Annotated in this window: 30 protein-coding genes; 13 read left to right on the top strand and 17 right to left on the bottom strand. The window is 56.8% G+C overall.

The features are described from left to right. On the top strand, positions 1-307 hold a 307-nt coding region (locus B1C80_RS27150; RefSeq protein ID WP_139361756.1), incomplete at its 5' end, for a transposase. Between the two features lie 140 nt (positions 308-447). Then, positions 448-2,967: a phosphocholine-specific phospholipase C gene (locus B1C80_RS27145; RefSeq protein WP_077924348.1), complete on the top strand. Its 2,520-nt coding sequence runs from the start codon at positions 448-450 to the stop codon at positions 2,965-2,967. A 10-nt stretch (positions 2,968-2,977) separates the two neighbouring features. Here the strand turns inward: B1C80_RS27145 and B1C80_RS27140 are convergent, their stop codons facing one another. Beyond that, positions 2,978-5,479, bottom strand: a complete 2,502-nt coding sequence (locus B1C80_RS27140) for a heavy metal translocating P-type ATPase metal-binding domain-containing protein (RefSeq protein ID WP_077924354.1) — start codon at positions 5,477-5,479, stop codon at positions 2,978-2,980. 157 nt (positions 5,480-5,636) lie between these two features. Here B1C80_RS27140 and B1C80_RS27135 point away from each other — a divergent pair, with 157 nt between their 5' ends. Beyond that, positions 5,637-6,461, top strand: a complete 825-nt coding sequence (locus B1C80_RS27135; protein ID WP_077924347.1) for a universal stress protein — start codon at positions 5,637-5,639, stop codon at positions 6,459-6,461. Positions 6,462-6,573: 112 nt separating this feature from the next. After that, positions 6,574-7,941 (top strand): oxygen-independent coproporphyrinogen III oxidase, encoded by a 1,368-nt coding sequence (gene hemN / locus B1C80_RS27130; RefSeq protein ID WP_077924353.1) that lies wholly within the window; start codon positions 6,574-6,576, stop codon positions 7,939-7,941. 10 nt (positions 7,942-7,951) lie between these two features. On the opposite strand, the gene B1C80_RS27125 is transcribed toward hemN, so the two are convergent. The 4 genes from B1C80_RS27125 to B1C80_RS27110 all read right to left on the bottom strand — a co-directional run bounded on the left by B1C80_RS27125 (position 7,952) and on the right by B1C80_RS27110 (position 12,748). Further along, the gene (locus B1C80_RS27125) at positions 7,952-10,777 is read right to left on the bottom strand and encodes a PAS domain S-box protein (protein ID WP_077924346.1); all 2,826 of its coding nucleotides are present in this window, start codon (positions 10,775-10,777) and stop codon (positions 7,952-7,954) included. A 586-nt stretch (positions 10,778-11,363) separates the two neighbouring features. After that, positions 11,364-11,750: a group III truncated hemoglobin gene (locus tag B1C80_RS27120; RefSeq protein WP_077924345.1), complete on the bottom strand. Its 387-nt coding sequence runs from the start codon at positions 11,748-11,750 to the stop codon at positions 11,364-11,366. 26 nt (positions 11,751-11,776) lie between these two features. After that, the gene (locus B1C80_RS27115; protein WP_077924344.1) at positions 11,777-12,124 is read right to left on the bottom strand and encodes an ArsC family reductase; all 348 of its coding nucleotides are present in this window, start codon (positions 12,122-12,124) and stop codon (positions 11,777-11,779) included. Positions 12,125-12,181: 57 nt separating this feature from the next. After that, positions 12,182-12,748 (bottom strand): hypothetical protein, encoded by a 567-nt coding sequence (locus tag B1C80_RS27110; RefSeq protein ID WP_077924343.1) that lies wholly within the window; start codon positions 12,746-12,748, stop codon positions 12,182-12,184. A gap of 338 nt (positions 12,749-13,086) precedes the next feature. On the opposite strand from B1C80_RS27110, the gene B1C80_RS27105 reads away from it, so the two are divergent. From B1C80_RS27105 to B1C80_RS27095, 3 genes are all read left to right on the top strand, one after another. Continuing rightward, entirely contained in the window at positions 13,087-13,932 is an 846-nt protein-coding gene (locus B1C80_RS27105; protein ID WP_077924342.1) for an SDR family oxidoreductase, read from the top strand. 13 nt (positions 13,933-13,945) lie between these two features. Beyond that, positions 13,946-14,800, top strand: a complete 855-nt coding sequence (locus B1C80_RS27100; RefSeq protein WP_077924341.1) for an MBL fold metallo-hydrolase — start codon at positions 13,946-13,948, stop codon at positions 14,798-14,800. Positions 14,801-15,085: 285 nt separating this feature from the next. Continuing rightward, complete coding sequence (locus B1C80_RS27095) at positions 15,086-16,294, top strand: VCBS repeat-containing protein (protein ID WP_077924340.1); 1,209 nt, start codon at positions 15,086-15,088, stop codon at positions 16,292-16,294. A 6-nt stretch (positions 16,295-16,300) separates the two neighbouring features. Here the strand turns inward: B1C80_RS27095 and B1C80_RS27090 are convergent, their stop codons facing one another. Then, positions 16,301-17,374, bottom strand: coding sequence for a glycosyltransferase family 1 protein (locus tag B1C80_RS27090; RefSeq protein ID WP_077924339.1), 1,074 nt, complete (start codon positions 17,372-17,374; stop codon positions 16,301-16,303). A 168-nt stretch (positions 17,375-17,542) separates the two neighbouring features. Here B1C80_RS27090 and hemE point away from each other — a divergent pair, with 168 nt between their 5' ends. Together hemE and B1C80_RS27080 are read left to right on the top strand one after the other, a co-directional pair. After that, complete coding sequence (gene hemE, locus B1C80_RS27085; RefSeq protein WP_077924338.1) at positions 17,543-18,574, top strand: uroporphyrinogen decarboxylase; 1,032 nt, start codon at positions 17,543-17,545, stop codon at positions 18,572-18,574. A gap of 468 nt (positions 18,575-19,042) precedes the next feature. Beyond that, the gene (locus B1C80_RS27080) at positions 19,043-20,269 is read left to right on the top strand and encodes a dockerin-like protein (RefSeq protein ID WP_077924337.1); all 1,227 of its coding nucleotides are present in this window, start codon (positions 19,043-19,045) and stop codon (positions 20,267-20,269) included. A gap of 331 nt (positions 20,270-20,600) precedes the next feature. On the opposite strand, the gene B1C80_RS27075 is transcribed toward B1C80_RS27080, so the two are convergent. The 5 genes from B1C80_RS27075 to B1C80_RS27055 all read right to left on the bottom strand — a co-directional run bounded on the left by B1C80_RS27075 (position 20,601) and on the right by B1C80_RS27055 (position 28,869). Next, positions 20,601-22,964 (bottom strand): M43 family zinc metalloprotease, encoded by a 2,364-nt coding sequence (locus tag B1C80_RS27075; RefSeq protein ID WP_077924336.1) that lies wholly within the window; start codon positions 22,962-22,964, stop codon positions 20,601-20,603. 20 nt (positions 22,965-22,984) lie between these two features. Further along, the gene (locus B1C80_RS27070; RefSeq protein WP_077924335.1) at positions 22,985-23,488 is read right to left on the bottom strand and encodes a hypothetical protein; all 504 of its coding nucleotides are present in this window, start codon (positions 23,486-23,488) and stop codon (positions 22,985-22,987) included. Beyond that, on the bottom strand, positions 23,488-24,339 hold the full coding sequence (locus B1C80_RS27065) for a hypothetical protein (protein ID WP_077924334.1): 852 nt from the start codon (positions 24,337-24,339) through the stop codon (positions 23,488-23,490). The genes B1C80_RS27070 and B1C80_RS27065 overlap by 1 nt, the downstream gene beginning before the upstream one ends. Positions 24,340-24,417: 78 nt before the next feature. Continuing rightward, positions 24,418-25,815 (bottom strand): RagB/SusD family nutrient uptake outer membrane protein, encoded by a 1,398-nt coding sequence (locus B1C80_RS27060; protein WP_236648949.1) that lies wholly within the window; start codon positions 25,813-25,815, stop codon positions 24,418-24,420. An 18-nt stretch (positions 25,816-25,833) separates the two neighbouring features. Continuing rightward, positions 25,834-28,869 carry a TonB-dependent receptor gene (locus tag B1C80_RS27055; RefSeq protein WP_077924352.1) on the bottom strand — a complete coding sequence of 1,012 codons (3,036 nt, stop codon included), beginning with the start codon at positions 28,867-28,869 and terminating at the stop codon, positions 25,834-25,836. 193 nt (positions 28,870-29,062) lie between these two features. Here B1C80_RS27055 and B1C80_RS27050 point away from each other — a divergent pair, with 193 nt between their 5' ends. Beyond that, entirely contained in the window at positions 29,063-29,584 is a 522-nt protein-coding gene (locus B1C80_RS27050; RefSeq protein ID WP_129602679.1) for a redoxin domain-containing protein, read from the top strand. 9 nt (positions 29,585-29,593) lie between these two features. On the opposite strand, the gene B1C80_RS27045 is transcribed toward B1C80_RS27050, so the two are convergent. From B1C80_RS27045 to B1C80_RS27020, 6 genes are all read right to left on the bottom strand, one after another. Next, positions 29,594-30,832, bottom strand: coding sequence for a hypothetical protein (locus tag B1C80_RS27045; protein ID WP_077924351.1), 1,239 nt, complete (start codon positions 30,830-30,832; stop codon positions 29,594-29,596). Between the two features lie 70 nt (positions 30,833-30,902). Then, complete coding sequence (locus B1C80_RS27040; protein ID WP_077924331.1) at positions 30,903-31,595, bottom strand: hypothetical protein; 693 nt, start codon at positions 31,593-31,595, stop codon at positions 30,903-30,905. Between the two features lie 75 nt (positions 31,596-31,670). Beyond that, a complete protein-coding gene (locus B1C80_RS27035; RefSeq protein ID WP_077924350.1) occupies positions 31,671-33,398 on the bottom strand; it encodes a SusD/RagB family nutrient-binding outer membrane lipoprotein in 1,728 nt (575 codons plus the stop codon). Between the two features lie 66 nt (positions 33,399-33,464). Continuing rightward, on the bottom strand, positions 33,465-36,758 hold the full coding sequence (locus B1C80_RS27030) for a SusC/RagA family TonB-linked outer membrane protein (protein WP_077924330.1): 3,294 nt from the start codon (positions 36,756-36,758) through the stop codon (positions 33,465-33,467). Positions 36,759-37,174: 416 nt separating this feature from the next. Then, complete coding sequence (locus B1C80_RS27025) at positions 37,175-37,957, bottom strand: patatin-like phospholipase family protein (RefSeq protein WP_077924329.1); 783 nt, start codon at positions 37,955-37,957, stop codon at positions 37,175-37,177. A 73-nt stretch (positions 37,958-38,030) separates the two neighbouring features. Continuing rightward, positions 38,031-38,891 (bottom strand): MBL fold metallo-hydrolase, encoded by an 861-nt coding sequence (locus tag B1C80_RS27020; protein WP_077924328.1) that lies wholly within the window; start codon positions 38,889-38,891, stop codon positions 38,031-38,033. Between B1C80_RS27020 and B1C80_RS27015 the strand changes: the two genes are divergently transcribed. The 3 genes from B1C80_RS27015 to B1C80_RS27005 form a co-directional block, all read left to right on the top strand. Next, positions 38,884-39,879, top strand: a complete 996-nt coding sequence (locus B1C80_RS27015) for an AraC family transcriptional regulator (RefSeq protein ID WP_236648948.1) — start codon at positions 38,884-38,886, stop codon at positions 39,877-39,879. The genes B1C80_RS27020 and B1C80_RS27015 overlap by 8 nt on opposite strands. A gap of 102 nt (positions 39,880-39,981) precedes the next feature. Next, a complete protein-coding gene (locus tag B1C80_RS27010; RefSeq protein ID WP_077924327.1) occupies positions 39,982-40,542 on the top strand; it encodes a carboxymuconolactone decarboxylase family protein in 561 nt (186 codons plus the stop codon). 94 nt (positions 40,543-40,636) lie between these two features. After that, positions 40,637-41,332 (top strand): cytochrome b/b6 domain-containing protein (locus tag B1C80_RS27005; protein WP_139361755.1); only part of this gene is annotated, 696 nt, incomplete at its 3' end.

Raw genomic sequence — 41,332 nt, 5'->3', positions numbered from 1 at the left:
AGCTAAACAGTTCGCTTGTTATGCGGGCGTAGCCCCGTTTCCTTATCAATCCGGTAGCAGCATCCGTGGCAAAACACGCGTATCGCCCATGGCCGACAAGCACATGAAAACATTACTTCACTTATCGGCCATGACCGCTATTCGAGCCAAGGGAGAACTACGGGATTACTATCAGCGGAAGGTCGGTGAGGGTAAGAATAAGATGGCCGTTCTCAACGCCGTTCGCAATAAGTTGATAGGGCGGGCCTATGCGGTAGTAAGCAAGAACCAAGAATATGACAAAACCTATGCGTATTCACTTGCTTAAACCATAGAAATCTCTTAGGGGATGTAGGGGTAAGAAGTTTCAATCGACTTCTCAGGTAACAGTTTCATAATGCCCGATCGCTGGTAGTATTCGGGGCTTACGCTACTTTTACCCCTTTCATTTCACCCCTTTCTACTGGTATGGATTCGAGACGGGAGTTTATCCGAAAAGCCGCTTTACTGGCCACCAGCCTGTCGGGTACCTGGCCCGACTCTATTCAGAAAGCGCTGGCCATCGACCCGTCGCCGGGGACTACCTACCTGGACGCGGAGCATGTGGTCATTCTGATGCAGGAGAACCGCTCTTTCGATCATATTTACGGCTCGCTGCAGGGCGTACGGGGCTTTAACGATCCGCGGGCCATCACCCTGCCCAACGGCAACAAAGTGTGGCTCCAGACCAACGCGGCCGGCGAAACCTACGCGCCCTTCCGGCTCAATATCCACGATACCAAAGCCACCTGGATGAGTTCGCTGCCCCACTCCTGGACCGACCAGGTAGATGCCCGGCATGACGGCAAGTTCGACAAGTGGCTGGATGCCAAACGATCGGGCCGCAAGGAATACGCCAACATACCCCTGACCCTGGGGTATTACAACCGGCAGGATTTACCCTTCTATTACGCACTGGCCGATGCCTTCACCGTCTGCGATCAGAACTTTTGCTCCTCACTGACCGGCACCACCCCCAACCGGCTTTATTTCTGGAGTGGCACCCTGCGCGACCCCCGCGACCCGAAAGCCCCGGCCCTCGTTCGTAACGAAAACGTAGACTATGACGCCGAAGTCAGCTGGACCACCTTTCCCGAACGGCTGCAGGACCATGGCGTTTCCTGGAAAATATACCAGAACGAGATCAGCCTGCCCACCGGATTACAGGGCGACGAAGACGGCTGGCTCGGCAACTTTACCGACAACCCCATCGAATGGTTTTCGCAGTTCCGGGTTCGGTTTCATCCGGCCTATTACGCCTTTATCCAGCGCGAAGAAAAAGCCATTCCGGATCGGATAGCCAGCCTGGAAACCCGGCTCAGCACCCTGACGCCCGCCGACCCGGCCTACGCCAGCGTACAAAAAACCCTTCAGCATCAGCAGAAAGCCCTGGCCCAGGTTAAAGCCGATCTGGTTACCTACGCCCCTGAGCAGTTCAGCCAGTTGTCGGCGCGCGACCAGGCGCTCTGCCAACGGGCCTTTACGACCAATACCAATGACCCCGACTACCGGAAGCTGAGCACGCTGACGTATCAGGATGGCGCCACCGAACGGCAGGTTACGGTACCCAAAGGCGACGTGCTGCACCAGTTTCGGGCCGATGTGAAGAACCGGACGCTGCCCACCGTCTCGTGGGTAGTGGCGCCGGAGAATTTCTCCGATCACCCCTCCGCCCCCTGGTATGGCGCCTGGTACCTGTCCGAGATGCTCGACATACTGACCCAGAACCCCGACGTCTGGAAGAAAACCATTTTCATTCTGGCCTACGACGAAAACGACGGCTACTTCGACCATGTGCCTCCGCTGGTACCGGCGCATCCCGACCGGCCCCAGACCGGCAAGTCCAGCCAGGGCATCGACACCCGGCTGGAGTTCGTGACGGCCGAGCAGGAAAAGAGTCGCGGGCCCAAAGGCCGAACCGGGCCCATCGGGCTAGGCTATCGGGTACCGCTCGTTATTGTGTCGCCCTGGAGCCGGGGCGGGTATGTCTGCTCCGAAGTGTTCGACCATACCTCGACGCTCCGCTTTCTCGAGAATTTCGTGAGCCATAAGACCGGCAAACCGATCCGGGAAACGAACATCAGCCCCTGGCGACGGACGGTCTGTGGCGATCTGTCGTCGGCTTTTCGGCCCTACCGGGGCGAGTCGCTCCGGCTACCGGCTTTCCTGCCCCGCGAGCCATTCATCGAAGGTATTCACAAGGCGCAGTTCAAAGACGTACCGACCAACTACAAGTCGCTCTCGCCCGACGAAGCCCGGCAGGCCAGCCAGCGACCCAGCCTGTCGCCCTGGATGCCGCGTCAGGAGGCAGGCATGCGATCGTCCTGCGCGTTGCCGTATGAACTCTATGCCGATGGGCACAGCCAGGCCGACCGGTTTGTGCTGAAGCTAACCGCCGACAATGCCGTATTCGGCAAACGGGCGGCCGGTACTGCCTTCCAAGTACACCAGCACCTCCGGGACGATGTGCGTTTTCGTTCCTATACCGTAGCTCCCGGCGACACGCTGACCGATGAGTGGCCGCTCAGCGAGCCGCTCCACCTGAGCGTATACGGCCCGAACGGCTTTTTCCGGTCGTTTAGCTACCCGGGCTCGAATCCACCGGTAACGATCGACTGCCGATACGAACAGAACGCCCGGAAGCAGTATACGGGTCATCTTGTCATTCAATTACAAAACCCGGACCCCAGCCGCTCGTACGTCGTGCGGCTCAGGGATAACGCCTACCAGACCGACGAGCAGTCGGTTCAGCTAACCAAAGCGGGCCTGCCGGGCGCCCGGCAGTCGGTTACCCTGAACCTGACCCACAGCCATAACTGGTACGATATCAGCGTACTGATCGACGGTTTTCCGGATGTTGAACAGCGGTATGCCGGTCGGGTCGAAACCGGGCAGGAGGGCGTCACCGACCCCCTGATTGGGCGGACAAACGACCTGACCAGCCGGTAACCGCCATCCGCTACCGAACCGCGATCAGCTGCCGGCGGAACCGCATACCTACCGTGGCAATCAGCACCATTGTGGCCGAACTGAGCGGCATCAGCACCGCAGCCACCACCGGCGACAGATGGCCCGTAGCCGCAAACGACAGCCCGATCAGGTTGTAGAGCAACGACACGGCAAAGCTGAACCGGATCAGCCGCATGGCAAACCGGCTGTAGCGCAGAAACCGGGGCAGCGCCCGCAGCGAGCGCGCTTCCAGAATGGCGTCGCTGGCCGGGGTGAACCGAAGGGTGTCGTCGGTGACGGCAATGCCAATATCGGCCTGTTTCAGCGCCCCGGCGTCGTTGAGTCCATCGCCAATCATCAGCACACGGTGGCCGCTGGCCTGTAGATCGCTAATGAACCGCAGTTTGTCTTCGGGGCTGCACCCGAACCGCATGGCATCATCCGGAAACCAGGTGCGCAGGCTGGACCGGTCGGCGTCGGTATCGCCCGAGAGCAGATACATCGGCTGGTTACGGCCCACAAACGCGGTCAGCATGTCGACCAGCCCATCGCGCAGCTGGGCGGTAAAGCGGAACCGCCCCCGGTATACCCCATCGATGCTGACATGCACAGAAGAGCCGTCGGGTGGTTCGTTTACGACGCGGTCAGCCGCTACAAAGTCGGCCCGGCCTATCTTGATCAGCTCATCGTCGATCAGCGCTACGATACCCTGGCCGGTTAGTTCGGTGAAGTTATTGACGGGCATGGGCAGGCTATCGGCCAGGTACTGGCTCAGCCGACGGCTCAGCGGGTGGGCCGACTGACTCACCACCGACCGGATCATAGCGCGCTCGATACCGGTCAGCGGTGGCTCGAACAGGTCCGTTACGGCTCCGCTGCGGCTTACGCCCTCGGGCAGAACGCTGTCGATATCGGCGGTTGGGGAGCTAACCTCCGTCAGGGTTCCGGTTTTGTCGAACACGAGGGTATCGCAACGGGTGAGCTGCTCGATTACGTCGGCATTTTTGAGGTAGAAGCCCTGCCTGCCCAGCAGCCGCAGCCCATGCCCCAGCGCAACCGGATACGAAAGTGAGAGTACGCACGGGCAGGCCACAATCAGCACTGCCGTGAAGGCATTGACGGCGGTGGTTGGCTGACCAGCCCCTACGTACCAGTACGCTCCGATCAGGGTAGCCAGCGTCAGCACGGTCAGGGTGAAGTATTTTCCGACCGCATCGGCAAAGGTCTGCGCCCGGCTGGGCTGATCTTTCCGAAAAGCGTCGTTGTTCCAGAGCTGGGTCAGGTAACTCTGCGACACCTCCCGCACGATTTCGAGATCGATACTGCCGCCCATCTGCCGACCACCGGCGTAGAGCAGGGCACCGGGTTCTTTCCGCTCCGGTACCGACTCGCCCGTCACGAACGAATAATCGATTAGCCCGTCGCCCCAGTACAAAAGCCCATCGGCCGGAATCAGATCGCCATGCCGCACCCGAATCCGGTCGCCCTTGCGCAGATCAGCCGCCGGCACCGACGACTCGGTTTCCGTAGCCGGCAGCGACGTGTCGGGCTCCAGGCGCGTAACGGCCAGCGGGAAATAGGATTTGTAATCGCGCTCGAACGACAGGAAATCATAGGTACGCTGCTGAAACCACTGGCCACAGAGCAGGAAGAAAATCAGTCCGCTCACGGAGTCGTAATAACCCGCCCCGCCCAGCGCCAGCACCTCGTAGGTGCCACGGCCATAAGCCACCAGAATGCCGAGCAGGATGGGAAAGTCGATATTGATGATGCCCCGGCGGAGGCTCTTCCAGACCGAGACAAAGTAGCCCGAACCCGAATAAAAAACGACGGGCGTCGCCAGCAGCAGGTTCAGCACACCAAACAGATGCCTGAACGACGGATCGTCGAGCCCGAAATAATCGGGAAAACTGAACAGCATGATATTACCCGCGCAGAAACCCGCCACCGCCAGCTTATACAGCAGCGACCGGTACAACGGCTTCTGCTGCTCCTTAACCACATCGTTCAGGCTGATGAGCGGCTCGTAGCCCAGCGACGTGAGCAGCTCGGCCACCTGCCGCAGCGACAGCCGTGCCGGATCGAAAACCAGATGCACCTGTTTTTTGAGGAAGTCGACGCGGGTTTGCTGCACCCCGGGTTCGATGCGGTACAGGTGTTCCAGCAGCCACAGGCACGACGAGCAGTGAATCGCTGGCACGTAGAACGTGACATGGGCGACCTGATCGTTGCGGAAGTCGATCAGCTGATCGACAATAGACGGGTTGTCCAGAAACGCCAGCCGGTCGAGGGCGGCTGCCTGACTGGATAGCCCGGGGCCCGGTATGGTAACACCCGGACTGGTATTGAGGTCGTAGTACTGGCAGAGCTGGTGCTCGCTCAGCACCCGATAAACGGTCTGGCAGCCCGTACAGCAAAACGGTTTAGTATCAAAAACCAGGGGTCCAGCCTCCGCAGGGCAGTCGTTGCCGCAGTGGTAGCAAACCGTTCGGGAGGGAGCAGCTGTCATCATAATGGCCAAATATTTCCCCAAAATTGCCCGGGCGTACCGGGCCGTCAGCTGACATAAATCAGCCCGCAGCCTGATTCTGATAGGGCATAGCGACCGAACCGATCGGCGACTTTTGTGGCACCGCCCTCCTGTTCTGACACACTAACTGAACTGACTCATGAAAACGATTCTGGTCCCTACCGATCTGAGCCCGCTCTCTGCCCTGGCACTACCCGTTGCCATCAGTCTGGCCAACCAATACGGCGCCGAGGTGCGGGTACTGCACTACCTCACGACCGGCCTTATTGCCCCCGAACTCAGCGGAGCCCCTATTGCGATTGGCCACTACCTTGACGAGCAGGCCGCCGAAGCCCGGCAGGCACTCGACCAGCTCTGTAGCCGCTACCAGACCGCGGAGGTACCGGTAACCCCCGTTTTAAGCCGCCACGAAGCCGGCCTGTACGGCGCCGTGGCCAGTGAGAACGCCGATCTGATCGTTGTAGCCTCGCACGGGTCCGAGGGCTGGGCCGAGTGGCTCGTGGGTTCCAATGCCGAGCATATCGTACAGGCCGTCCATAGTCCGGTGCTGGTCGTGAAGCAGGCGCACCCGGAGCTGAGTCTGAAGAAAATCCTGTTTGCCATCGACGCCGACGACCGGCTGAAAACGCAGTTCACCAACCCCCTGCCGGTGGGCAATCCGCACCTGGAATTTTTGTTCGTCACCACCCCCAACGACCCGCGCGCCCCGGAGGGCATCCGCGACTGGATGAGCGAACTGGCCGAAGCCCGGCAGCTGACCGACTATCATCTGTCAATCATGCCGCACCACACCGCCCACGAAGGCATTATCCAGTTTGCCGAGCAGCACCAGTTCGACCTTATCGTGCTGTTTACCAACCAGCGGACGGGTTTCTGGCACTTTTTCAACGGCAGCGTAGCCGAAGATGTCGTTAACCATGCACAGCTGCCGGTGCTGGTCGTTCCGCTTCGCGAAGACGAGTAGGCTGAGCTGATTTTTATCAGCTGGCTGGCTGATGTTGATTAGCCCGATGCCCATCGGCACCACCGAATTTTGCGTAGCCGCACTTGCTCTCAACACCGGCGCGGCTACCCCGATGACCGATTCGCTGATTGCCAGGTATAACGTAGCCGGGCCACGCTACACCAGCTACCCAACGGTTCCGTTCTGGAACACGGCCGCCTTCACTACCCACGACTGGCAGCAACGGCTGACTACGGCTTTTGCCAACAGCAACTATACCGACGGCATCAGCCTGTATATCCACCTCCCCTACTGCGAAAGCCTGTGTACGTTCTGCGGCTGTAACAAACGGATTACCCGCAACCACGGCGTAGAAGAACCGTATATCGATGCGCTGCTGGCCGAGTGGGAGCTGTACTGCGACTGGTTACCCGAGCGGCCGCGTATTGCCGAGCTGCATCTGGGCGGGGGTACGCCCAGCTTCTTTTCGCCCCATCAGCTCCGGCGGTTGCTGACGGGTATTTTCCGCTGGGCCGACCCCGTCGGCGATCCGGATTACGGCTGGGAGGGCCACCCTAACAACACCAGCTTCGAGCACCTGCAAACCCTGTATTCGTTTGGCTTCCGGCGGGTCAGTTTCGGCGTGCAGGACTACGACCCGGCGGTGCAGCGGGCCATTCATCGTCACCAGCCTTTTGCGAACGTAGAGCGGGTAACCGACCAGGCGCGCGCGATCGGGTACACCTCCATCAGTCATGATCTGGTGTTTGGCCTGCCGTTTCAGCAGCTGTCGTCTATCCAGAATACCGTGGCGCAGACCCTACGGCTCCGGCCCGACCGCATCGCGTTTTACTCCTACGCCCACGTTCCCTGGATCAGAGGAACCGGCCAGCGGGGCTTTCAGGACGCCGACCTGCCCGATGCCGATCAGAAACGGGCGCTCTACGAAACCGGCCGCGCCCTACTCGAAGCAGGCGGCTACAGCGAAATAGGCATGGATCATTTTGCCCTACCCCACGACGCGCTCTACCAGGCCATGCAGACCGGCACCCTCCATCGTAACTTCATGGGGTATACCACCGCCCGCACTAATGTATTGATTGGGCTGGGCGCATCGGCCATCAGCGATGTGGGTACGGCCTTCATGCAGAACGAAAAAGAGATTGGCGCCTACCAGGATCGCATCCAGCGCGATGAACTACCCGTGCTGCGAGGCCACCTCCTGACCCCGCGGGATCAGTTCATCCGGGAACAGATCCTGAATATCATGTGCCGGTTCGAGACGAGCTGGTCGGCCAACGACTGGACCGAGACGGAATGGAACGGCATTGACGGGCTGCTGGATGCGATGATGGCCGACGGTCTGCTGGATTATGACCATACCCGCCTGCGGGTCAGGCCCGCCGGTCACCCCTTTCTGCGGAACATCTGCATGGTGTTTGACCAGTACCTGGCCGCCAGTTCCGTTTCGCAGCAGCCGCTGTTTTCACAGACGGTGTAAGCCCACCTGGTCAGCCCGGCTCCTGGTCGGTCAGGTACGTCTGCCGCATGTGGGTGGTTACGTTGATAACGGCCCGCTCAAAATTGTCGATGAGGGTTTTCAGCTCCGGCGAGGCCGGGTCTGTTACGGCCAGCTGCTCGATCTGCCGGATAGGCGCCCGCTGCGATTCGATGCCCAGATTATCGATCGATGGCTTGGTGCGGTGGGCCAGGTATTTGATCGTTTCAAAATCGCCCGACTCGTAGGCAGCTTTGATCTGAGCCGCAGCGGCCGGGGTTTCCGTGCAAAAGAGACTGATCATCTTCCGAACAAACTCGTCATTTCCCCGGCTGATTGCCTGTAGGCTCGATAAGTCATACTTATCTTCGTTCATGGTTTCCTGCTGGTTTTGAGGGAGGTTACTATCGGCTTTGAGCCAGTTCGCCAATTTACCTATCAGGTTTTTCTCGTCAAATGGTTTTGCCAGAAAGTCGTTCATTCCGGCCTGGTAACAGGCTTCTTTCTCTTTCCGGATCGCACTGGCCGTCAGCGCAATGATGGGGAGCGATGTGCTGATGTCGCGCCGAATGATCCGGGTGGCTTCGAGGCCATCCAGCACAGGCATCTGTACATCCATCAACACCAGATCGACCGACTCGGTGCGTAGTAGCTCAATGGCTTCCAGCCCGTTGGTAGCTTCGATAATGACCATGTTGTAGGGGTCGAGAATAGTAGTCACTACCAGCCGGTTCATTTCATTATCTTCTACCAGCAGAATGCGCCGGGAACTCAGCGCGCCGGTCTGGCCGATCTCCTGGCTCTGGGCTGGTTTATCGGTTTCGGTACCGATCGGCAGGGTTAGCTGCACGGTTACGGTCGTGCCTTCGTTCTTGACGCTCCGGACGCGGATCGTACCGCCCATCAGATCGACCAGTTGCTTGGTAATACTCATCCCCAGCCCCGTTCCGCCATACCGTCGGCCAATGCTGCCGTCTTCCTGGGTAAACTTGGTAAACAGATTCCGCTGAAACTGGGGGTCCATACCAATGCCCGTATCGGCCACGGTGATCGAGATGGTCTGCATCTGGTGGTGCTGCTGGTATGTACAGTGCACGTCGACCCGCCCCCTATCGGTGAACTTAATCGCGTTGCCGATCAGGTTCAGCAGAATCTGGTTCAGCCGGTACGGGTCACCCAGCAGCACGGGAGCAATACCGCCATCGAGCTGCAGACTCAGCCCCAGGCCTTTTTTATCGGCATTGTGCGTCATCACGTGCACCGCGCTCCGCAGCAACTCCGCCATATCGAACCCGATTTTTTCCAGCGACAGCTGCCCGGCCTCGATTTTCGAGAAGTCGAGTATATCGTTGATGATCACCAGCAGATTACTGCCTGCCGTATTGATCATGCGGAGAAAAAACTGTTGCTGTTCGTTGAGGGGCGTTTTGGTCAGCTGTTGCCCCAGGCTCAGGATAGCGTTCATGGGCGTCCGGATCTCGTGGCTCATGTTGGCCAGGAAGAGTTCTTTGGCCCGCGCCGAATTTTCGGCCTCCTGTTTGGCGATGCGCAGTTCCGATTCGAGCTGTTTCTGTTTGGTGATGTCGAGGTGAATACCGGTTGAGCCGATTACCTGCCCGGTTTCCGAGTACAGCGGAGCGCCACTGATCAGCCACCACATAGCTTCTCCGCCTTTGCTGGTAACGGCTACCTCATACGCATCCATCTTTCCGCTCAGGCGACTTTCGCTCTTCTCCTTCATAAACGACACATTCTGCCCCCGCAGCAGTACGTCCGTCGCAATTTCGCCAATGAGTTCGTCGGCGCGGTAGCCGCTCATGGCGCAGAAACTCTGGTTGGTATAGACGATCCGGTCGTCGAGGTCGACCTCGATAAGGCCCAGGTTTATGTTTTCGATAATGCGCTGGTATTTTTCTTTCTGCCGAAGGGCCGCATCGTCGGCGCGTTTGCGTTTGGTAATGTCGGAGTATTTCCAGAGGTGACCGGTATAGACATTGTCCAGAAAAACCGGAACGTAGTCGCGCTCCAGCACGCGGCCGTCGGCCAGAAGCAATTCTTCCCCAATAACCAGCTTCTGATCCCTGAGCAGCTGATTAACCCGCTCGACAAACGGCTCGGGTTCCGCGAAATAATGCTTGCTCTGCTCGGCCATACCCGAACAGTCCAGCCCGATCAACTGATCCGGAGCGAGCGGCACGGAGAACATGTCGCAGAAGTGCTGATTGACGAGGACAATCGATCGGTTTTCATCTTCCAGCAAGATGCCATCCTGAAAGTTGGCGATCAGATTGGCCAGGCGGTTAAGGTTTCTGCGCAAATCCTCTTCAAGCCTTTTCTGCTCGGTCACGTCGGTGCTGATCCCCACCATCATCAGCGGTTTACCATCGGCCGAATAGCTGACAACCTGCCCCCGATCTACAATATGCCGGTACGACCCATCTTTAGCCAGCAGCCGGTAGGTCGTCTCGTGGCTTTGCCGCAGTCCCTCCTCATAAGGTCTGAGGCCGGGATCAGCCATAGCCGCCCGGTCCTGCGGATGAAGCAGGTCCATCCAGATCTGTACAGTATCCGGAAACTCGTCGAGGGTGTAGCCCAGCATTTGCCGATAGCGGGCCGAACGGGTGATCGTCTGGGTCTGCAGGTTGAGTTCCCAAACGCCATCGGCCATACCATCCAGCATAAACGTCCAGCGTTGTTCGTTCTGGACGATTGTATCGTGCTGCTGCTGAACAAGCGCTTCCAGCCGCTGTAGTTCGCGCCGAAGCCGCTCGTTTTCCAGCATCAGCTGAGCATCGGAAGACGACGCTACAGGCCGGTCAGGAATCCGTTCACTCTCCATGTCAGGTTCATTTTTGCCAGTCACGGTACTGGTTGGCCCAATCAATCAAGTATCATAATGAGATTAGAAAGGAATTCTTGAATTAGGCCACAAATTTTATTCACTTTTTAATGAAGCGCAATTTGACACCGCCTTAAAGTAAACTAATTATCTGTTTTTCTTAAAACTAAGTTTATTATTTTCATTTATCAATACATATATATAACCATATTTATCAAGTAGCTACCAAAACACAACAGGTGTAGCGATGGGCTGAAGTTAACCAACGGATTTTGGCTACGGGATTCAGAACGCCAGCCAGCCGGTTCTGCTGCATAGATCCGGTAAGGATTGCTGTGGCGTAGTCGGACCACAATGGCCTGGTCCTTGCGTATTTTGTATGGATGGTTGTTGCTGACGCGTAGGAGACGCAAGGGGTTGCGTCTCTACACAATCCGGCCGATCGCTACCATGTAGAGACGCAACCCCTTGCGTCTCCTGTCCGAATGGTTTGTTACTGTCGACTACGCGTCCCGGACTGCGCGTCCCGGACTGCGCGTCGCGGTGCGGACACAGACCGTGGTGAGGCCGCCGGGCAGTTGCGTTTTTACGGGGTGTTGAGGTAGGTCAGTTTCTGACTCCAGACCAGGGCGATCTGGGTGGCCCGCTGACGGACCAGCTCGGCGGTCTCGCCGGTAAATTGCTCGGTCAGGGTTGCCGAAAATAACGTCAGCCAGCGCTCGAAATGTTCGACACGCAGGGGGTGTTTCTGGTTCACAATCAGGTGTGGCCGAAACGGGTGACCGTCATAGGCGCCGTTACCCAGAATGATCGACTCCCAGAACGCATACATTTTAGGCAGGTGGCTGGCCCAGTCGACCTGGGCCACGTCGGTAAAAACGGGCCCGATCAGCGGGTCGGCCTGTACTTTTTCGTAGAACGAATCGACCAGCAGACGCACCGCTTCGGGCGAGTCGAGAGTTTGTTGAGTCATGACAGAGGGGTATACAGCGCGTTGACCTAGCCGGCAAATACGGTGTTGTAGTCGTCGGCCTTGAAACCCAGAGCCACAACCTGACCGTCTGACTCGATGAGGGGCCGACGAATTACGGACGGTTTTTCGAGCATGAGCCGGATAGCGCCTTCGGCATCGGTTGGTTTCTCGCCGTCAGGCAGTTTTTTCCAGGTCGTACCGGCCCGGTTGACCAGCTCTTCCCAGCTTTTCTGCGTGAGCCAGTGCTCGATGGTAGCCCGATCGATGCCTTGTTTTTTATAATCGTGAAACTGATACGAGACAGCGTGTTCGGCCAGCCAGGTGCGGGCTTTCTTTACGGTATCGCAATTCGGAATGGCAAATAAGGTATACATACGAATGACTTACAACCTGCAAACATATCGATTTCGCGCCGTTGACGCCTTACCAATCTAGCCCAGCCGCCGAACAATCAGGCCGTTTACCAGCTCAAACAGGGCAGCTGGCTTGAGCGTGCGCCAGTTGGCCAGGTCGAGGGTTCCGCCAAAATTGATGTAGTAGTCGAGGTGGTATTTTTTCCATTCGCGTTCGATGAACTCGGGCGAGTGAATGGCTGCGATCCAGCCGTCTTCTACGTCTTCAAACCACTCTTCGTAATAGCTATCGTCGGACCCGTGGAAGTTGAGGATATTCTCGGCCACCAGCACGAAATATTTGATCCCCTCCTGAACGAGCGGGTCTACCACCTGCCGCTTGAGGTACATGATGTCGTTATGAAGCGTATCGTTCCACTCGCCGAAGAGTTCGATGACGGCAAACTGCCGGTCGTAGTTGGCAAACAGAATTTTGCAATAGAGCGTTTCGGAACCGATCTCGTCCCAAAGCGGATGGATGTAGTAGCCGTAGATGTCATTCTCGTACTGCTGCATGTTGTACTCCCGCTCGTGAAACGGCGATCGTTCATCCTCCGACGCTACATAATATTTCTCCCAGCCGTAAAAGGGTTCAATGTCCTGCATAACCAGAAAGCAAAAGCGTTAAAGAGCAAACGAGTGCAGAAACGACGCGTAATTTGTCGATGATCTGATGCCGTCGGCACTCCCCTGCCCATCAAATTCGTAACCCCTTTTTGGCCGAATAAGTTAGCGGAAGCGCACTTTTTACGGCTTATAAACTCGCCATCGGAACCTCTTCCCTGCGCCAGTACGCCAGCCGGTTCCCGGGCGGATAGAACAGACCGGGCCGTCGTATGGCATGGTTTATTTAGATTCGTCGGCAGCCGGTCGACCGGTTTGCGAAAACGGGTAGATTCCCGATGTCTTTACCCTATTCAGTGGATATGTCTACCTTGGCTCTTATGAAACCCGTCAGTACCACCATCCTCATCACCGGCGCATCGACCGGAATCGGTTACGGAGCTGCCCGGCAGTTTATCCGGCGCGGTTATACGGTCTTTGGCAGCGTTCGCAGCGATGCCGATGCCCATCGGCTGCAGACCGAGTTGGGCAACCAGTTCGTACCGCTGGTTTTCGACGTGACCGATGCAGCCGCCGTTGCGCAGGCCGCCCGGCAGCTCACCGACCGGCTCAGCGGCAGCGGCCTGGGTGGGCTGATCAACAACGCCGGCATTGCCATTGGCGGCCCCCTCCAGCACCAGCCTATCGATGTGATCCGACATCATTTCGAGGTCAACGTGCTGGGTCTGATGCAGGTCACCCAGGCGTTCCTGCCTCTCCTCGGTGCCCGCGCCGACCACCCCGTCCGGCCCGGCCGAATCCAGAACATCAGCTCTGTAAACGGGCAGGTGGCCATCCCGTTCATGGGCGCTTATGTTGGCTCAAAACATGCCATTGAGGGCATGTCGCACAGTCTCCGGCGTGAAGTGGCGCGGTTTGGTATTGAGGTGGTCATCGTTGGCCCCGGAGCCGTGAAGACACCAATCTGGGGTAAGGGAACGGACATCAGCCCGTATCAGCAAACCGCGTATTACGATTCCATGCTGCGTTTTCTGAAGCAGGTCCGGGCGGCCGAAGCACGCGGCTTTTCAGCCGACTATCTCGGCGAACGTATCGTTCAGATTCACGAAACCGCCCGGCCGCGTGTCCGATACGCCCTTGTCCCCGGCAAACTAACCGGCTGGGTTTTGCCCCGGCTCCTGCCCGCCCGAACCCTGGACTGGGTGCTGAACCGACTGATGAATTAATAACTGGCTTACTATGCTCAAACCTGCTTTTCAAACGAACGAATCGCTGCTGGCCCACATTGACCGGGCTACCCAAACCCCGGACAAGCTTCATATCTGGTGGCTTGGCCAGAGTGGTTTCCTGCTGCAGCACCAGGGTCGGCATCTGCTCTTCGACCCCTACCTGTCTGATTCGCTCACGACCAAATACGCCGATACCGACAAACCGCACACCCGTATTTCGGAACGGGTAATCGACCCGGCCCGGCTGACCATGATCGACGTTGTTACCTCCAGCCACAACCATACCGATCATCTCGACGCCGATACCCTGCTTCCCTTGCTGGCGGCCAATCCCGGTTTACAGCTGGTCATCCCCGAAGCCAACCGCTCGTTTGTGGCCAGCCGGCTGCAAGGAGCTTCGGTGCCCGACCGGGTAGCCTGGCCAATCGGTATGAACGACGGCCAGACCCGCCCCGTGGGGCCTTTCATCGTTCACGGCGTACCAGCCGCCCATAATGACCTGGAGCGCAACGAACAGGGCCAGTGCCGGTTTATGGGATTCGTTGTCGAACTGGGCCCGTATACCGTTTACCACTCCGGCGATACGCTCTGGTACGACGGACTGGTCGATATACTGAAGCCCTTCGATGTAGATGTTGCGTTTCTACCCATCAACGGCAACAAACCCGAACGGCGCGTGGCCGGTAACCTCAACCCCGACGAAGCCGCCCGACTGGGCAAGGCCATAGGTGCCCGACTGGTTGTTCCGCATCACTACGACCTGTTTGCCTTCAACACCGCCGACCCGAACGACTTTGTCCAGGCCTGTCATCAACACGGCACCCCCCACCGGGTCATGCAACTGGGCGAAGGCATCACCGTCTGATTGTTCGCATGCGTAATCCGTAATAAACACAGGAACGCGTAATTGGGACACATACCCCACCGTGGTCCGTGTCCGCACCGGGACGCGTAGTCGGACCACTCATGCGACAGCAACAAACCATCCGGGCAACTGGTCCGTGGAGACACGGACCAAGGTGAGGGAGACGCAACCGCGACGGCGGCCCGGCGCGACAGCACCAAACCATCCGGCCAAATAACCTGTACGGCCGGTGGTTTTCGTACATTTGACAACAATCGCGACTAACCCTAACCCGACGCTCTCGTTATGCGCTTTTTGCTCCTGCTTCTCTGCCCGGCTCTGGCACTGGCTCAGGCCCCCAAACCGTCGTTTTCCATTCAGGTCGTCGATAACCAGATCAATATCGGCTATGGCCTGGCCATCGGCGATGTCGATGGCGACCGGCAGGCCGATATCCTGCTGGCCGACCAGAAGCAGTTTGTCTGGTATAAAAACCCCGGTCAGAAAACCGGCACCTGGACGCGGCATGTGATGGCCGACAATCTCACTCCCCAGGATAACGTGTGTATTGCCGCCCGCGACCTCGACGGCGACGGCCGTGTCGAAGTAGCCGTTGGCGCAGGCTGGAACCCCGCCGAAACCAGCGACAGCACCAAATCAGGCGCCGTATTCTACCTCATACGCCCGCAGGACCCGACCCAACGCTGGGAAGCGGTCCGGCTGCCCCACGAGGTAACGACCCACCGGATGCGCTGGGCCAAAACCGGCAGCACGTACCAGCTTATCGTTGTGCCGCTGCACGGGCTGGGCAACCAGCAGGGCGAAGGTCGGGGCGTTCGGGTGTGGGGGTATGAATTTCCGAAAAATCCGCGCGGCCCCTGGAAACAGCACCTCGTCGACTCTACCCTGCACATGACCCACAACTTCGAAATCTGGGAAGACGGCCCCATAACCGGGCTTATTCTGGCGGGGAAGGAAGGGGGCAAAATCATGGAATGGCAGAACGGGCAGTGGCGGTATCAGCCTGAAGAAGCCGCCCGCAACGCCCTGCCGCTCGTCACTCACAATACCGACGGCATCGGCGAGATTCGGCGGTTCGATAAAGGAGCCGGTATCGCTACCATCCAGCCCATGCACGGTAACCTCATCCAGGTCGAGACGGGTTACTACTCGACCAAACGCCCCCGCGCCGACCTGTCAGACAAAGAGATCAACATCCTTACCGATGACCTCAGCCAGGGCCATGCGCTGGTGTGTGGTGATTTTTTAGGAACGGGTCGCGACCAGATCGTAGCGGGCTGGCGCAACCCCAACCCCGAAGGCAAAGTAGGACTACGGCTCTTTATTCCGCAGGAAACCAACAATTTGGCAGGCTACGTGCTCGACGACAGCGTTCGGATGGCCTGCGAAGACGTGCAGGCCGCCGACCTCGACAACGACGGCGACCTCGACCTGATTGCCTCGGGCCGCGCCACGCTGAATGTACTCATCTACTGGAACCAGCAGAAAAAATAAGCCCCTTTACCCGACCAGACTCTTATACAGTTTCCAGTACTCACCCGCCACACTCGGCCACGTAAACTGAGCCGCCCGTTTCCGCAACCGCTCCTGTCGCAGGGTGTTCTGCCCGAAATCGTGCAGCCCGTCGTGCAGGGTACGCGCCATAGTCTCCGGCTCGAAATCCTCGAAGTAGTAGGCTTCCTTACCGCCCACGTCGGGCAGACTGGTCAGGCTGGAGATAAACACCGGTTTGCCGAATGTCATGGCTTCGGCCACCGGCAGACCAAACCCCTCCGACAGCGACGGGAACAGAAAGGCCTCGCAATGGTCGTAGAGCCAGAGCTTGGTTGCTTCGTCGATGGCACCGGGCATCAGCAAGCGGTCGGCTACGCCCAGCTTCTGCGCCTGCTCGCGGATATGCTGAGCGTACGGATGCCCGTCTGGCCCGGCCAGCACCAGCCGGTAGTCCGGAAACGCTTCGAGCAAGGGCAAGAGGGTATGTACATTTTTCTTGGGATGCACAACCCCTACAAAAAAGAAGAATGGCGAGTCGGTAAACGATCGAATCGGCGAGTCGGCGGGCAGGTCGGCCGGGGTTCTGGACGGGTCGACGGCCACCCCTGTGTGCACCACCGGAAAGGGCAGCGCGTCGGGTACGCGGAGGTGCTCACGAACCACCTGCCCGGTATACTTCGACCCCGCCGTCAGCAGCGCAGCCCGGTCGATCTTGCGCTGGAGAGCAGCCAGGCGCCGGGCTTTTTTGGCGACCGAGTAGTCACTGCGCTCCAGAAAGTTCAGGTCGTAGATGGTCAGCATCAGCTTACCCTGGCCCGCGTGGGGCAGGTACGCTGAATCCTGGTGCAGGCAATGCCATACGTCGAACTGCCCCGATATCCAGACTTTCCGCATCCACCAGGCCTCTACGTACGACACCGAATCGCCGAATATACCTGATTGTCCTTTGGGCACTAAAAACGTGAGCTGCCAGTCGGCCGGGCGTTGGCGAACCAGCTCGTGACCCAGGTGCAGACAAACCTGGCCTAACCCGCTGTTCAGGTCGCGCAGGCGTTCAGCATCGATAAACAATGAAGGCATAGCGATTAGTCTAATTTCAGCAAAATTGGCAAATCTTGAACGATCTACACTGTCTGCCGCCGAATCTGCCCTGTGTCGGTCTGTCGAACGGGGTACGATCTGCCAGCTCTGTAAAATCATGTTGAGCATTCGGACCTACAAATACCGGTTCAGCCGTACTTTTGCAGCATGATTTTACAGAATGATTTGCTACTCCGCACCGCGCGGGGCGAGCTGACCGAGCGAGTACCGGTCTGGATGATGCGGCAGGCAGGACGCGTACTGGCCCAGTACCGGGCCGTTCGGGAGCGGGCGGGCAGTTTTATCACCCTGGCCAAAACGCCCGAGCTAGCCGCCGAGGTGACCATCCAGCCCGTCGATGCGTTCGAGGTCGACGCGGCCATCATCTTCTCCGATATTCTGGTTGTTCCCGAAGCAATGGGATTGCCCTACGAAATGATCGAAGCGCGCGGGCCCGTTTTTCCGCAAACGGTTCGATCGTCGGCCGACCTCAGCCGCCTGCACGTGGCCGATGCTGAAACCGATCTGGGGTACGTACTGGATGCCATCCGGCTCACTAAACGTGAGTTGAACGGCCGCGTACCACTCATCGGGTTTGCGGGGGCACCCTTTACGATCTTCTGCTACATGACCGAAGGGAAAGGGTCTAAAACCTTTTCTGTCGCCAAGAAGCTGCTGTATACCGACCCACACTTTGCGCATACGCTGCTGCGGCAAATCACCGACAGTACCATTGCCTACCTGAAAGCCCAGATCGGGGCTGGTGCTGACCTGATCCAGCTGTTCGATTCGTGGGCCGGGATTCTGTCGCCGGAGCAGTACCGCACCTTCTCGCTGCCGTATATCAAACAGATCTGCGACGCCATCACGGAGGTACCGGTTACGGTTTTTGCCAAGGGCGCTTTCTTTGCCCGGCACGAAATCGGCCAGCTCGACTGTCAGGTCGTCGGTCTCGACTGGAACATGGACCCCGCCGAATCGCGAACGCTGGTGCCCAACAAAGTGTTGCAGGGTAACCTCGACCCCTGCGTACTCTACGCCGATTTTGCGCAAATCCGGACAGAGGTGAAGCAGATGCTCGACGCGTTCGGCCATCAGCATTACATAGCTAACCTAGGGCACGGTATCTATCCCGATACCGACCCCGATAAGGCCCGCTGCTTCGTCGACGCCGTCAGGGAGCTGTCGGCCCAGCGCTGATACGATCACCAGCTACTAGTATCCAGCCAGCGGTCTGTTAACCAGTCGCTGGCGGTTTTTTTTGGGCTAATCCCGGGCGCTCATCTCGTGGCTCAGGCCCCTGCGACAGCCTGCTTGATGTGTTCCTGGATAGCAGATCATTTCCATGGCTGGCATCCGATTTATGATAGCCTGTCATAAAATATATTTTTTCTAAAAAATTTTATGCAATCGGTTTCAATGATCATTTTGTTCTGTATGTTTGCTAGAGATCAATTTATTGCAATAATCGCTTAGTTTATATAACCATATTGCTCGCATAGACACAGATGGCGCAATTAACTGGGTCTGTCTGCGTGTCATTCGTTAGCAATCGATTGCAACAAAATAGCTTACCCATGGTCTCCTGACGGAGATGATGGCCATACAGTGATCGACCAGCCTTACCCCTTTACGTACTGATTATCTATTCCTTAACTCAATTGTCGTATGAACCGAAAACCCTTTTCCCTGTTCGCTTCCGTCAGTGCTGCGCTGGCTATGTCGCTGGCCATCAGCTGTAGTGATCACATTCCTGCCCGGGACTACTCCATTCCCCCCATGCCTGCCTATGCGTCGCTGACCAGTAACCCCAAGCTTCCGGATCCGTTTCTGTTCATGAACGGCATGCGAATGACCAGCAAGGACGAATGGAAATACCGGCGCGCTGAACTAGCCGCTCTGGCGCAGGAATTTGAGTACGGCTACAAGCCTAATACGCCCTCCTCGGCCGTAACGGGGAGTTTTGCGGATAACCGCGTCACGGTCAGCGTTACCGATAATGGAAAAACGATCTCCTTCGTCTGTTCCATAACGTATCCAACCACGGGCAGTAAGCCTTATCCGGCCATCGTGGGTATTGGCGGGTCGAACCTCAACAATACGGCCCTGCTGAACATGGGCGTGGCTATTATTACCTTTCCCAACAACCAGGTGGCTCAGCAAACCAATGGCAGTTCGCGCGGCAAAGGGTTGTTCTTCGACATGTATGGCAGTGATCACTCGGCCTCGGCTACCATGGCCTGGGCGTGGGGCGTCAGTCGGTTGATCGATGCGCTGGAGAAAACCCCGGCCGCCAACATTGACCCGGCCCGCCTGGGTGTTACGGGCTGTTCGCGGAATGGCAAAGGTGCGTTAACCGTGGGTGCGTTCGATGAGCGCATTAAACTCACCATTCCCCAGGAACCCGGAGCCGGGGGGGCTGCCAGCTGGCGTATTTCCGATGCGCAGCTGGCGGGCGGCAAAACGGTGCAGACACTTTCGCAGATCGTCAACGAAAACGTGTGGTTCAGACAGAGCTTCTCGCAATTCAGCAAAACGTCCGACAAGCTTCCGTTCGATCAGCACAGCGTACTGGCGCTCTGCGCTCCGCGCGCCCTGCTCGTCATCGAAAACACGTCGATCGATTGGTTGAGTCCCGTCAGCTCCTGGAATACGGCGCATGCCGCACACAAGGTATGGCAGGCACTCGGCATTCCGGATCGGATGGGTTTTTCGCAGATCGGCGGGCATAACCACTGCGCTTTACCCGACTCGCAGTTGCCGGAGTTGCGGGCCTATGTCGAGAAGTTTCTGATCGGCACCGGTACGGGCAATACCAGCATTATGCGGACAGATGGCGGCTTTACCGTCGACGAAAGCACCTGGATCGACTGGACCGTACCGTCGTTAAACTAACTTACTGCATGACTCGCCATTGATTTGCCACTCCGGCCGGGCCGGAGAAAAGCCCGAATATGACGATTCAAGATTAATAAAGGGATGTCAGCACAGTCTGGCATCCCTTTATTGCATCCCAAATGGTTTGGGGTAGACGAGGCCCCTTCGCAACCATGTATTCGCCCCGCACGGGTGATAGGTCCCTAGCAACAGGCTTACCGCCAAACGGATCAGCCCCGGTCGGGGCGACATGTAGTAGGGGTCACCCTGTACATGTCGCCCCGACCGGGGCTGGATTGACTACCTAACCATTCGTCACTATAAACGTATCACTCCTGCCGGGCTGGGGTTACTGCTTCACGACTCGTCGTCGGAAGGTGACGTCTCCGACTTGCACCTCGATAAAGTAGACGCCCCCCGGCGAGCTGCGCAGGTCGAGCGACTGCTGGAAGAGATCGCCTGTTTTCTGATGCTTCTGTCGAAGCAGTTGCCCTCCGTTGAGGCCCCGTACCGATAAGGTCAGCGCCCCCCGCTGCGGCCCGCTCAGCGACACCATCATCAGCCCATCGCTGGGATTGGGCGTCACCATCAGCGCCTGATCTACCGTCGATGGCATGGCCGTTACGACCCCCGCCCTGACGTTTACGGTAACCACCGCCGAGGTGCTGCACAAATCCTGCCCGGTGGCCGATACCGTGTACGAGGTAGTTTGGCTGGGCGAAGCAATCACCTGCGGGCCCAGCGTCGTGTTCAGGCCCGTACCTGTCCAGCTGAAGACGCTGGCCCCGCGTGCGTTGAGGGTAACGGTTTCGCCGGGGTTGATGAACAGGGCCGACGAGGCTACCTGCACCGACGATTTCATGCCGATACGAGCCGTTACGTTATGCGCGACGTTCAGTCCGAGGCTATCGGCGTAGCGAAGCCAGTCGCCGTTGCGGTTCTGCCGCCAGGAAGTGGCGAAGGTCGACTGGCCGTTCTGCGTCGTTACCAGCGCTACGGTGTCGCCCGCTACGTAGGGCAGGGTGATGCCGATGTGGAAGGGCAACCCGCTGAGCGGCACATTTCGCTCGAAGGTTACGGTAGTGGGGCGGTTGTTGGCAACGTCGTTCAGGATGTCGCGCAGCGGCACGTCTTTCTGCTCCAGAATAGCGCCAGGCCCGTTCTGGAAGCCCCGACCGTTCCAGACCGTTACCGTAACGACCGATTCCGTGGCGGCTCCTCGGGCGGCTTTGGCAACCCCGAACCGCAGGGCGGCTCCGGCCAGATTGCTATAGCCCAGCTCGTTCTGGAAAAACTCCGACACCGCCTGCGTTCGCCGGCTGTTCTGCCCCGCCACGTAGCCGGTACCACCGGTTTCGCGCAACACCGTGGGCGTACCGTTAAAGTTGGTCAGCTCGGCGCACAGGCCCGAACTCAGAACTTCGATGTATTGCTCGCGGACAAGCGGCTCCGACGCCCCTACCGCATTCGTAACCCGCAGCGTAACCCGGAAACGGCCGGGCTGGCTGTAGGTTACCACGGGGTTCTGGTCAGTAGAGGTGGCTGGCGTGCCGCCCTCGAACGTCCACTCCCAGCGCGTCGGGAATCCTCCTGACAGATCGTTGAAGCGCACCTGCCCCCCCAGCAGCACCCGCTGGGCTTCGGCCCGGAAGTTGGGAATAGGCCGCGAGACAACCTGCGTGCCGCAGACGTTGGCCGTAATCAGGCTCACCCGACGCGGACTCACATCCATAACGGCCCGCATCCGGGCTTTCTGATCCAGGGTGAAAATGTTGAAGCAGCCATCGTCGGAGTAGTCCATGTAGTTCTGCACCATGTTGGTATTGCCGCAGCTGATCCGCCCAACCTGGCAACCCCGGCTTTCGGAAGCCTGCGGGGGCGTGTCGCCACAGAAGTCGTCGCCACAGTTGGCGTCGCCCCAGATGTGGCGCAGGCCCAGCCAGTGGCCGGTTTCGTGGGTGAGCGTCCGGCCCAGGTTGTAGGGTGCCTGCATAATCGGGAAGTTCCCTTTCTCAGAATTACCAAACGAACGGTAGGCAATAACGACCCCATCGGTACTGGCCGGCCCCTGCGACGGAATACCGGGCAGGCTCGACTGGCTCGGAAACTGCGCATAGCCCAGCAGCCGGTCGGCATTATCGAAATCGAGTACCCAGATGTTGTAATACTTGTTCGGGTCCCAGAAGGTACTGGGTTTCAGTACGCCCTCGATAGCATCGCGGTTCCAGGTGGCGCGGTTGCCGTTATAGCGGTCGATCCCGCGCTCGGCCATGGTACGGCCTTGCGGATCGACAGCGGCCAGACAGAACTCGATCTCGATGTCGGCCCCGACGGGGTTGTTGTTGAAACCCCGCGTATTGGGTTTCCGGCGAAAATCTTCGTTCAGGGTTTCGAGCTGAGCCTGCACCTGGGCGGCACTGATGTTGCGGCCGGTACCGACGGCTTCGCCATTATGGACAATATGAACGACTACCGGAATGGTAACGACCGGCGCTGCCACGCGCCCGGAAGCCATGTTGGCTTTCATGGTAACGATTTTCTTCTGCAACTCACGCTCGAAATCGTTCAGGCTCCCCAGCTCGGGGTATTTTTTCCGAAGCAGGCTATCCATCTGCATGGTGGCGCACTGCTCCGGGCTGGGCGGTAAGGTCTGGGCCATAGCGGCTCCCCATACCCCGGATAAAAGCAGTATAAACAGTAGTATTCGGATCATAGTCGTGCGGTTGAGTAGCCTTAGCGCGTGGTAACGGCGTTGAACGTAAATCGATAGCTGGCGTTGATATCCTGAATATTTTGCAGATAGATTTCAATGGTCAGCACATTGCCCGTCAGGTTTTTGATGGTATACGGCAGGCGCTGACCCGACAGAATAGGAAAGGCGAACTCCAGGGTGGCGCTGGCGTTGACGAGTGTCCACTGGTCGTCCAGAAAAATATCCGGGTCGTTGGCTCCGCATTTGCTGGCTCCTTCGCTAACCGCATACCGACGTCCTTCGTTGGCATAGAAGGTGTACAGATCGTCCGTCACGCAGGGGTCGAACTGGCCCTGCACCGGAATCACCTGCGATGAGTTACCGTCATCTAAAATCTGATAAGACACCAGCCGCCACGACTTCTGGGTCGTTCCGGTCAGCAGTTGCGTATACGTAAGCGGTTTGGGTTCGAGGGTTTCGGCGCAGCCTCCAAAAAGCCACATAGCCCCAACCGGTATAAGCAGAAAACGGAGTAGAGTTCGCATCACTGTGGTGTATAAGTCTGCGTGTAGGAAAGCGTTGTGTCGCGGTTGTTGGTGAGCCGCAGCTTGAACTGAAGATTCAGCGTGATCCGGCGGTCGCGCGGATTCCAGGCTCCGTTGCCGCGCAGCGTATCCGTTGAGCCCAGCTCGGCGTTCGTCTGTGCCGGTACCGTAATTGTATTATCGCCGTTATCGACGAACCGGAGCGTTGGTTTGATAGCGTCGAAATTAAAGAACGGAATACCGATGTTCCAGTTGCTCAGGATGTACTGTTTGCAGTCGGTACTGGAAATGTCGATGTTCTGATACGTGAAATTCTGATTTCCAACGCGACTCGTTCCGGTGTAGGTGCCGCCGAACAGGCAGTCGTCGTTGATGGTAAACCGCATCGACCGGCCCAGCGCCCCGCTCGGAGCCAGCCCCACCCGCAGCGACGCCGGACTGACCCCCGTCAGCGTAAACGTCAGCGACTGCGACTCCAGAATGTTATTGGCATTGTTGATCAGCCTGATGTTGATCTGCCCGAAGCTCTTATTGGCCGGGATAACCACGATGCCCTTTTCGCCCTGGATGGCGTAGTCGCGGCCTTCGCGGGCGGTGCCGCTAACAGTGTAGTTGATCCGGATGGCTTCTGTCAGTACCGGCCCTACATTATGCACCCGAATTGGAACAATCTGGTTATAGCTTTCCCGGAAGGTCAGCGTTGTATCGGTAAAGCGCACAAAATACGGCCCTGCAAACGTTCGGTCGAGATCCTGCTCCTCGCAGCCGATAGCCGCCCAGCCCAGAACTACCGCCATCAGTAGCCCTCCCCAGCCGAAGCGAATGTGTTTATTAGTGGTAAAAAGCTTCATAATTCGAGTGTCTGTGTCTGCTATTTCCTGGCCTTTGGCCTTTTTCTCTTTGCTGTAATCTGCGCCAGCGCCAACCGGTTAATAGCCGGGGTTCTGCTTACCGGCCAGCGCGGGGTTTTGCTGTATCTCCGACTGCGGAATGGGCCATAGCTCAAACCGGCTGGTCCAGTTGGGCGAGAATGCCGACATGACGGCCTGCGCCCGCCCGGTCCGAACCAGATCATACCACCGGTGCCCTTCAAAAGCCAGTTCATAGACCCGCTCGCGTTCTACGGCCAGCACCACATCGGCCTGGGCGGTCAAAGCAATGGCAGGCGCGTTGGCGCGGGTTCGCAGTACGTTCAGATCAGCTACGGCACCGGCAGCCCCCGTAATTTTACCCTGCTGCGCGCGCGCTTCGGCCCGGATCAGGTACATCTCGGCCAGCCGCATCAGTACAATGTTGTTGTTATCTTCCGAAGCGGTACCGTATTTCCGAACGCTCCAGCCGTTATCGCTGCCGCGCAGGTTCTGTACGTTAAAACCAATGGTTTCCCGACGGGTACCGGCTTCGGTGGAGACCAGGGTCGTGATGAGCTGGTTCGAGGGAATCACTTCCCGACGACCCACCAGCAGGTTATTCAGACTGGTAGCCGTTGTTCCCGGATCGTCGGACAGCGAGTAGCCCACTTCCAGAATCGACTCACGGGTAAAGTCCTTGAGCACCACATCGGAATAATTGGTTTCGAGTGCGTAGATCCCGGAGGCAATGACCTGACCGGCCAGCGTTTCGGCCTGGGCCCAGTTACGCTGATACAGATAAAACCGGGCCAGAGCCGCCTGGCAGGTGGCTTTGTTCAGGTAAGTTGCATTGGTCGTGACATTAGTCGACCCGGCGGCAACGGCAGGCAGGTCAGCCAGCGCAGCCTGATAGTCGGCCAGGACCGAGGCCAGGATCGTGGCCCGGGCGGTGCGGCCAATATTCCGGTTCGCGGCCTGGTTGGTAGAGGTTACCTGCGGAATATCCCCGTAGGTATAGGTACCGATGAAGTTGGCCCAGGCACGCATGAAATGGGCTTCGGCCAGCACCTGCTTCCGCGTCGACTCGGGCACTCCCGCTACGCCAGGCAGCGTTTCCAGGATGAAATTGGCTACGTAGATGGTCCGGTAGAGAGCGCCCCACAAGGTATTGACAACGCTATTGGCCGCCGTAATCTGTTTGTTACCAAACTCGCGGTTGTCGGTAAAGGTACCGTTGAACTGGATGTAATCAGCCGTAAAGTCACCAGCAATGATGGTTGAAGCCGCTGTGCCGCGCAGGGCATTGTACATACCCAGCCGGACCGGCTGTACGTCGTTAGGTTCATTCAGGACCAGTTCATCGACCAGCAGATCGACCGGATCGGGCTCCAGCACGGTCTGGCAGGAAGCCAGGCTTACCAGCAGCAGTACCGTTATGTACCGAACAGAACGCATAAGAAGTGCAGAATGAATCATAGTGTCGAGTCGATGCGGTTAAAAGACGATGGATAAACCGCCCAGTATGGTTTTTACCTGTGGGAGTGTAAAGAAGTCGATCCCCTGCGAGACCGTCGACCCATCGAGTGTGCTCACTTCCGGATCGGGACCGCTATACCGTGTCAGGGTATAGAGGTTAGTAGCCGACGCGTAGAATCTGACGCTGGTCATGCCGTAGCGGGTAACCCACTGGCGGGGCAGGTTGTAGCCTACGGTCAGGTTTTTAATCCGCACAAACGAACCGTCTTCCAGGAAACGGCTGCTGTGGTAGTTGTTATAGCTGTTGCCCAACTCATAGCGTGGTACACTGGTTATATCGCCTTCCTTGCGCCAGCGCTGCAGGGCCTTGCGCGTCTGGTTGTTCTCGATGTCGGCACCCGCGTTCAGCAGGGTTGTATTGGAGAAGTTCAGAATGCTGTTTCCATACGATCCCTGCAGGAGCACGCTCAGTTCGATCCCTTTCCAGCTCACCCGGTTGGTGAAGCCGCCGGTCAGCTTGGGTTGGGCGTTACCGATCACCTGCCCATCTTCGGGGCTGATACGACCGTCACCATTTTTATCGTCGTAGATCGCATTCCCCGTGGCCGGGTCGACGCCCAGGAACTTCAGCCCCCAGAAGGTTCCCAGCGGCTGACCCGGCAGAATGACGTTGGTACGGCTAACGCCGTCGGCTGTGTAGCCTCTGAAGATGGGTTCGTTACTGACCAGTTCAACCACTTTATTCTGGTTGTGCGACAGGTTCAGGTCGGTGCTCCAGCGGATACCGCCCCGGTCGATGTTGACCGTCGATATCGTCAGCTCGACACCCCGGTTGCCTACTTTCCCGATGTTGCCCTGTACGGAACCAAAGCCGGTCGTGAGCGGAATGGGTTGTGCAAAGAGCAGGTTATCTGTCAGGTTATCATAAGCATCGACTGTTACGCTGAGCCGACCGTTCAGGAACGAGGCATCGAACCCGATATTGGCTTCGCGGGTGCGCTCCCACTGCAGGAGCGGATTAACCAGTGCCGACGGGCCAACCCCGGTAGAGCCGCTGTAAGTGACCGAAGCCCAGGTGCCCAGAAACTGAAAATCGCCGATGCGTTCATTACCGGTAAAGCCGTAGCTGGCCCGCAGTTTCAGATCGTTCAGGAAACGGAACCGCTGCATGAACGGCTCGCTGGATAAACGCCAGGCTACCGAGGCCGACGGAAACACCCCAAATTGACGATCCTTACCGAAGCGTGACGAGCCATCGTAACGGGCCGTAATCGTAGCCAGATACTTCTCATCGTAGTCGTACCGGACCTCGCCAAAGGTCGAGATCAGCCCGCTGTTGAGCAGGTACGAGTCGCCCTGGTCAACAACGCCGGCCGAGCGGATATAAGTAAAATCGTCGCTCGGGAACAGCCGCCCCTGCACGTTATTGCTGCGCTGCTGCCGACTCAGCACCTCAAACCCGGCCAGGGTACTGAACCGGTGTTTTCCGGGCAGCTGGAAGTTATAGGCCAGCGTATTGGTACTGATCAGGGTAGCAAGGGTCGTATTGCTGAAGTCGCCATAGCCCTGACCGCCAACGCTTTCCAGAAATCCGCCGATAGCAGTCGATGAGGGCTCGAAGTTGTCTTCGGTGATGTTGTTATAATCTACGCTGGCCTTAGTGCGGAAGCGCAGGTTCGGAATAATTTCATACTCGCCGTAAACTCCCCCCAGAAACTTGGCGGTGTAGCTGACAAACCGGGGCAAAACGGCCTGGCCAACCGGGTTGAAGTTAGGAAACCCGGCGTAGTTGGGATCGTTGGGCCCGTACAGGCGCCCCTGCTCGTTGTAGGGCGCGTAATACGGCAGGCTCTTGATGGCTCCCGAGTACACGCCATCCAGAAAGTTGTCGCCTTTTACCCGTTTGTTCTTCGCGTACGAAGCGGTGATGTTGGCTCCGAACGAGAGCTTGGAAGTCGCTTTCTGATCAAACTTGAACTGGGCCGTATAGCGGGTAAAGCCATTGTTCAGCTGAACGCCCTGCTCGTCGCGGTAGCTACCGCTGAGGTAAAACTGGGTTTTGTCGTTACCGCCCTGGGCCGATAGCTGGTACTGCTGATAAACGCCCCGGCGCAACACCTCATCGACCCAGTCGGTATTGACACCGTCCGTCACGCCTTTGATGAGCCCCCGCTGGTCGGGGTCCTGGCCGGCATTGGTAACCGCTTCGCGCTGGAGTTCGAGCAGTTCGGTAGCGTTCAGCATATCGGGTCGGCGGATGATCTCCGTCAGGCCCCGCTGGACATCGGCCGTAAAGGTCGTTTTCTGGCCCGACCGCCCCCGTTTGGTGGTGACCAGTACCACCCCATTAGCCGCCCGCGAGCCGTAAATGGCCTTGGCCGACGCGTCTTTCAGCACCTCGATGCTTTCAATATCGTTCGGGTTAAAGAGCGCAAAGGCGTTATCCTGCTGCCCGCCGAAGTCGCGGCCGGTGAGGTTACCATCTTCTACCGGTACGCCATCGACGATAAACAGCGGCCGGTTACTGGCCGAAATGGACGTATTGCCCCGCACCCGCACGGTTAACCCACCTCCGGGCGTACCCGACGATTGGGTCACCTGCACACCAGCCGCCTGCCCCTGCAGGGCCTGGTCGAAGCTGGCAACCGGAATGTTTTTGAATTTATCAGGCGAGACGGAGGTAACCGAGCCGGTAATGTCCTTTCGCTGGGTAGTATTATAGCCCGTCACAACCACCTGAGCCAGTTCGTTGACGGTCTCTTTCATGACCACGTTCACCACGGTCCGGTTGCCAGCATTGATCTCCTGCGACACCAGACCGATAGACGTGAAGAGCAGGACCGTATTGGCGCCCGGTACGGTCAGGCTGTAATTACCGCTGGCATCGGTACTGATTCCGGTCGTTGTTCCTTTAACCACTACGTTTACCCCCGGTACGGGCTGCCCGTCCTGCTCGGAGGTAACCCGCCCCGAAATCCGTAGCCCCTGCGCCAGTAACTGAACCGGTGCCAGCAGTAGTAAAATCCCCCAAAATAATCGGTAATTGTTCCTCATAGAACAGGTTAGGGTTGAGTAATCCAGTACGCCATCCGTTTTTGCCATCTCGTGCGGAGGCAAACGGGCGCGTAATATGGACAATTTAGCGTAATACCAACGAACAAAAGTATCTTTACTGTATAAAAATTTGGCCGTTAGCCCGGCGGAACCAACAAAATAATGTGCTCTTTACAAACGCCACATTATACACATGCTACTCAGGCGATTTGTCTTCTTTCCGATCCTATTGGTGTGGGTGCTGGGGCTTACTGCACCGGCACGATGCATTGCAGCCGCCGGGCCCATCACGGTATATGTATTTTTGAATACTGAATGCCCCATTAGTCAGCAATACGCACGCCGGCTCACAACGTTGCACCGGCAGTACGACCGGGCTGCCGTCCGGTTCGTAGCCCTGTTTCCGCTACGCACCGACTCGCCCGGCCTGATCCGGCATTTCTGTGCTACGTACCACCTTTCTCTGGAAGCCAGGCCCGACCCGGGTGCCCGACTGGCCCACCAGTTTCGCACTGCCGTAACTCCCGAAGTAGTCGTGGTCGACCCTGGCGGGCGCATTCGGTATCAGGGGGCTATTGATGACTGGTACGTAGCACTCGGGAAACACCGGCCTGATGCTACGCAGCCATACCTGCGTGATGCCCTAGACGCTGTACTGGCCGGTAAGGCGGTAGCTCTGCCCAGAACGGAAGCGGTAGGCTGCCTGATCGAATAGTACTGCCAACTACCGGATGTAGTAGAATACCAGGTTCATCATTTCGTCGGTGGAGTTCCAGCCGTAGCCGACGGTTCGGGCAGGCCGGTTTGGATTGAGCGGGTTCTGATCGGTATTATCATACTGCGCTTCGGCCAGGATAACTGTGCCTTTCGGCAAGGTCAGGGCCTGCCGAAAAAAATAGGTCAGCTGCCAGTTATAGTCCCAGGCCGGTATCTGTATCAGGTTGATAGCATCGCCATCGGGCGTGATGGCAAACGCTTTCACCGACTGGCCCAGTCGGTGCATATGTGGCATGACCGATAACAGCCGGATACTGTCGGGCAGCGGTCCGAACTTCATATAAAAAACAGGTTTTGTATTGGCCGCGAGCCGGAATGGCTGGTTTGTTACGTCATTTTCGGTCAGGCTGAGGGTTCGTACGACCCGGTCGACGGGCTGTCGGGCCAGATACAGACGAACTTCCGACTGATCCGTCTCTTCTTTAGCCGAGGGCGCGTAATGAATGTTGAGAATAAGATCGCTACTGGCCCGTATCCGCTTGGCAGCACCAGCTGGAAACGTGACTCGGTCATTACCGGGTACCCACCCGTACAGAAACTCATCAGCCAGGGGCGTCCGCTGAAACTCGCGTAGTTTAGGGTCCGCTTCGGCAATTCCATTGATGGCGCTCATTGTACCGGTCGAGTCGACCATCAGTCTGCTGTGGTGCACTAGCTTCCGGTTGCCCGGCACGAATTCGATGGCCTCTACCCATATGTCCCGCGTGAGGTTCATAGGCACATGAAAATACCGAAAATCTTCCTGCCCATCGCCCCGAACTAGGTATGGTTTCATACGAAACACCAGGTCTGGCTGGCGGGCTGTAGCCGCCAGGGAAGCAGCCTCTTTCGGGCGGCTGGCCGCTGCTGGGGTTTCTCCTTTTTTCATACCGCCCCGCACCCAGGCCTGAATAGTTTCTATTTCGGCGTCAGATAACCCGCGTTCGTTGGCGTAATGCTGAAACTGCCGGTCGGCCGGAAATGGGGGCATGTAGCGCGTTCGGGTTACGCTGGCTATGAACTTACCTCGCTTGGCCACATCGTCGTAAGTAAGCAGGCGAAACGGCCCTACCCCACCCGTATGATGACAGGGGGTAGTACAGTTTCGTATAATGATCGGCTGCACATCGGTCAGGAACGTAGGTACCTGAGCCAGTCCTGTGCCCTTAATGCCAATCAGTATTAGCCAGCAGTATAGCGTACGCATCGTCCGAAGATAAATAAAAAGCAGCAGACCCATCGCTGAGCCTGCTGCTTTAAGCATGTTCGAATGCCAGTTAACGAACGGTGAAGCTCAGTCGGCAGTTCGCGTTGGCCTGAGAAACAGGAGTCGGATCGAGGCAGATGCTGTCCTCGTTCCATACCCTAAAGACAAGCCCATCGCTAGTCGTCAGCTCCCAGGTTACAAGGAAAGCGTCGGCATTAGCTACCGTTTTGCCTCCTACAACCAGGGGCCCCTGCAGGCGGGCGCCCGCCGGACGAGGCCGGGCTGGGTTTTCGAAGACTTTAACAGCGTTGACTTTATCATACTTCACCGTAGCATCTTTGTACAGGTTGTAGATTTCAGCGGGCGTGATCGAGAAGTTGTTCCACTGACGGTTGGCCGCCGGCGCATCAATCGTTTTGACAACCCGGCCACCACCGCCTAATGCTACCGTTTTGGGGTTACCATCGGGATCCGTGTAGGACTCGATCATGTCGACCTTGATAGCTATTTTACTAACTGTCAACTTATTATCGAGAGACACCCAGCGGATCTTGAAATCGATCTTTGAGTTATCCTGCCCGGTGAGCGGGAAGTTTCTGGCATTGGCGGCAATGTTGGCTTTGCCCGCTTCGGCAACACCATCAAAAACGCCCCAACCGTGTACGCCTGGCTCCCAGGGCTTATTTGGATCAAGTGACTCATCGCGGCAGCTGAGCAGTAGCGTGATAGCTGCCATAAACGAGTATGTAAAGAGTTTTTTCATTGCTATTCTTAGTTTGTCGATCGGCTGAACCTCGCCAGATCATTGGTTTCGAGGTTCAGCTGATCATAATCTTAATTAAAATTCCCACTTCACTTTCACCTTGTCCCAGAAGACAGGATCGCGGTCAAAAACAACGTCAGTGATGTATTTTGATGCGTTCGGGTTAAGCGCGCCCTCCGACTGCGGATAGGGTAACCGCAGTGCGTATTGACGGGGAGGCTTCGAGATAGGAGCCTGAATACCGACAGACAGCTGTCTGAACTGGCTTTGGATGGGGTAACCGGTCCGGCGCTGGAAATTCCAGATGTCCATCCCCTGCCCCCATGAGCAGAACCAGATCTGCTTGGCTACTACGTTCAGCTTCGCCTGATTGGTCGTTGCTGCATCGTACAGGTCTAACCACGATTTCACGTACGCATCTACCTCGGCGGTAGCAGGTGTTTTGGCTTTGCTCGGGTCCGACTTAAGCCCCTGCGCAACCACCACGGCGATATGCTCACGCATCGCGGCCTCAAACAGCGCGCGGGCGTCGCCGGTGACGCCGGTTCCATCGAGGATGGCTTCAACCTGGTAAAACTTGGTATTCCAGCTGTTAATAATAGGCCACTGCCCGTTACCACCATAGTTCAGGGCAGCCTGCCCGGTCAGCGCTACAGCCGCCGTACTACGGTCTGAATACACGCCACCAGCGGGGTAGGTACCGGGCGCAGTCCGCAGAGGACCATCAGCCGCAGCACCCGACACGTCGGCCCGGTCACGGCCGAAGTAGCCGGCAATGTAGGCCAGGTCGGCGGCCGGAATAGCACCGGTGATGTTAAACGCTCTCCTGTATTCTGACAGGAACGATTCACGCAGGGGCAGATATGACCCGCCGAAGGGCGTAGTGCCGCGGTCGGTTGGGTTGTTCTGATCCAGGATCCGCGATGTTTGCCGGTAGAAATAAAAAGGCAGACGCGGGTCTTTGTTCAGAATCATTTCACCCATCAACTGGTGGTTGATATAGGTAGGGTCACCCTGACCGGCGTACGTAAAGTACCAGGGGTGGCGGTTATCGACCGGCGAAACCTGGGTTGAGTACAGATAAGTCCAGTTCTGAGCCGGGGTCGTAATATACCCACCGGCATCGAACGCGGCTTTCAGTTCGGCATTGCCGTTAGCCCGCCCTTTGCGGGACGTCAGCAACAAACGTAGCTTAACGGTTCGGGCAATCCGGGTCCAGGTAGCAGCATTGCCCGAGCCCATATAGTCGCCACCAACGGCCACAGGCTGCGGCTTGGCCAGTTCGACAATTGCCTGATCACACAGTTTCAGGAGATCTTCGTATATATCGGCATCCTTATCGAACTTGGGCGTCTTGTTAGGCTCGGCGCTGTTTCCTTTCCAGGCCTCTGTATACGGCATATCGCCGAACATATCCACATAGTTACCCACCGAATAGGCTTTCAGTACCAGCGCGATGCCGCGATAACGGGGGTTTTTGCCATCTTCGGTAGCACGCAGCATCTCCTCGATGCTTTGCAGACTCTGGTAGGCGGCATTCCAGGTACCCTGAAAGCTGGTGTTGCTCAGGTTATACGAGTCGTTAGAACTCCAGAGACCCGCAAAACCCATGGCGCTTCCATTCACCGCATTAAACGCATTGATAGCTGCATTTTCAGCTACAGGCATAAGCAGGGCTAGCGAACCCGATGCAGGACGGTTAGGATCTTTGTTAATATCCAGTTCGGTCATGCTACAGGAACTGGCCACACTGATGATCCCGGCCAGTGTTAGTGTCCTGAATACATTCTTATAGTTTGTCATGTACTTCTCTGAGTAATAGTTGATCATCGAGCTGAAACGCCGGGTAATTGGCGTTTCAGCTCAGAGTTAGAATGATGCGTTGAGGTTGATGCCAAAACGACGGGTAGATGGGGAAGCGCCCAGATCGAAGCCCTGAATGTTTGAGTCAGCGAAGTTCGACAGTACCTCAGGATCGAAGTTGAGCCCTTTCAGCATATTGGGCGCGTAGAACCACAGGTTACGGCCCGATGCCGAGATCCGTAGGCTACCCAGTACCTTAGCATACCGCTGCAGGAAGGCCTTGGGTACGCTGTAGCCCAGCGAAATCTCCCGTAACCGGACCACAGAGGCATCGTAGATATTGACCTCGTCGGCACCGTAAGCACCGTATCCGTCGGTGAAGTGATACTGGAAAGCAGACATGGCAATGGTATTTTTGATGGGCTTGCCATCATCACCCACCAGTGGCTTATACGTAGCCGGGTCACCCAGCACGCCCGGAATTACCCGCATTCCTTCGCGATCTTCCGAATTTTTCAACTGACCACGGAGCAGAAGCGAAGCCGCTGTACTTGAGAACAGGCTACCGCCAGCTTTGTAGTCGGTCAATACGCTCAACGTGAAGTTTTTGAAATTCACCGTGTTTGTCCAGCCGATGGTGTAGTTGGTATTGGGATCACCAATGATGGCTGACTTGGCCGCGCGGATCGGCAGACCGGTCGATGGGTTGATCAGCAGGTTTCCGCTTTCATCACGGGCATTGACCGAACCGATGATCTGTCCGTATGGCAGGCCATTCCGGAAAATTGTTCCCAACGACGAGAGACCGGTACCGCCGATGAAAATTTCACCACCCGGACCCGCATCTTCTACCAGTGAGCGAATGCGTGTGTAAGCAGCAAACGACGTCCAGGTAAACCCGCTGGCGGTCCGAATGGGCACGAGCGTAAGGCCAATTTCCCACCCTTTGTTGGAGATTCTACCGGCGTTCGTGATCTCCGTAGAGAAACCCGTTGCGCGGGGCAACTCACGGGTTACGATCAGGTCGGTCGACACCCGGTCGAAGTGAGCGACGTCGATACCGATCCGGTTGTTAAAAAATTGCAATTCAGCGCCCAACTCAACTTCAGCCGTAAACTCAGGCTTCAGGGCAATATTGTTCAGCTGGCTGGGTAAGCCCGCTACCGAGATGGCGGTACCGTTATAGAACGTACGGCCCAGGTTGTAGGCAGTAAACACCTGATACGGATCAGCATCTTTACCTACTTTAGCATAGTTAGCCCGGATTTTACCAAAATTCAGAATGTTTTTGGGCAGGTTTAGTACGTCAGTGAAGACGAACGAGCCCGACACGGCCGGGTAATAATAGCTGTTATTACCGGCAGGCAGCGTTGACGAATGGTCTTTCCGTACCGATGCCGTTACGAACAGGTAATTGTTATAACCCAGCGTTAATTCACTGAAAATACCGTACAGACGACGTTGAGACCGGTAATCGGCAGCTGTTTGGTTCAGCGTACCGCCAATGGTCAACACGTTAGGATCGATAACCGGCGCACCCGCAATACCCGATTCACTGTAGGTGCGCTGGTTGGGGTTGAAACCAAGCAACAGCTTGGCATTGAAACGCTCCGAAAAGTCGTGCTGCGCCGTAGCCAGGAAGGTAAAGTCCGTCTCTGTTCTGGTCAGATCCTGTCTCAAAACCGATCCCAGTGGCACGAACGTACCGCCAGGGCGAATCACGTTTTTGCGGGTTTCAGAGTAGGTGTTGATACCACCCCGGGCAGTCAGGTTCAGCCAGGGAGCTACATCGTAGCTCAGGGTCATGTTTCCATATATCCGGTTCACGCCTGAGTTGTAGAGGTTGTATTTAGCCGTCCAGAGCGGGTTATCCAGTGCGCGGTAAAATACGTTTGATCCATCGACCGGGTTCTCAAACGGATAGCCGCTCAGATTGTAGTTACGGGGCAGGTAGAACAACCGGCCGTAGATAGAGCCAGCAGAAGCCAGTCCACCATAATCAGCGTAATAACCGGCTCCCGACTGTGGGCTCTGCTGGTTGGTGTTCGTGTAGGCCACACTACCCGCTATGTTGATATTGTTGTTCAGCGTAGCGTTACCACCAAAGCTAAGCGTGGTACGATCGGTAGATGAGTTAGGGATGATCCCTTCGTTCTTCATCCGCGATACCGACGCGTTCAGCGACGTTTTGTCGCCCGTCGACGTGATCTGAATGCCGTTTTCCAGTACTTTACCCTGCCGGAAAAAGCCGCCGATAATGTCATACGGCACCAGTGGAACGGCGATACCCCGACCATTGGCCTGCAGCAATTCCGGGAAGGCGGTCTGATACCGCGCAGCGCCGTACGGAACCGTAGCATCGACCAGTGGGTGCGGAATGGTGCCGGCCGGATAGTCCGGATCAATTACTTTAGAATACCGTTCAAAACCCAGCGCAGCATTGACCCGGTCTACTTCGGCTGGGAAAACCGTTCCCCAGTTTCCGATAAAACCACCGTTGTAGGTCTGGTTGGAGCCCTGCGTGTAGGTGTTTTGATAATCAGGGATGGTCGATACGTTCTCTACAGAATAAGACGTGTTAAAGTTAACTTCCAATCCTTTACGGGCTGATTTGCTCCCCGATTTGGTGGTGATCACGATAACCCCGTTGGCCGCACGCGAGCCATACAGAGCCGACGCAGCAGCGCCTTTCAACACCGTCATCGTCTCGATGTTGTTTGGGTCGATATCATACGCCCGGTTGGTAGAAACGGTGTTCTGGTTGTACCCCTGGTTTCCGTTTACCGAGTTGTCGAACGGAATCCCGTCTACAACGAACAAAGGCTGGTTGTTACCCGTAAATGAGTTGTTACCCCGAATCGTGATACGAGTACCCGCTCCAGGTGCTCCGTTACCAGCCGTAATGTTTACGCCCGGAACCTTACCCGATAAAGCGCGCAACGGATCCGGCTCGGAACGCTGCTGGAGCAGATCGCCCTTTACGTTGGTGACCGCGTAGGCCAGCGCTTTTTTGTCGCGCTGCTGACCAAGTGCGGTTACCACCACTTCGCCCAACTGTTTGGCGTCGTTAGCCAACTTGACATCGATCACCGACCGGTTCCCGATTTCAACTTCCTGCGAAGCTGAGCCTACAAAACTGAAGACCAGTTTCGTGGCTTTGTCCGGTACAGTGATCGAGTAAGCACCGCTGGCGTCGGTGTTCGCGCCACGCGTGGTGCCCTTAACCACTACCGACACCCCGGGCATTAACGAGCCATCTTCGGCAGCCGTTACCTTACCCGTAATGGTTCGCTCCTGCGCCCATACAGGAACGCAGAGTGAGCATACTAACAGCAAGCCCACAAGTAAAATTCTACTCATACTTGATTTAAGTTAGGTTAAGAAAACACTGTAGTTATTACAAAAGTAATAAAGCTGATTTATCGGGCAAATTCTTTGTCTAATATATTTTAAACAATCTTTTATTCTGACTTAAGACAAATAGATAGAATATTATTCTAAAAGCCATCTTTCTACTACTTAGTAATTAATACTCTATTTACTATTTATCAATACATTAAAATAACTTATTTAGTAAGTATGCTTAAGTATCTTTCTAAAAGAACTTGGAAAAGTTAAACTACGCCAACTGACTCAGAGGGTTTTGCCAATTGCCCGATTAGCAGTTGTGTCCTATTTCCGCATCTCTTGCCTTATTGAATCGGCCAGAAAAGCAACATGCCGGAACATGTGTCCCGGCATGGCAGAAATAAGTTTGTCCAGTAAACTGATTGGCTTTATATCGATTCGTTGTTCATGGGTTGCGAGAGGGCTTTATCGATAAAGCCAGCCATGGAACGTGCGTGCTGATAACCGATCCGGAATAATTCGCGCGCTTTGCTGACATCGGTGGGACTGTAGCCAGCCAGATCAGCCGGCTCAATCAGCACCTGACAGCGGTTGAACTTCTCCCTGGTTTTGCTTTGTACCGCCAGAATCAGGCTACGCTCAATGACCCCCCGCATGGACCGGATCGGCTTGGCCAGCCCAAACGGGTTCGTATGCGATGCAATCACCAGGTCAACCTTGTGTTCGATTACTTCAACGGGCAGGTTGTTGAGTACGCCCCCGTCTACATACTGCCGCTTATTGATCAGTAGTGGTTCGAAGATACCCGGCAGACAACAGGACGCCAGCACGGGTCGGATCAGCTCGCCCTGATCGAAAACAACCTGCTCACCTTCATTGAGGTCAACCGCCACTACGTGCAGCGGTATCTGCAGCCCTTCGAATGAATCATGCGGTATGTACTTCTTATATAAGTCGACGGCCGTATCGATGCGGAGCAACCCCATACGGTTCCAGGCCGGACGCAGATGCCGCACGAACGACGACGATTCAATAATTTTCAGGCTCTCGTCCGGCGTGTAGCCGTTCGCCAGTAACGCCCCGGCAATAGCTCCCGCGCTGGTACCCGCAATCTGATCGAAGCGAATACCCATTTCCTGCAAGGCTTTGATTACACCCAGATGGGCAATGCCACGGGCGCCCCCGCCCGATAAAACCAAACCGATTTTCATACTGTCTGACGTATTGGTCAGATAACGGTACGTACGGACATTTGGTTTGTGTCGCTCCTGTCCGCCAGCAGACTTACAACCAGTCGGCCAGCCGCCCCTTGTCTTTCACCCGAATGCCCTTCTCGGTCCGCTCAACGGTGGCCGCTTCGCAATAGGGATCGTGATCGAAAACGAGGAGCCAGTCTTCGTCGACAGCGCGCTCGAGGAAGGTCGTTTTCTCATCCATGGTCAGCAACGGGCGCACGTCGTAACCCATCACGTACGGAACCGGCACGTGGGAAGTCGACGGAATCAGATCGGCGCAGAACAGCAGGGTTTTGCCGGCTGTCTTTAGCCGGGGCATCAGCATTTTCTCGGTATGGCCGTCGACGTATAGCAGTTCGATGCCCGGAATTCCCAGCTCGCTCTGATCCGAAAAGCGGAGCTGGCCGCTTTCGTGCAGCGGCATGATGTTTTCCTGGAGGTAGGTAGCCCGCTCACGGGGGTTAGGCTGCATAGCCCATTGCCACTGGCCACTATGGCTCCAGTAGGTGGCCCTCGGAAAGGTCGGCTCCAGGCGGGTGCGGCCCGTATCGGCCCAGCGAACGGCTCCGCCCGCATGGTCGAAATGCAGATGCGTCAGCAGGACGTCGGTCACCTCGCTCAGTGCGTAGCCGGCTTGCTCAACAGCCTGCACGAGTGTTTTGCCGTTGGGCAGGTCATAGAAGCCGAAAAATTTGGCATCCTGCTTATCTCCTACCCCGGTATCGACCAGCACCAGCCGGGGTTTGCCGCTGGCATCGGTCGTTTCGATGAGCAGGTTACGCAGTGCCCAGTCGCAGAGATTTCGGTCGTCGGCCGGATTGGTGCGCTGCCAGAGGGTTTTCGGGACAACGCCGAACATAGCGCCCCCATCGAGTTTGAAGGGGCCGGTATCGAGGGTATGAATGATCATCAACGTAAGGGTAAGCAATGGAACAAAGGTAAAGCGCGTCAGGAGTATTTATATATTTATAGCCTCCGTCTGGCTCACCTATACCGATTATGGTCTGTACCTACACCTTATGGTCTATACCTACACCGAACCGAAAACGAATGGCGTTCTACAGCTGATCTGCCGGGAGAAAGGTTTCGGCCGCCACTTTTTCAGCGACCGACTGGGTAACCGGCATCCTCAACGCCTGCTGACCATTGCCTGGAATACGGGGGGAGCGCAACCGGTCACGATCGATGGAGTGACATATGCGTTTCCGGCGCAGACGGTGTTACCGCTCATGGTCAATCAGTCGTTCGGGTTTGCCAATCCCGACGCGGTCGTTGCCTGGCAGTTCGACCGGGATTTCTACTGCATCGTTGACCACGACAAAGAAGTCTCGTGCGTAGGCTTTTTGTTCTATGGCGCCCGGAATCCGCTCTTCCTGCAGCTTAGTCCAGCCGAGCAACGCAAATTCGAAGCGCTGCTGATGGTATTCGACGACGAGTTTTCGACCCGCGATACCATTCAGGGCGAAATGCTGCGGATGTTGCTGAAGCGGCTGATCATTAAGCTGACGCGGCTGGCTAAAGAGCAGTACCTGAATCCTGACTTATCCGAAGCCGACCTTAACCTGGTGCGCCGGTTCAACCTGCTCGTTGAGAACCAGTACCGCAGCCTGCATACCGTAAGCGCATACGCCGACCTGCTGAACAAATCGCCCAAAACCCTGGCCAATCTGTTTGCCCTCTACAATCAGCAAAGTCCGCTGCAAATTATTCATGAGCGCATTGCGCTGGAGGCCAAACGGCTGCTGCTCTATACCGATAAGTCGACCAAGGAAATTGCCTTCGAGCTGGGCTTCGATGAAGTGTCGCATTTCAGTCGGTTCTTCAAAAAACAGACCGGTCAGCCACCATCGACGTTCAAAAAACTGGGAATACACGGCCTGGCAGCTTCTGCTGGCTAACCATCGGGAAGAATTGATAACAGAGCGGGAAATACATCCATTTTCGGGTGGCTTCACTGGCTGCACCTTTGTCTTGTCAATTCACCATAACACAACACGACAATGGCAACGTTTCACGTACCAACCCGCGACCAGGTCTCGGCCCAGAACCAGCAACTCTTCGACAACCTGCAAAAAGGATTAGGCTTTGTACCGAACCTGTACGCCACGTTCGGCCTGTCTGACAATGGCCTGGGGGCTTACCTGGCCTTTCAGCAAAGCCAGATCAAGGGTGTTTTCAAAGCCAAAGAGCGGGAGGCTATCAACCTCGTGGTCTCTCAGGCCAATAACTGCGTCTACTGCCAGGCAGCCCATACCGCGCTGGGCAAACTGAACGGGTTCTCCGACGAGCAGATGCTGCAGCTACGGGCGGGCCATGCCGACTTCGACCCCAAACTCGATGCGCTGGTAAAACTGGCTAAAGCCATCACCGAAACGAAAGGTCATCCCGACAACCAGCTGATCGACCAGTTTGTAGCAGCCGGTTATGCGCAGAGCGCCCTGGTGGATCTGCTGCTGCTCATTGGTGATAAAATCATCTCAAACTACCTCCACAGCATCACCCAGATTCCCGTCGATTTTCCGGCCGCGCCCGCTTTGACTACCGAAGCCGTAACCGCCTGATTGATGGCCGGTCGGTCGTAGCGGAATCGGTACCTATTTTGTTTGCGTACGTACCGGCAAACCGGTAGCTTACATACCCGAATCTGCCTTTGTCATGAAACGCATCGTTCATAAACACCCGCTGGCCATCCGCTGGTTTCACTGGATTAACTTCCCGGTCCTGTTCGTCATGATCTGGAGCGGCCTGCTCATTTACTGGGCCTATGACCCGTACAAAATCGTGCTGGGCGACTGGACACTGATCTCCTTCTTTCCGGACGGATTTTATAAAGCACTGGGATTATCGCGCCGACTGGCCGAGGGTATGGCGTGGCACTTCGTGTTCATGTGGCTCTTCCTGCTCAACGGGTTGCTGTACGTAGGCTATACGATTGTATCGGGCGAGTGGCGCCACCTGGTCCCGAACCGTCACTCCTTTCGGGAAGCCATTCAGGTTACGGCCTATGATCTGGGCCTACGTAAAACCCAGCCGCCCTTCGTCAAATATAACGGTGCGCAGAAGATTGCGTACTTCTCGATCATGATCATGGGCGCCGGGTCTGTTCTGACAGGATATGCCATTTACAAGCCGACGCAGTTTTACTGGCTCACGGCCCTGTCGGGGGGCTACGAAACCGCCCGGCTGATTCACTTTGCGCTGACGGTCGGGTACGTGCTGTTTTTTGTGGTGCATATTGCGCAGGTGATCCGGGCGGGCTGGACCAACTTTCAGAGTATGATTACGGGTTTCGAATTACAAAAACCCGACGACCCTGGACAGCCGCTTCGGCCGGCCCCCGAGCCCCAACCC

It is taken from the genome of Spirosoma sp. 209, from assembly GCF_002006735.1.
In the GTDB taxonomy this organism is placed as follows: Bacteria; Bacteroidota; Bacteroidia; order Cytophagales; family Spirosomataceae; genus Spirosoma; species Spirosoma sordidisoli.
Note: the sequence above shows the minus strand (reverse complement) of the source record. Positions and strands in the feature narration are given on the sequence as shown.

Coding starts and splice junctions, on each gene's coding strand:
- B1C80_RS27145 (WP_077924348.1), top strand. CDS start 448: ATGGATTCGAGACGGGAGTTTATCCGAAAAGCCGCTTTACTGGCCACC.
- B1C80_RS27140 (WP_077924354.1), bottom strand. CDS start 5,479: ATGATGACAGCTGCTCCCTCCCGAACGGTTTGCTACCACTGCGGCAAC.
- B1C80_RS27135 (WP_077924347.1), top strand. CDS start 5,637: ATGAAAACGATTCTGGTCCCTACCGATCTGAGCCCGCTCTCTGCCCTG.
- hemN (WP_077924353.1), top strand. CDS start 6,574: ATGACCGATTCGCTGATTGCCAGGTATAACGTAGCCGGGCCACGCTAC.
- B1C80_RS27125 (WP_077924346.1), bottom strand. CDS start 10,777: ATGGAGAGTGAACGGATTCCTGACCGGCCTGTAGCGTCGTCTTCCGAT.
- B1C80_RS27120 (WP_077924345.1), bottom strand. CDS start 11,750: ATGACTCAACAAACTCTCGACTCGCCCGAAGCGGTGCGTCTGCTGGTC.
- B1C80_RS27115 (WP_077924344.1), bottom strand. CDS start 12,124: ATGTATACCTTATTTGCCATTCCGAATTGCGATACCGTAAAGAAAGCC.
- B1C80_RS27110 (WP_077924343.1), bottom strand. CDS start 12,748: ATGCAGGACATTGAACCCTTTTACGGCTGGGAGAAATATTATGTAGCG.
- B1C80_RS27105 (WP_077924342.1), top strand. CDS start 13,087: ATGAAACCCGTCAGTACCACCATCCTCATCACCGGCGCATCGACCGGA.
- B1C80_RS27100 (WP_077924341.1), top strand. CDS start 13,946: ATGCTCAAACCTGCTTTTCAAACGAACGAATCGCTGCTGGCCCACATT.
- B1C80_RS27095 (WP_077924340.1), top strand. CDS start 15,086: ATGCGCTTTTTGCTCCTGCTTCTCTGCCCGGCTCTGGCACTGGCTCAG.
- B1C80_RS27090 (WP_077924339.1), bottom strand. CDS start 17,374: ATGCCTTCATTGTTTATCGATGCTGAACGCCTGCGCGACCTGAACAGC.
- hemE (WP_077924338.1), top strand. CDS start 17,543: ATGATTTTACAGAATGATTTGCTACTCCGCACCGCGCGGGGCGAGCTG.
- B1C80_RS27080 (WP_077924337.1), top strand. CDS start 19,043: ATGAACCGAAAACCCTTTTCCCTGTTCGCTTCCGTCAGTGCTGCGCTG.
- B1C80_RS27075 (WP_077924336.1), bottom strand. CDS start 22,964: ATGATCCGAATACTACTGTTTATACTGCTTTTATCCGGGGTATGGGGA.
- B1C80_RS27070 (WP_077924335.1), bottom strand. CDS start 23,488: ATGCGAACTCTACTCCGTTTTCTGCTTATACCGGTTGGGGCTATGTGG.
- B1C80_RS27065 (WP_077924334.1), bottom strand. CDS start 24,339: ATGAAGCTTTTTACCACTAATAAACACATTCGCTTCGGCTGGGGAGGG.
- B1C80_RS27060 (WP_236648949.1), bottom strand. CDS start 25,815: ATGATTCATTCTGCACTTCTTATGCGTTCTGTTCGGTACATAACGGTA.
- B1C80_RS27055 (WP_077924352.1), bottom strand. CDS start 28,869: ATGAGGAACAATTACCGATTATTTTGGGGGATTTTACTACTGCTGGCA.
- B1C80_RS27050 (WP_129602679.1), top strand. CDS start 29,063: ATGCTACTCAGGCGATTTGTCTTCTTTCCGATCCTATTGGTGTGGGTG.
- B1C80_RS27045 (WP_077924351.1), bottom strand. CDS start 30,832: ATGCGTACGCTATACTGCTGGCTAATACTGATTGGCATTAAGGGCACA.
- B1C80_RS27040 (WP_077924331.1), bottom strand. CDS start 31,595: ATGAAAAAACTCTTTACATACTCGTTTATGGCAGCTATCACGCTACTG.
- B1C80_RS27035 (WP_077924350.1), bottom strand. CDS start 33,398: ATGACAAACTATAAGAATGTATTCAGGACACTAACACTGGCCGGGATC.
- B1C80_RS27030 (WP_077924330.1), bottom strand. CDS start 36,758: ATGAGTAGAATTTTACTTGTGGGCTTGCTGTTAGTATGCTCACTCTGC.
- B1C80_RS27025 (WP_077924329.1), bottom strand. CDS start 37,957: ATGAAAATCGGTTTGGTTTTATCGGGCGGGGGCGCCCGTGGCATTGCC.
- B1C80_RS27015 (WP_236648948.1), top strand. CDS start 38,884: ATGATCATCAACGTAAGGGTAAGCAATGGAACAAAGGTAAAGCGCGTC.
- B1C80_RS27020 (WP_077924328.1), bottom strand. CDS start 38,891: ATGATCATTCATACCCTCGATACCGGCCCCTTCAAACTCGATGGGGGC.
- B1C80_RS27010 (WP_077924327.1), top strand. CDS start 39,982: ATGGCAACGTTTCACGTACCAACCCGCGACCAGGTCTCGGCCCAGAAC.